The organism is Terrabacter sp. NPDC080008 (assembly GCF_040702505.1).
Lineage (GTDB): Bacteria > Actinomycetota > Actinomycetes > Actinomycetales > Dermatophilaceae > Terrabacter.
Genome location: NZ_JBFBLC010000007.1, coordinates 1 through 54220, shown reverse-complemented (window position 1 = coordinate 54220; position 54220 = coordinate 1). Strand labels below are relative to the sequence as shown.

Here is a 54220-nt window from a genome sequence, read left to right as displayed (position 1 = left end):
CCAGCCTCGCGCGGTTTCGTCGAGGTGGCCGACCGCGTCTTCCTCGCCCGCTACCCGCAGTGGGACGTGCAGGTCGGCCTCGTCCTCGGTCGTGACGGCGCGGTCGTGGTGGACACCCGCGCGAGCGACGTCCAGGGCCGCGAGGTGCTCGACGACGTCCGCCGGCTCGGGCGCGACATCGAGGTCCGGCACGTCGTCAACACCCACGTCCACTTCGACCACACCTTCGGCAACATCGCCTTCGACACCGCGACCGTCCATGCGCACGAGACCGTGGCGGCCACGCTCGAGGCTCGCGGCGAGCGGATCAAGCAGCTGCTGCGCGACGACCCCGCCGGTGCCCCGGAGTACGGCTACACCGAGGCCGACGCCCGAGGCGTGGTGGCCACGCCCCTGCGTCTCCCGGACCGGACGTTCGCGTCGAGCGCCACCATCGACCTCGGCGACCGCGTCGTGACGATGACGTATGCCGGTCGCGGCCACACCGAGGGCGACGTGGCCGTCGGTGTCGCCGACGCGGGCGTGCTGTTCCTCGGCGACCTCATCGAGGAGAGCGACCACCCGTCCCTCGGCGAGGACTCGTGGCCGCTCGAGTGGGCCGACACGCTGACCTCGCACCTGACCGCCGCGGGCGAGCCCGGCGTCGTCGTTCCCGGTCACGGCCGCCCCGTCGACGTCGCCTTCGCCGAGCGCCAGCGCGACGAGGTGGCTGCCGTGGCGGCGGTGCTGCGCGAGCGGCGGCTGGCCGGCATGGCGCTCGTCGACGCACTGCACGAGCCCGATGCGCGGCTGCCCTACCCGCTGGAACACCTCGGGACCGCCGTCCACCGCGTCTGGGCCCAGCTCGCGACACCCTCGCCAGCGGAGTGACGGCGCGGCGGTCCGCCGAGGCGGTCTGCCCAAACCGCCACGAGACGGGTCTTTCCGTCCGTAGCATCCGGGACACATCTCCCGTCGCCGAAGGGATCGTCCGGTGTCCGAGCCACGTCTGTCTCCCGCTGCACCGGTCGAGACCGGCCCTAGACGCCACCGGGACCCAGCACGTCCGAGGCTCTCGTGGTTCGCGCGTCGGAAGGTCGCTGCGCTCGACCGCGCATCGTCCCGGGTCCACGCCCGTCTCCTCGCACAGGTGGGTCGCGGCGAGCGCCCAGCCACCGCCACCGGCACGTCGGGTGGTCTGGTGGCCATCGCGCTTCTCGTCCTCGCGGCGTATGCCGCGTCATTCGTGCTGCTCGTCGTCGCGACCATCGCCTCGAAGAACGTCGTCGGCTGGTTCTTCGTCGTCCTCGCCTGGCTGATCGTGGTCGCGGTGGCACCGCGCCCCCACCGCCTCGAAGACGTGCACCCGTTGCCGGTCGAGGAGTTCCCGAGCGTGCACCACTACGTCACCACGGTGGCCGGGGCCGTGGGGACCCGCAAGCCGGACCTCGTCGCGGCCTCGACGGAGTTCAACGCCGGCGTCGCGCGGGTCGGCTGGGGACGACGTCAGGCGCTGGTCATCGGGCTCCCGCTCTGGACGCTGCTGACCGACGAGGAGCGGCTCGCGCTCATGGCGCACGAGATGGGTCACCTCCGGGGCCGTGACACCACGCTGGGCCACCTCGTCGGGCTGGCCCACCGGATCCTGCACCGGGCGGCGACCATCCTGACGCCGCTGCCGGCCGACGCGTACTCGGACTTCGTCGACTACCGCCGTGCGACCTCTGAGGCAGTCATGAACTCAGCCGCGTCCCTGGTCCTGCGCCTGCTCTCGGCCCCGCCCGTCCTCCTGCTCCTGCTCTTCGAGCGCCTCGCGGCGGTCGACTCCCAACGCCGGGAGTACCTCGCCGACCTCCGTGCCGCTGAGGTGGCCGGCACCGCCGCCATGGTCCGGCTGCTGGTCACGTTGGAGAACATGCCTGGTCTGCACACCCTGACCGCTGCAGCGGTCCGCCGGGGCGAGGACCCGTTCGCCGTTCTCGAGACGGTGCGCCTGCGTCCCGACCCGCTGCCCGAGCAGGTGGCCACGGCGCGTCGGCGCGCGCGTGAGCAGGATCTGCGCTGGGACGCCAGCCATCCCCGCGACGACCTGCGCCTGTCGCTCGTCGAGGCCCGCGCCTCCGAGCGAGGCGTGATGCCGACCGAGCTCGAGGACAGCACGGACGCCGAACTGTCCGCACTGCGTCCGGAGCTGCGGCGCCGGTTCGCCGTCGAGCTGACCGAGACCTACCTGCGCTGAGCCGCACCACCCCTCGCACCGGCGCCGGCGCCTGCGCCTGCGGGCGGGAGGGTGCGCGTCAGGGGCGCAGCGCCGAGGGGAAGGCGTCGGACCACGACCGCAGCACGGCTCCCCCGTCGGCCGAGCGGTCGACCGAGGTCGCCGCCAGTAGCGCATGGACGATGGCGCGGGCGACGCAGTCCGCACCGGCCTCCATCAGCATCGTCTGCTCCACCGGGTCCGGGGTGGGCCGCTCGCCGGTCGCAAGCGTGAAGAGGGTGTCACCGTCGAAGAGCGTGTGCACCGGCTTGAGCGCCCGCGCGTAGCCGTCGTGGCCGATGCCCGACATCTTCTGGCACTGCGCCTTCGTCAGCGAGGCGTCGGTCGCGATCACGCCGATGGTCGTGGCCAGCCCGGGCCGGCCGGCGTTCGCGGGCACGGCCTCGGCGGCCAGGCGCGAGGCCTCGACGTCGGCTGCACTCGGTCGCTCCACGTGCGCGAACTCGCCCCCGAGACCCAGGCCGACGGCATACGGCAGCCCCGTGGCGGCGTCGACCGCCGAGCCCACGGCGTTGACGGCGATCAGCGCGGCGACCGTGGTGCCCGAGTCGAGCACGACGCTCGCCGAGCCGATGCCGCCCTTGAACCCGCCCGCCTTCGCGCCCGTGCCGGCGCCGACGCATCCCTGCAACACGACCGACGAGGAGGCGCTGGCGTATGCCGCCCGCCCGTCCTCCGCGCCCGGGTGGTGGCGCCACGTTCCGCCGCGCCCGAGGTCGAAGAGGATGGCGGAGGGCACGATCGGCACGACGTGCCCGGGCAGGCCCATGGGCCAGCCGATCCCGTCGTCGAGCAACGCGCCCATGACCCCGTCGACCGCGGCCAGGCCGAGGGCCGAACCGCCGCCGAGGACCACGGCGTTGACGCGGTCGACGAGGTTGCGGGGGTCGAGCAGGTCGGTCTCGCGCGTGCCGGGACCGCCGCCGCGCACGTCGACCCCGGCGACGGCGCCGCCCTCGGGGGCCACCACCACGGTGACCCCGGTGAGCCACCCGGGCTCGTCGCGGGTGCAGTGGCCGACCCGCAGTCCGGCCACGTCGACGAGCGAGTTCGTCGGGCCGGGGACGATGCCCGTCATCGCGGTTCTCCGAGGTCGAACTCCATGAGCCGTCCGGGCGAGGTGAAGCCGAGGCGCTCGTAGAACTCCTGGGCCTGCTCGTCCGGGGCCTTGAGCCGGATCCACTTCACGTCGGTCGTGCGCGCCCACTCGATCATGGCCTCGGTGAGGGCCCGGCCGACGCCCCGGTCGCGGCAGCTGGGCGCCACGAATAGGCCGCCGACGTGCAGCCACGACACGTCCTGTCGGCCCGGCCACGGCAGCGCCCGGATGCGGCGGGTCTCGAGGATGCCGGCGTGCTCGCCCCGGCTCTCGGCGATCCACGTCGGGCGGTCGGGCCGCTCGGCCAGCCACGCGTCGACGAAGCGGTCGAGGTAGCCGGGCTCGGACGGCATACCGAGCTCGCGGGCGAACTGCAGGTGCAGGGCGGCGACGACGAGGGCGTCATCGGCCGACGCACGGCGGATCGTCACCTCGGCCATGAGGGAAGTGAACCACGCGGGAGGCGGCAGGTCCCGCAACCTCGGCGACGAGCGGACCGTCGGTCCGGCCGGCGGGACGGTTCAGACGTTGATGCCCAGGCGGCGGCTCGTGCGGGCGCGCTGGCGGCTGGCGCGCATCCGGCGCAGGCGCTTGATGAGCATGGGGTCGGCCTCGAGCGCGGCCGGGTTGTCGAGGAGGGCGTTGAGCACCTGGTAGTAGCGCGTGGAGCTCATGTCGAAGAGCTCCTTGATCGCCTGCTCCTTCGAGCCGGCGTACTTCCACCACTGGCGCTCGAACGCGAGGATCTCGAGGTCACGCGGGCTGAGTCCGTCCTCGGACTCGTGCTGGTGCGGCTGCGCCGTGGCGTGTTCTGTGCTCATGTCCCCGTCTCACCTGACGTGATGCTGCGTATGGCGTTGGCTCCGCTCATACCTTAGACCCAAATGACAAGCGTGTCATTCGACTGGCGTGGCGTGCCGGCGCCACTCATGGTAGTTCCGCTGCCACCCCTTCCCGACCTCAGGACATCGTGTCCAGGATGGCGTTGACGTCCTCCTTGGTGGTGTGCGGGTTGACGATCGCGAAGCGCGTCAGGGTCTCCCCGCGGAAGGTGGTCGGCACGACGAAGGCGAACTCCTCGGCGAGCAAGCGGTCGGTCCAGGCCTGGTAGTCCTCCGGTCCCCAGCCGAGGCGGCGGAACACCACGACCGACAGGTCCGGCTCGCGCACGGCCTCGAGGTAGTCGCGGCGGCCGATCTCCTCGGCCGCGAAGCGCGTCACCTCGAGCGTGCCCTCGATCGCCTCGACATAGGCGTCCGTGCCGTGCACGGCCAAGGAGTACCAGAGCGGCAGCCCACGGGCGCGGCGCGTCAGTCCGATCGAGTAGTCGGTCGGGTTCCACTCGGCGGACTTCGTGATGACGTCGAGGTAGCCGGCCTCCTGCGTGTGCGCGATCCGGGCCAGCTCAGGCTGGCGGTAGATGAGGGCGCAGCAGTCGAACGGCGCGAAGAGCCACTTGTGCGGGTCGACGATGAACGAGTCGGCGTGCTCGATGCCGTCGAAGAGCGGTCGCACGGAGGGCGCCGCGAGGCCCGCGCCGCCGTAGGCGCCGTCGACGTGCAGCCACAGGCCGTACTCGCGGCAGACCTCCGCGACGGAGGCGAGGTCGTCGACGACCCCGAAGTTCGTCGTGCCGGCCGTCGCGACGACGGCGAAGAACGTCTCGGGGCCGTACTCCTCCAGCGTCCTGCGCAGCTCGGGGCCGGTGAGGCGCAGCTTCTCGTCGACGGGCACGCCGCAGACCTCGGCGTCCATGACGGCGGCCATCGAGACGACGGAGGAGTGCGCGTTGTCGGTGGCGGCGATGCGCCAAGGGCGGGCGCCGGTGCCGACCTCCTTCGCGCGGGCACGGGCCGTATGCCGTGCCACCACGAGCGCCGACAGGTTGCCGACCGTGCCGCCGGGCACGAAGACGCCGCCCGCGGACTCCGGGAGGCCGGCGAGGTCGCTGACCCAGCGCAGCGCCTGGTTCTCGGCGTAGACCGCGCCGGCGCCCTCCATCCACGAGCCGCCGTAGATGGACGAGGCACCGACGACGACGTCGAAGGCCGCCGCCTCGCGGGTCGGCGCGCACGGGATGAAGGAGAGGTAGCGCGGGTGGTCGGTCGACAGGCAGGCGGGGGCGAGGGTGTGCTCGAAGAGCTCCATGGCCCGTGTCGACCCGAGGCCCTGCCGCGTGATGGTCTCGCCGGCCACCGCCTGCAGGTAGTCCTGCGTCTGCGCGCCGTCGAGCGGGATCGGGTCCATGAGCAGCCGCTCACGGGCGTAGTCGAGGACCTTGTCGACGGCGACGTGGTCGGTGTCCTTGTCGAAGCTGTGCACGCACAGATGCTAGGCCCTCCCCGCAGCCACCTCCGCCGCCTGCTGCACCCTCCCGACCGAACGCCGCGTTCGGTGTCGAACTCAGTGTTCGGGGGGCGCGTTCGCGACCGAACGCGGCGTTCGGTCCCGGGAGGCAAGGGGTAGCCGAGCAGGACAGGAGCCGCTCAGCGCGGCTCAGCCGTTACTCACCCGAGCAGGGTGCAGCGCAGCTCTGCGGCCGTGGTGACGACGGCTGTCGGCCGCACCTCGTGCAGCGCCTCCTCGCGGCCCGCGCCCCAGGTCACGGCGACGGTGTCCATGCCCGCGGCCTTGCCGGCGAGCACGTCGACGACCGCGTCACCGACGTAGACGGCCTTGTTGGAGCCGCACCCCATCCGCTCGAGCGCGAGCAGCAGCGGCGTCGGGTCGGGCTTGTGCCGTTCCGTGTCCTCCATGGCGACGAGCACCTCGACGTGCTCGCTCAGGCCCAGGATGTCCATCGCCTGCTGCGCCGACTCGCGCCGCTTGGACGTGGCGACACCGACGTGGATCCCGGCTGCGCGCAGGTCGGCGAGGACCTCGCGCACGCCGTCGTAGCTCCGGATGAGCCGCTCGGTGTTCTCGGCGTTCCACTTCAGGTAGGTCTCGTAGAGCTCGTCCGCGTGCTCCGGCGAGTGGTCACGGAAGGCGCCGATGAGCGGCCGGCCGATCCACGAGCGGATCACCGCCGGGTCCTCCTCGTGCCCCAGGATCGTGCGGAACGCGTACTGGTACGACTCGACGATGAGGTGGATCGTGTCGGCGAGCGTGCCGTCGAGGTCGAAGACGGCGGTGGACCAGCGGGGAGAAGTCACCGGCCGAGCCTAGGCCAGGGCCGGCTCGAGCCACCGGCCCCGTCTCATGACCCGGGTGGGCCTCGCCGCGTCATCGAGCACGAGCAGGTCCGCGCGCGACCCCGCTGCCAGCACGCCGCGGTCGGCCAGCCCGAGCGCGCGGGCGGGGGTGCGCGAGCCGGGGCGGACGGCATACGGCAGGGGAATGCCGGCGGTCACGGCGCGCGCGACGATGTCGGCGACGTGGCTGGTGCCGCCCGCGATGGACCCCGGTGCGCCGTCGGGCCCGGTGAGGCGGGCGGTGCCGTGCTGGACGACGACGGAGAGGCCACCGAGGACGTAGGCGCCATCGCCCACCCCCGCCGCGGCCATCGCATCCGAGACGAACGCAACGTGGTCGACGCCGACGAGGTCGAGCACGGTGCGCATCGTGTCGTCGGCGACGTGCACGCCGTCGGCGATGAGCTCGACCGTGACCTGGCCGCGCGCGGCCGAGCGCATCAGCGCCGCAACGGCGCCCGGGTTGCGGTGGTGGATGGGGTCCATGCCGTTGAAGAGGTGCGTGCCGAGGTCGGCTCCGGCGGCCACGGCCTCCTCGACCTGGCCGAAGGTGGCGGTCGTGTGGCCCACCGCGGCATGGATGCCGGCCGAGGTGAGCCAGCGGACGAGGTCGAGGCCGTTGGTGCGCTCGGGCGCGAGGGTGACCTGACGGATGTGGCCCCGGCCCAGCTCGATGAGCCGCTCGACCTCGGTGAGGGACGGGTCGCGCAGCAGCGTCGGGTCGTGGGCGCCGCAGCGTGCCTCGGCGAGCCACGGGCCCTCGAGGTGGATGCCGTCGACGAGGCCGTCGTCGGCGAGCTCGGCGAGCATCGCCACGCCCCGCTCGAGGTCGCGCGGGCTCATCGTGACGAGGCTCGCGAGCAGGCTCGTGGAACCGTGGGCGTGGTGGTGGGCGGCTGCCGCGGCCGCCGCGTCGTCGCGCAGGTCGGTGAAGGCGCTGCCGCCGCCGCCGTGGCAGTGGATGTCGACGTATGCCGGCACGATCGTGCCGCTCGCGCGCTCGGCGGCGTCGGCGCCGGGGGGCGGCTCGGTGCCGGGCGCGATCGGGGTGACCGCGGTGATGCGCTCGCCGTCGACCTGGACGAGCACGTCGGGCAGCAGGGTGTCGTCGACGAGGGCGGGTCCGCGCAGTGTGGGGTTCATCGGTGTCGATTCTGTCGCAACGGCGCGATGTAGCGTGTGCCCGTGCCCGCCCGACCCCTGCGCGACCTCGTCCACCCGACGTGGGTGCCGGCGCTCGAGCCCGTCGCCGACGACATCGCCGCCATGGGAGCCTTCCTGCGGGCCGAGGTGGCCGCCGGCCGCGGCTACCTGCCGGCCGGCGAGCACGTGCTGCGGGCCTTCTCACTGCCGTTGCCCGACGTCCGGGTGCTGGTCGTGGGTCAGGACCCCTACCCCACCCCCGGGCACCCGGTGGGGCTGAGCTTCAGCGTCGCGCCGGACGTGCGGCCGGTCCCCCGGTCGCTGCAGAACATCTATCAGGAGCTCGGCACCGACCTCGGGCTGCCGACGCCCGCGAACGGCGACCTGTCGCCGTGGTTCGAGCGCGGCGTCATGCTGCTCAACCGGGTGCTCACCGTGCGCCCGGGTGCGAGCGCCAGCCACCACGGCAAGGGCTGGGAGACCGTGACAGCGCAGGCGATCTCGGCGCTGGCGGCTCGTGGCGGCCCGCTCGTGGCGATCCTCTGGGGCCGGCAGGCGCAGTCGCTCGCGCCCATGCTCGGCGACGTGCCGCGCATCGAGTCGGCGCACCCGTCACCGTTGTCGGCGCGCTCGGGCTTCTTCGGCTCGCGGCCCTTCAGCCGCACCAACGACCTCCTCGCCCAGCAGGGCGCCCCACCCATCGACTGGAGCCTGACATGACCCAGCCCACCCCCGAGGTCTCCGGGCCCACGGTCTGGACCCGCTTCGTCGCGATCGGCGACTCCTTCACCGAGGGCATGTGCGACGACGACCCGAGCTTCGGCCACGACGGCGAGTTCGCTGGGTGGGCCGACCGGCTCGCCTCGCACCTGTCGGAGATCGCGCGCGGGCAGGGGCTCGACTTCGGCTACGCCAACCTCGCCGTCCGCGGTCGCAAGCTCGACGACGTCGTCGGCCCGCAGCTCGAGGACGCCCTGGCCCTGCAGCCCGACCTCGTCAGCATCGTCGGCGGCGGCAACGACATCCTGCGTCCCAAGGCCGACCTCGACGGGCTGGCCGCCCGGCTCGAGGCGGCCGTCGCCCGCATCCGGGCCACCGGTGCTGACGTCCTCATGGCCACGCCGGTCGACCCGGCCGACGCTCCGCTGGTCAAGGCGACGCGGGGGCGCGCGGCGATCCACTCGGCCAACATCTGGAGCATCGCCCGCCGCAACGGAGCCCACGTCATCGACCAGTGGGGCCTGCATGCGCTGCGCGACTGGCGGATGTGGAGCGAGGACCGCATCCACATGACGACCGAGGGCCACCGCCGCGTCGCGCTCGCCGCCCTCGAGGCGCTGGGACACACCCCGGCCGAGACCGACTGGGCGACGCCGCTCGAGCCGGCCCCGCCGATCGGCCGCCGCGAGGCGCTGCAGGCCAACGCCCAGTGGGCCAAGGAGTACGTCGGGCCCTGGGTGCACCGCCGCCTGACCGGCCGCTCCTCCGGCGACCACCGCCAGGCCAAGCGCCCCGACGTGACCCCGCTCGACCCGTCGTAGCCCCAACCACCCGCGTACGTATGCCGCGTGGCTGACCCCGCGACACGGCATACGCCCGCAGTGCCCGGGACAGATGACGGAGGTTCGCACTTGGCCGTGGCGCCGCTGAGCACGGAACTAAGGGGCTGGCCGCACGAAGGTCCGTCATCAGTCCCCGAAGCGAGGCCCTGTGGAGAACTCCGGCGCGCCCGGCCCGCGCCCGCCAACCTCGGATGGTGACCTCTACTCCCCCACGCCAACGCGCCAGACGTCGCTCCCCGGCCGACGTCGCAACCGCCGTACACCGCCTCGGCGGCATCTGCACCTGGCGCGAGCTGCGTCGAGCAGTCCCATGGCGGCTCATCGGTCGAGCCGTCGAATCCGGTCTCGTCACGGGCCCCGGCAACGGCGTCTACACCCTGCCGAACGCGGACGAGGCTCGTGTGGCAGCCTGCCGGATGACCAGAGTGGTGTCGCACCGCTCCGCTGCCCTGAGCTGGGGTTGGAAGGTCAAGACCTTGCCACCGCTGCCCGACGTCACCATCCCGCCCAACCGCAAGCTCCGCGACAGCGCCCGGGGGCTCGCAACGGTCCATCGGCGCAGACCCGCACCGGGCAGCGAGGCACCCGACGAGTGGGTCACGACACCGGTGCGCACCGTCATCGACTGCTGACTCGACCTCCCGTTCGACGAGGCGCTGTCGGTGTTCGACTCCGCGCTCCGGGCCGGGCTGCCGCGCCGAGCCGTCGTGGCCGCGGCGACTGCCCTCGGCCCCCGCCACCGAGCCCGAGTCCTCGCCGTGGAGCGTCACGCGACGGCGAAAAGCGCCAACCCGTTCGAGTCGGCGCTTCGCGCCATCGCGCTCGGTGTCGACGGCAGCGCCTGGGACCCGCAGCACCGCATTCGCTACGACGACTTCTACGCACGCGTGGACCTGGCCGATCCGGCGTTGGGCATCGTCCTCGAGGCCGACAGCTTCGAGTTCCACGGTGAGCGAGCGGCCCTGGGCCGGGACTGCGAGCGCTACGACGAGCTGATCTCGCGCGGGTGGCTGGTGCTGCGCTTCACGTGGGAGCAGGTCATGTTCCGGCCCGAGTGGGTGACCAGCGTCATCGATCGGACGGTTCGCCGACGCCGAGCCGAAGGAGCCGGAGCGGGCCCCTTCGCATTGGGATGGATGACGTACCTTCGCCGGCCAGAGGCGGCCGCCTGAGCGTGGCGGCGGCTTTGATGGCGGTGAACCTCCGTCATCAGTCCCGTCGCTGTGGGACCCCACGAGGACGTATGCCGTCCCGCTGGGTCAACAGGACGGCATACGTTCTCGGGTGGCGCGGGGTCAGACGGAGGCGGCGAAGGCCTTCTCGAAGATGTCGAGGCCCTCGGACAGCAGCTCGTCGCTGGCGGCGAGCGGCGGCAGGAAGCGGAAGACGTTGCCGTAGGTGCCGCAGGTCAGGGTCACGAGGCCCTCGGCGTGGCAGGCCTTGTTGACGGCGCCGGTCAGGGCGGCGTTGGGCGTCAGGTCGCCGGGGCCGTTGACGAGCTCGACGGCGAGCATGGCACCGCGCCCGCGGATGTCGCCGATCTGCGGGTACTTCTCGGCGAGCGCCTGCAGGCGCGGCACGAAGAGGGCCTCGACCTGCTTGGCGCGGCCGCAGAGGTCCTCCTCCTTCATCGTCTCGATGGCACCGAGCGCGGCGGCGCAGGCGATCGGGTTGCCGCCGTAGGTGCCGCCGAGGCCACCGCCGTGGATGGAGTCCATGACGTCGGCGCGGCCGGTGACACCGGCGAGCGGCAGGCCACCGGCGATGCCCTTGGCCGTGGTGATGAGGTCGGGCACGACGTCCTCGTGCTCGCTGGCGAACCAGTCGCCGGTGCGGCAGAAGCCGGACTGCACCTCGTCGGCGATGAAGAGGATGCCGTTGTCGGTGCACCACTCGGCGACCTGCTTGACGAAGCCCGGCGCCGGCACGATGAAGCCGCCCTCGCCCTGGATCGGCTCGAGCACGACGGCCGCGATGTTGTCCTCGCCGACCTGCGCGTGCACCTGGCCGACGAACGCGTCGAAGCTCTCCTTGGCGCAGTCGGCGGGGCCGCCCGGCCAGCGGAACGGGTAGCTCATCGGCGCGCGGTAGACCTCGCCGGCGAACGGGCCGAACTTGTGCTTGTAGGGCATGTTCTTGGCCGTCAGCGCCATGGTGAGGTTGGTGCGGCCGTGGTAGGCGTGGTCGAAGGCGACGACGGCGTTGCGGCCGGTGAAGTGGCGCGCGACCTTGACGGCGTTCTCGACGGCCTCGGCGCCGGAGTTGAACAGGGCCGTGCGCTTCTCGTGGTCACCGGGCGTCAGCTCGTTGAGCGCCTCGGCCACCTCGAGGTACTCCTCGTAGGGGGTCACCATGAAGCAGGTGTGGGTGAAGTCCTGCACCTGCTCGGTGACGCGCTCGACGACGCGCGGGGCGGCGTTGCCCACCGTCGTCACCGCGATGCCGGAGCCGAAGTCGATGAGCTGGTTGCCGTCGACGTCGACGAGGATGCCGCCGCCGGCGCGCTCGACGTAGACCGGCAGGCCGGTGGACACGCCGGCGGACACGGCCGCGGTCTTGCGGGCCTGGAGCGCGGCCGACTTGGGGCCGGGGATCGCGGTCTGCAGGAGCCGCTGCTGGGGGACGTTGCTCATGCTCGTCAGTATGCCGCCCCCCGGGGTCGCCGGGGAACCCGGGCCACCCGACGGCATACGTTCGCATTCCGCACCCGAACGCGGCGTTCGGTCGCGAACTCAGCGGTAGAGCGCGGAGTTCACGACCGAACGCGTCGTTCGGGTGCCACGGCGTGGGCTCAGGGCTCGAGGTCCTCGCCGAAGCGGCCCCGAGCCTCGGGAGGGATGAGCGGCTTGTCGGCACGCGCCGCGATCTGCTGGACCGCCCACGAGTTGCCGTCGGGGTCGGAGAAGCCGAAGAAGGTGCCCCCGTCGCGCGGGTCGATGACCTGGACCTCCGAGCACTCCACGCCCCGGGCGACGAGCTCCTCGCGGGCCGCCGTCGCGTCGGCGACGACGAGCTGGACGCCGTGCAGCGAGCCGGGCGCCATCGCGTTCTGGGCGGGCAGGCTCCCCACGACGATCGAGCAGCCCGAGCCCGGCGGCGTCAGCTGGGCGACGTGCATGTGCTCGTTCTCCGTGTCGTGGTCGAGGTGGAAGCCCACCTGGTCGCGGTAGAAGGCGATGGCGCGGTCCAGGTCGCTGACCGGCACGATGACGACCTCGAGCGTCCAGTCCACGGCGGTCAGCCCTGCGCCGGGGCGCTCGAGGGCGTCGCGGCGGCCGGCGCCACGAGCGCGTCGAGGCGGTCGTAGCCCTCGACCATCCCCTTCTCCATGCCGCTCGCCACCATCATGTCGCGCCCCTCGACGGTGCGACCGACGCTGCGGCCCTCGAGCCGACACCGCCCGTCGCCGAGGTCGACGAACCGCATGAACTCGATCGCCACCTCGTCGGGAGCGCCCTCGAACTCGAAGGTCTGGATGGCGATCTCGTTGTCGCGGACCGTGTGGAAGGTGCCGCGGAAGCCGTAGACGTTGTCACCGTCGCGGTGGGTGTAGTGGTAGCCACCGCCGGAGGTGAAGTCCCAGCGCTGGATCTGCATCTCGTAGCCGTGCGGTCCGAGCCACTGGCGGACGAGCTCGGGGTCACGGTGCGCGTTGAAGACGGCCTCGACCGGCGCGTCGAACTCGCGGGTGAAGTCGATCCACGGCACGCCGACGGGGATGTCGAGGGTGAGCTGGTTGGTCATGACTGGTGCTCCTTGTCGTTCTCTTTCGGTGTGAGTGCTGCGTTCGGTGCTGACGGATGAGGGGCCCCGGCCTGCGACGGGACCGCGGCGGTGCGTTCGAGGACTGCGTCGAGCGAGCGGAACTGCTGCTCGGCGACAAGGCGGTAGCGGTCGATCCAGGCCGTGAGCGCCTCGAGCCGGGCGGCCTCGAGGTGGACGGGTCGGCGCTGGGCGTCACGGCTGCGGCTCACCAGCCCGGCCGCCTCGAGCACCTGGATGTGCTTGCTGACGGCCTGCTTGCTGATCTCGAACGGCTCGGCGAGCTCGTTGACGGTGGCTGCCCCGCGGCTGAGCCGGGCCACGATGGCCCGGCGCACCGGGTCGGCCAGGGCCGCGAACGCGCGGTCGAGGTCTTCTGTCGCGGGGAGATTCATTGTCAACCAACTCCTTGATCAACTGATGTCTTGATTAAACGCCGCCCGCGCCGTCTCCGTCAACCCCTTTTGAACTCATCGGTCCATCCCGATCCGCCGACGCCGGCCGCGTGCCGCACATGCGGGTGTAATGTGCCATCCATGCCGCACCTGCGCATCACCGAGGCTGCCGCGCTGCTCGGCGTCTCCGACGACACCGTCCGCCGCATGGTCGACTCCGGGCGCCTGGACGGTGGCGCCGACGACGTCGGACGCCGCACGGTCGACGGCGCCCAGCTGGCTGCGGTCGCCCAGGAGCTCGCGCATCCGGCTGCGGTCGGCGCCATCGGGGGCGCGTCCGCCCGCAACCGGATGCGCGGCATCGTCACCGCCATCACCCGCGACACGGTGATGGCCAAGGTCGAGCTGCAGTGCGGCCCGTTCCGGATCGTGTCGCTGCTCTCGAGCGAGTCCGTGGACGACCTGGCCCTCGAAGTCGGCTCCGTCGCCGTCGCCAGCGTCAAGTCCACCCATGTCGTCGTGGAGATCCCGGCATGAGGACCCCCCGTGCGGTGCGCCGCCCCTCCGGCAGAAGCGCCCGGACCACCACCAACGCCACCACCACCGCCACCACTGTCACCACCGTGGCCCTCGCGGCCGTGCTGCTCGCGGCCTGCGGTGGCAACGGCAGCGCCGACAGCACCGACGGCGCCGCGAAGCCCGGAGCCGGCACCTCCGCGGACTCGCCGCAGGGCACCGTCACCGTGCTGGCCGCCGCGTCGCTCACCGAGTCGTTCGACAAGCTCGCCAAGGACTTCGAGGCGGCGCACCCCGGGGTCACCGTCCGCACCTCCTACGGCTCCAGCGCCACCCTCGTGCAGCAGGTCGACAACGGCGCGCCCGCCTCGGTGCTCGCCCTCGCCGGCACCGCTGCGGCCGCGCCGCTCGACAAGAGCCTGGCCAAGGACACCAGGACGTTCGCCTCGAACGTCCTCGAGATCGCCGTCCCCCCGGGCAACCCCGGCCACGTCACCTCGATCAGCGACCTCGCCAAGCCCACCGTCAAGGTCGTCACCTGCGCCGACACAGTCCCCTGCGGCAAGGCCGCCCAGGCCACGTTCGCCAAGGCCCGCATCGTTCCCAACGTCGTGAGCAAGGAGGTCGACGTCAAGGCGACGCTCGCCAAGGTCAAGCTCGCCGAGGCCGACGCAGCCGTGGTCTACCACTCCGACGTCGTCGCGGCGAAGGGGAGCGTCACGGGCGTCGCGATCCCCTCCCAGCTCAACACCCGGCTCGACTACCCCGTCGTCGCGCTGTCCGACGACGCCGCCACGAAGGCTTTCGTCGCCTACGTGCTCAGCGACGCTGGGCGGGCGACGGTGCAGTCCTTCGGCTTCGGCGCGCCCTGAACGCCGCCGCGCCGCCGCCGGGGAGAGTGACGACATGAGGTATGCCGGCTCGTGGCGTTCCCGGGTCACCCTGGGCCTGCCTGCCGCGCTCGCCCTGCTCCTGCTCGTCGTGCCGCTCGTCGCCCTGCTGCTGCGGGCCGACTGGGCACGCATCCCGTCGGACCTCGCCACGCCGAGCGTCCTTCCGGCACTGCGGCTCTCGCTGACGACCACGTCGTGCACGGCGGTGCTGTGCCTGCTGCTCGGGACTCCACTGGCGTGGCTCCTCGCCCGCTCGGACGGGCCCGGGACCAGCTGGGTGCGCGCGCTGATCACGGTGCCGCTGGTCCTGCCGCCCGTCGTCGGCGGCGTGGCCCTGCTCCTCACCTGGGGCCGCAACGGGGTCATCGGCCAGCACCTGACGCCCTTCGGCATCCAGATCCCCTTCACGACCGTCGCGGTCGTGCTCGCCGAGACGTTCGTGGCGATGCCGTACTACGTGCTCGCCGTCGAGGGCGCCATGCGCGGGCTCGACCCGCGCCTCGAGCACGTGGCGCGCACGCTCGGCGCCGGCGACCTGCGCTACCTGCGCACCGTGGGCGTGCCGCTCGTGCTGCCCGGCATCGCCAGCGGGCTCGCCCTCGCCTGGGCCCGCGCGCTCGGGGAGTTCGGGGCGACCATCACCTTCGCGGGCAACTTCCAGGGCCGGACGCAGACGCTGCCCCTGCTCGTCTACGTCGAGCTCGAGAGCGACCCGCAGGTCGCGATCTCGATCAGCATCCTGCTGCTCGCCGTCAGCATCCTCGTGCTCGGCGTGCTGCGCGGGAGGTGGTTGCGCTGAGCACCGGGCATCCTGCGGTTGGTGAAGGCCTCGACGCGCGGATCCGGTTGCGGCGTGGGGCTGTCGAGCTCGACGTGCCGCTGGCCGCGCGGCCCGGCCAGGTCATCGGGGTGCTGGGGCCCAACGGCGGCGGCAAGACGACGAGCGTCCTCGCCCTCGCCGGGGTGCTGCCGCTCGGCGAAGGTCACGTCCGGGTCGGCGCCGAGGTCTGGGACGACGGCCGGCGGCGCCTGGCCCCCGAGCAGCGCCGGGTGGGACTCATGCTCGCCGACAGCCTGCTCTTCCCCCACCTGCGCGCTGTCGACAACATCGCCTACGGTCCGCGCAGCCGCGGCCTCGACCGCCGCCGCGCCAGGGCCCGGGCCCTCGACGAGCTGGAGCGGGTCGGCCTGGTCGACCGCGCCACCGCGAGGCCCGCCGAGCTGTCCTCCGGGCAGCAGGCGCGGGTCGCCCTGGCCCGGGCGCTGGCCACCGACCCCGCCCTCCTGCTCCTCGACGAGCCGCTGTCGGCTCTCGATCCCGACACACGCGCACGGACCCGCAGCGACCTCGCAGCCCGCCTCACGGCATACGCCGGCGTGACGGTCCTCGTGACGCACGACCCGCTCGACGCCCTCACGCTCGCCGACCATCTCGTCTTCATCGAGAACGGCCGTGTGACGCAGGCCGGCACCCCGGCCGAGGTGCTGAGCGAGCCGCGCAGCCCCTATGTCGGCACCGTCGTCGGACTGAACCTGTATGCGGCACAGGGCGACTCACACGGACACGTGCACACCGCCGGGGGTGGCCTCCTCGTCACCACGGCGCCGACCGAGGGGTCCGTGTGGGCGACGGTCGCCCCGAGCGCCGTGTCGCTCCACCGGCACGAGCCGGAGGGGTCGGCCCGCAACGCGTGGCGGCTTCGGATCGCGTCCCTGACCCTGCAGGGGCAGTCGGCGCGAGTCGGCCTCGTCGGCACGCTCCCGCTCACCGCCGAGGTGACCCTCGAGTCGGTCACGGCGCTCGGCCTGCAGGTCGGCCAGCACGTCTGGGCGGCCGTCAAGGCCACCGAGGTGCGCACCTATCCACAGTGACGCCCGCCTCACTCCTCCAGCGAGGCCTCGAGGACGCGGCCCTCCGTGCCCGCCCCGGCCGAGCGGATCCGGAGGAAGGCAGCGACCGACGGGGCCTGCACGACGGCGGCGACCAGCAGCGCGACCGGGATCGAGGCCCACGTCGCGAGCGCGCCGAGCGGCGGGCCACCGGCGACCTGGCCGAGGGCGTTGGCCTGGCTGTTCAGCGACAGCACCGTCGCCCGGGTCGGTCCCTCGAGGTTGCGGTTGACCCACGTCGCCTCGATCGGTGCGCTGAACGCCATCGCGGCGCCGCGCAGCCACACGCAGACCAGCACCAGCCACAGGTTGCCGAGCAGAGCCACGCCGACGACCGCCAGGACCTGAACGAGGGCGGCCGCGGCCACGGGCAGCCCGGGGGTCGCGTCCACCAGCCGCCGGGGCAGCCACCGCCCGCTGGCCAGCGAGGCGCCCAGCGAGACGACCGTGCCGACCAGGGCGAACGCGGTGAAGGCCACCGCCTCGTCGCCGCCGAACACCGCCGGCACCGTGAAGGTGTCGAGCACCCGCACCTGCCAGAGCCGGTCGAACACCTCGCTGGCGAGACCGACGAGCAGGCTGACGAGTAGGAAGACGCGTACGACGCGCCGCCGACGCGCGATGCGCAGTCCAGCCACGAGCTGCTGCCGCAGGTGCCCGAAGGTCTCGCGGTCACCTCGGGGTGTCGGGTGGAAGTGCCGTTCCGGCATGACGGCCCACAGCCCGAGGGCAAGCAGGACCAGGACGGCGCCGGCCGTGATGACCGGCGCGCGGAGGCTGAGCAGGCCGAGACCACCTGCCGCCGACGTGCCCACGATCCCGAAGGCGAGGTGCAGCTGCGTCTCCCGCGTGAACACCGGCGCGACGGCGTCCTCCCCGACCTCGTCGGTGATCCACGCCTGCAGCGCGCCGGAGGTGAAGGTGAAGCCGACGCCCCAGAGCACGTTGCCGACCAGCGCCGCGGCGAACGTCGCGACCACCCCCTCGACCGCGAACCCGACACCGATGAGCAGGAACCCGATGATGACCGACACGCGGCGGCTGTAGAGGTCGGCCACGATGCCGGTCGGTATCTCGAAGAGGAAGCAGGTCGCCTCGAGCACCGTCCCGACGAGCACCATCTGGAAGGGGTCCAGGCCGACGACGCGGTACTGGAAGACGAGGTTCAGGGTGAAGCACAGGGCGAAGGCGAAGGCCGCGACCGCCGTCAGCGCGTAGAAGGTGGTGGTCGCGTCCGCCTCGCGCGGCGGCCGCCGCAGGAGCGTGAGCACCACTCGAACGTAGGGCGGCGGCCACCTCGCCGTCGTCCCATTTCCGTGGGTGCGGTCGGCGAGCCGGCCGCGGCGCGACCCCTCCCACGAACCCTCATCTCACACTTTGGACGGAATGCTCGGACGTCCTAGTATCTGAGGCATGCCAGCGACGAGGCTGTTGCCGACCGACGAAGCCGCCGACCTGATCGAGCTCACCCGCGAGATCTGCCGCAAGGACCTCGCACCGAAGGTCGACGACGCCGAACGCGCGCACGCCTTCCCCCAGGAGGTCTTCCGCACCCTGGGCCGTGCGGGCCTGCTCTCGCTGCCCTACCCCGAGGAGTTCGGCGGCGCCGCGCAGCCCTACGAGGTCTACCTCCAGGTGGTCGAGGAGATCGCCACCGTGTGGATGAGCGTCGCGGTCGGCGTCAGCGTGCACAGCCTGACCGCCTACCCCGTCGCCACCTACGGCACGAAGGAGCAGCAGGACGCGCTCCTGCCCGGCATGCTCTCGGGCGAACAGCTCGGCGCCTACTGCCTCTCCGAGCCGCTCGCCGGGTCCGACATCGCCTCGATGACGACCCGGGCGGCCCGCACCGGCGACGACTGGTCGCTCAAGGGCACCAAGGCCTGGATCTCCCACGCCGGCCACGCCGACTACTACACGACCTTCGCCCGCACGTCGGACGACGGAGGCAAGGGCCTGTCGACCTTCATCGTCCCGGGCGACGCCGCGGGCCTGTCCTTCGCCGCACCGGAGCGCAAGATGGGACTGCACTGCGACCCGGTGGCGCAGGTCATGTTCGACGGCGTGATGGTCGACGGCTCCCGGCTGGTCGGCCGGGAGGGCGACGGCATGAAGATCGCCCTGTCCGCCCTCGACGCCGGACGGCTCGGGATCGCGGCTGCCGCAACAGGACTCGCGCAGGCGGCACTCGACGCAGCTGCCGCCTATGCGAGCGAGCGCGAGCAGTTCGGCCGCCGCATCGCCGACTTCCAGGGCCTCGCCTTCCTGCTCGCCGACATGGAGGCGGCCGTCACCTCCGCGCGCGCCACGTACCTTCACGCCGCTCGCCTCAAGGACGCCGGGCGCGCCTTCGGCAAGGAGGCCGCGGTCGCCAAGCTCCTGGCCACCGACACCGCGATGAAGGTGACCACCGACGCGGTCCAGGTGCTCGGCGGCGCCGGCTACACCGAAGACTTCCCGCTCGAGCGCTACATGCGCGAGGCCAAGGTGACCCAGATCTTCGAGGGCACCAACCAGATCCAGCGCCTCGTCATCTCCCGTCAGCTCCTCACCCGCTGACCGTCACGCGCCCTCCCCATCCCACCACACCGCATACGCCCGAAAGGCTTGTCATGCAACTGAACTCGTCCACTGTCGCCCTCGTCACCGGAGGCGGCTCCGGCCTCGGCGGCGCGACCGCCCGTCGACTCGTCGCCGACGGCGCGACCGTCGTCATCCTCGACCTGGAGGGCTCGACCGCGCCGGCACTCGTCGAGGAGCTGAACGGCAAGCGCGAGGGCAGCGCGACCTTCGTGGCCGCCGACGTGCGCGACGAGGCGCAGGTGCAGGCTGCCGTCGAGCGCGCCACCGGGCTCGGCGAGCTCCGGGTCGCGGTCAACTGCGCCGGTGTCGCGACGCCGGGGCGCGTCATCGGTCGCGGCGGCCCGCTGTCGCTCGAGACCTTCAAGACGGTCATCGACATCAACCTCGTCGGCTCGTTCAACGTGCTGCGCCTCGCCGCGGCGGCGATGCTCGGCAACGAGCCGGTCGACGGCGACCGGGGTGTCATCGTCAACACCGCGAGCATCGCGGCGTTCGACGGGCAGATCGGTCAGGCGGCGTACGCCGCGAGCAAGGGCGGCATCGTCGGGCTCACTCTCTCGGCCGCACGCGACCTGGCGGACAAGGCGATTCGCGTCATGACCATCGCCCCCGGCACCTTCGAGACACCGATGCTGGCCGGCCTGCCGGGCGAGGTCAAGGAAATCCTCGAGAAGCAGGTGCCGCACCCGTCGCGCCTCGGCCGCCCGGAGGAGTACGCCGGCCTCGTGCGCCACATCGTCGACAACCCGATGCTCAACGGTGAGGTCATCCGCCTCGACGGCGCCCTGCGTATGCCGCCTCGCTGAGTCCCGGTCGCCCGCCGAGTCGCGAGACAATGGCGAGGTGAACGAGCCCGGCGGTGACCTCGTGATCGCGCCCGGCCCCGGGCTGCGACACGGCCTCGTCATCCCTGCGATCGAGCTCGTCGAGCGCTTCAGCCGCTCCTCGGGGCCCGGTGGGCAGGGCGTCAACACGACCGACAGCCGGGTCGAGCTCGTCTTCGAGCCCGGCACGTCGGTCGCCCTGGCCCCGGCCCAGCGCGACCGCCTCGCGGCCGCGCTGGCGCACCGTCTCGTCGGTGGACGGGTCACGGTCGTGGCGTCCGAGTTCCGCTCGCAGCTGCGCAACCGCGCCGCGGCCCGGGAGCGCCTCGCCGTCCTGCTGCGCGAGGGCCTGGCCCCGCCGCCGGTCGCGCGCCGCCCCACCAAGCCGACGCGCGGGTCGAAGGAACGCCGCATCGAGGGCAAGAAGCGTCGCGCTCAGGTGAAGTCCGGCCGGGGCCGCATCCGCCCCGAGTGACGCGCTGTGGACAACTGCAGCAAAGTGCCCACTCGACGTTGCGGGTCGACGCGCTGTGGACAACTGCAGCAAAGTGCCCACTCGACGTGGACGTCGAGTGGGCACTTTGCGTCACCACGTCGACTGGGCACTTTGCGTCACGTCGAGGGGTACGTCACCGCGCGGGCCGGCGAGACGGCGTACCGGTGCTGGGTACGGCCTCCGCGCTCTCGGTCAGGCGTGCGGGGGCTGGACGAGCGTCGTGTCGACGACTGCGGCCACCTCGATCGGCCCGTAGACGTGCGGGAACGTCTCACCCGTCGCAGGGTCCCCCACCTCGTGGACGACCGGGGACCCGAGCAGCGACTCGTCGATGTGCAGCAGGACGAGCGGTTCCGCGACGTCTCCGTAGAACCGCGCCCGGACGACCGGCCACTGCTGCGCCGACGACGCGTGAATGAAGCCCTCCTGCTCGAGAGAGCGTCCCCTGGTCGAACGCGTGTAGCGGCCGTCGCGCTGCGCCTGTTCCCAGTCGGCCTGTTCGGCCAGGTGATAGATCATGTCCCGCGACGCTACCAAGAGAGGCGGTGAGGTCCGTCTCACCGTTGCTCCGTCGAACGTGGACCAGGCGCGGGCGGGGCACGCTGGAGGTGGGAGCGCCGCCCTCCGCAGCGACGGTGGGGCGCCTGCCAGGAGGACACGGACATGGTGAGCGCACAGGGATCGCCGCAGGAGAGCCCCACGCCGGAGAGCCCCGCGCCCGGGTTCCCGGCCCGGGTGGTGCGGCTGCGGGGCCACGACCTGTCCTACGTCGACGCGGGCACCGGCCCTGCCATCCTCTTCATCCACGGCCTGCTCGGCTCCCACGACAACTGGACCCACCTCGTCGACCGCCTCGACGACCACCACCGCGTGGTCATCCCGGACCTCTTCGGGCACGGCGCCTCGGCCAAGCCCGTCGGGGACTACTCGCTCGGGGCGCACGCCGCCGTCCTCCGGGACCTGATCGACCACCTCGGGATCGCGAAGGTCGTGCTCGTCGGTCACTCCCTGGGCGGGGGCATCGCGATGCAGTTCTGCTACCTCTTCCCCGAGCGGGTCGACGCTCTCGTCCTCGTGGCCACCGGAGGCTTCGGCCGCACGGTCAGTCCGCTGCTGCGCTCGGCCACCCTGCCCGGGGCCGAGCTCGTGCTGCCGGTCATCGCGTCGTCGTGGGTGCGCGGGCGCGTGGAGACGGTGGGCAAGGCGGTGCGCGACCTCGGCTGGCGTCCCAGTGCCGACGCCTCGGCGGTGTGGAAGGGCTTCACCTCACTCTCGGACGGTGAGAGCCGTCGGGCCTTCCTCGCCACGACGCGCGGTGTCATCGACCCGGGCGGTCAGACAATCAGCGCACGGGGCCACACCGTCAGTGCCGGGCACCTGCGCACCCTGGTCATCTGGGGCACGCGCGACCGAATGATCCCGGTCGGGCACGCCCACCGCGCCCGTGAGGTGTTCCCTGACGCGCAGGTCGTCCTGTTCGAGGGGGCCGGGCACTTCCCCCACCTCGAGCAGCCGGACCGCTTCGCGAGCCTCCTGGAGGAGTTCCTCCACCGCTGACCGGCCGGCCCATCACCCGGAGGGTGTGAACAAGCCTGCACGGCTCTGGTTCCGTCCGACCGGCGGACCTACGCTGCCCACGAGCGCCCGAGTCGCCTCGCTGGGCCGGGTGGCCATCCCCTCCACGAAAGGACACCCATGCCTGCCAACCGCTCCGTGTCCGGCCCGACACCCGACCTGGCCCGTAAGGCGGTCGCCGAGGGCGTCGGCACGTTCATCCTCGTCTTCTTCGCCGTCGGCTCGGCCGTCTTCGGCATCGACACCATCGGCTTCGCCGGTGTCGCGCTCGCCTTCGGTTTCGTCCTGCTGGCCCTGGCCTACGCCATCGGCCCGGTGTCCGGCTGCCACGTCAACCCGGCCGTGACCCTCGGCGTCCTCCTGCGCAGAGGGCTCACCCTCGGCGAAGCCGGCACCTACTGGGCGGCCCAGCTCGTCGGCGCCATCGTCGGCGCAGCCCTGCTCAAGCTGATGGTCTCCGACTTCGGCGGCGCCAAGGACAAGACGGGCGCCCTCGGCACGAACGACTGGGGCAAGAACATCTCTGCCAGCGGCACCTTCGTGCTCGAGATCGTCCTCACCTTCCTGCTCGTCCTCGTCATCCTGCTCGTCACCAACCGCGCCGCCGCCCCGGGGTTCGCCGGACTCGCGATCGGCCTGGTGCTGACGGTGATCCACCTCGTCGGGATCCCCCTCGACGGCACGTCCGTCAACCCGGCCCGCTCGATCGGCCCTGCCCTGTGGAACGGCGGCGAGCCCCTCGCGCACGTGTGGATGTTCATCGTCGCTCCCCTCATCGGAGGGGCCCTCGCGGCGCTGGCGGCGCCGTTCCTCGAGACGCGCACCGCGTCGTCGGAGGTCGACCCGACGGGCGCCGACGTCCCGGCGTGATGGCGCCCGGCTCTTGTCCACCGCGCTCGGATTCCCCAGCTGTCCAACGTTGCCCCGCGCGTCTGCACCACAATGAGACCCATGGGCGAGGCATCTCGGGGTAGCCGCAGTTCGACCAAGCCGAGGGGCCGCGCCGCAGTGCGGTGGTTCGCGGCCCTCGCCGTGCTGGTGTGGCTGGCGATCGGCGGGGTCGGCGGCCCCCTGGTCGGCCGCCTGTCGGAGGTCGCGACGAACGACAACGCGAACTTCCTGCCACCGGCGGCGGAGTCGACGGCGGTCAGCAAGCTGGTGCAGCAAACCAGCGACACGAAGACCCTGCCCTACCTCGTCGTGGTCGAGCGGCCGAGCGGCCTGACCCCCGCGGACCTCGCGGCCGTGCAGAAGTACGTCGCCGGCATACCCGGGCTGCGCCTGGCCGACCCGTCACGCACCGTCGGGGAGTTCCTGCAGTCGCCGCCGCGGGCGGCCGTCCCCAGCCAGGACAAGCAGGCCGCGCTCACCCCCGTGTCGTTCCTCGCCGACAAGGCCGAGGACACGGTCGCCGGGAAGACCGCGCTGTATGCCGTCGCGCAGGCCCTGCGTGACTCCGCCGCATCGACGTTGGGCTCGTCGGGGCTCAACGTGCACGTGACGGGCGCGGGCGGCTTCTTCGCCGACTTCATCATCGCCTTCAGCGGCATCGACGGGATCCTGCTGCTCGTCGCCCTCGGCGTCGTCTTCGTCATCCTGCTCATCGTCTACCGCAGCCCGATCCTGCCCTTCGCCGTGCTCATCACCGCGATGTTCGGCCTGTCGCTGGCCGCGCTCGTCGTGTTCCCCCTGGCGAAGAACGGGACGATCAGCCTGAGCGGCCAGAGCCAGGGCATCCTGTCGATCCTCGTCGTCGGTGCCGCGACCGACTACGCCCTGCTGCTCGTCGCGCGCTTCAAGGAGGAGCTGCACGACCAGGACTCGACGTGGGCGGCCATGAAGATCGCCTGGCGCGCAGCCGTCGAGCCGATCGCCGCGAGCGCCGCCACCGTCGTGCTCGGCCTGCTCTGCCTGCGCCTGTCGGATCTCGGCAGCACCAAGGGACTCGGGCCGGTGGGGGCGCTGGGCATCGTCGGGGCGTTCGTGGCCTCCCTGACGTTCCTGCCGGCGGTGCTGCTGCTCATCGGCCGGCGCATCTTCTGGCCGCAGATCCCCCGCGTCGACCACGTGCACAGCGCGGACGCGGTCGGCACCCGTGGCATCTGGGGCCGCGTCGCCGGCATGGTCGGCCGCCGGCCCCGGCGCACCTGGGTGATCACGCTGCTGGCCCTGCTCGCCTGTGCCGCCTTCCTGCCGACCCTCAACGCGCGCGGCGTCGCCCAGTCCGACCTCTTCCTCACCAAGGTCGACTCCGTCACCGGGCAGGAGGTGCTCGCCAAGCACTTCCCGGCCGGGTCCGGGTCACCCGTGCAGATCGCCGCCCCGCAGGACAAGGCGGACGCGGTCGTGCAGGTGCTCGGCTCGACCCCGGGCGTCAGCAACCCGCAGGTGGGCCTGGCGCCCGGTCAGCCGCCCAAGGTCGTCGACGGCCAGGTCGTCGTGCAGGCCACGCTCGACGCGCAGGCCGACACCATCGCCGCGGAGGACACGATCGAGACGCTCCGCACGTCCCTCGACAAGGTCGGCACCGACGTGCTCGTCGGCGGCCAGACCGCGACCAACCTCGACGTGCGGCTGGCGAGCGAGCGCGACCTCAAGGTGATCATCCCGACGATCCTCGCGGTCATCTTCGTCGTGCTCATGCTCCTGCTGCGCTCGATCGTGGCGCCGCTGATCCTGGTCGCCGCCAACGTGCTGTCGTTCGCCGCGACGATGGGCGTGGCCGCGGTCGCCTTCAACCACGTCTTCCACTTCCCGGGCTCGGACCCGTCGACGCCGCTCTACGGGTTCGTGTTCCTCGTCGCGCTCGGCATCGACTACTCGATCTTCCTCATGACCCGCGTACGCGAGGAGTCGCGTTCCCGGGGCACCCGTCCCGGGATCCTGGTGGGCCTCGCGGTCACCGGCGGGGTCATCACCAGCGCGGGCATCGTGCTCGCGTCCACGTTCTCAGCCCTTGCAGTCCTGCCGATCCTCTTCCTCGTGCAGATCGCGTTCATCGTCGCCTTCGGCGTCCTGCTCGACACGCTCGTCGTGCGCAGCCTGCTCGTGCCGTCCGTCTCCTACGACCTGGGCGACCGGATCTGGTGGCCGATCGCCCTGCGCCCGAAGGCTCGGCACGAGGCGGGGCCCGCGAGCGCCGAGCGGCCCACCGCCGACGAGCCGAGGACCGAGCAGCCATCCGCTGAGGAGCCGACCACTCCGCAGCCTGCCAGCGAGTCGCGCAGGAGCTAGACAGACGGCCGCACCGCGACCACGCCGAGCGGTGAGGTGAGGTGAGGCGCAGGATTGAGGGCATGACCCCAACCCTCGAGCGCCGCCCGCGCGTGCTGCTCTTCGACGTCAACGAGACCCTGTCGGACATGACGCACCTCGGCGACCGCTTCGTCGAGGTGGGCGTGCCGCACTACCTTGCGGCACCGTGGTTCGCCGGTCTCCTGCGCGACGGTTTCGCCCTGACCGTCACCGGGCACAACCCGTCCTTCGCCGAGGTGGCCCGGGCGTCGCTGCGCACCGTCCTGCACGGCAAGGCCAACGTCGAGGCCGCGACCCGTCACGTCATGGCGGGCTTCCTCGAGCTGCCGGTGCACGAGGACGTGCCGGACGGCATACGGGCGCTGGCCGGGATGGGGCTACGCCTCGTGACATTGAGCAACGGGTCGGCCGACGTCGCGGAGGGCCTGTTCGAGCGCAGTGGCCTCCGGGACCGCTTCGAGCGGGTGCTGTCGGTCGAGGACGCGCCGGCGTGGAAGCCGGCCGCCTCGGCGTACGCGTACGCCCTCGGGCAGTGCGGCGTCGCACCCCAGGACGCGATGCTGGTAGCCGTCCACCCGTGGGACGTGCACGGGGCGAAGGCCGCCGGCCTGCGCGCCGCGTGGGTCGACCGCACCGGCGCGCCCTACCCCGGGCCGATGTATGCCGCCGACCTCGTCGCGACGTCACTGACCGACCTGGCGAGCCGGCTCGAGGGCCTGCCCGCGTCCTGAGCCGCAGCGACCGCCCCTCAGCGGAGGAACAGGAGCGTGAAGCTCGGGATGTAGGCCATCCGGATCTCGTCGAAGACCAGGTAGGCGAGGAGCAGGGTGACGGCCGCGTTGAACACGATCCCTGCCACGGCGGTCGTCCCGGCGCCCAGACGCCGCGCCCGGACGCCGAGCACCAGTCCGGTGACCGGCGCGACGGCGAGCAGCAGCCACCCGACGACGGCGACGACCCACCCGGCCGCGCTGTGCGCGAAGAGGAACAGGTCGCCCTCCTGCAGCCCGAGCAGCGGGAACGCGACGTAGAGGCTGACGAACGAGACGAGGAAGTAGACGACGACGAAGGCGACCGGCATCCACACCGACCAGCGCGCCAGCGCTCTGCCCTTGACGACACCGTCCGAGGTCTGTGCCCTGCGTGGAGGAGTGAGGGTCGACATGGCGTTCTCCCTTCCATCGGTCCCTACTGCCATCCCAGTCGCCGGGCGTCCGTACGCGCCAGAGGCCAAGGTCCCGCCGTCGGCGGGACCCCGCCCGGCACTCCATCCGTCCGTTTCGGAGCAAAATGCCGCCCCCGTCCGGTACCTTTCTTCCCCGGAGGGGTGGGTTCGTGATTCTGAGTTCGTTGCGCCGTCACGGCGTGTTGCTGGTGGCAGCCCTGGCTGTCGTCTCGTCGTCGCTGGTGCTGGGGGTGGCTGAGCCGCCGCCTGCGTCGGCAGGCCCGCTCGCGAGCGCAGGCACGCCCTCGCTCGCGACCGCCACGAGCGCCCCCACCGGGTCGGGCTTCGTGGCGGTCACCGGCCGCGCCCTGGACACGCGCAGGTCGAGCCGTGTCGGGCCGTATGCCGCACCGATGCCTGCCGGCACGTGGCGGCGCGTCCCCGTGGGCGGGGTCGCAGGCGTGCCGCGCACCGGCGTCACCGCGGTCAGCGTCACCTTCACGGTGGTGAGCCCCTCGGCGGGTGGCCTGCTCCACGCGGACGCGAACGGGCCGGGCACGCCCAACTCGTCCGTCACCTACCTGAACTACGCCGGGCGCCTGACGGTGTCGGGCTCGGCGGTCGTGCCGGTCGGTGCAGACGGCGCCATCCGCGTCCGGACGAGCTCCCGGACCGACCTGATCATGGACGTCCAGGGCTACTACTCGACCTCGTCGCCGATGCGCTACGTCAGCCAGCACGTGGCCTCCCGCATCGTCAACACGACCACCGGCTTGGGCTCCCCCAAGCAGGCGTACGCCTCGAACACCGCGTTGAAGGTGCCGGTCACGATGGGCACCGGTGTGCCGCTCGACGCGACGGCAGCCACCGTGCACCTCATCGTACTCAACCGGTCGCGGACCAGCGGCTACCTCACCATCTTCCCGACCGGCCAGACGGCCCCGACCACGTCGGTCAACTTCCCGGCCTCCGCGCGCACCGAGATCACCGTCACGACGGGGCTCGCGACCTCTCGTTCGCACAAGGCCTTCACGATCGTGCCGCACGGCGCGACCGTGGACCTCGCCGTCGACGTTGACGGCTACTTCGCCCGCGACAGCCGGGGCGGCCTCTTCCACCCGGACGTCGAGCGCATCTACGACTCGCGCACCACCAGGGCGCCCCTGGCACCGTCGGAGTCACGCGCGATCGCCGCCACCTCCACCGGACGCATCCCCGCGGCCTCCACCGGCGTCAACGCCGTCGTCGGCAACGTCGCCACGATTGCCCCCACCTCCGGCGCCGGCAACCTGCGGCTGTGGGCCAGCGGCGCCCCCGAGCCGCTCGCGACGACGACGGCCACCTACGGCGCCGGCGTCTCGGCGGGCTTCCAGGCCATCGGCCTCGGCGTCGACGGTGGCTTCCGGGCGCACAACCTCGCCGCGACCCCGGTCGACCTCGTCGTCGACGTGCAGGGCTGGTACGACGCGCCTACCCCGGCCCCGACGGGCACCTACACCGGCCTCGACATGCACGACGGCACGATCGTCGAGGACAACGGCACCTTCTACATGTACGGCACGCAGTACGAGTGCGGCTTCACCTGGGGGCGAGCCAACACCCCGTTCTGCGGGTTCGCCGTGCGCAGTGCGCCGACGCTCGCCGGCCCCTGGTCGCTCCCGACGCTGCTCTTCTCCCCCACGGCCACCGTCAAGGACCCCGCGTGGACCCTCGACAACGGCAAGACGTGGAACACCGTCTGCGGGGCCAGGGGCGCCGGCTGCTTCAACCCGCGCATGCTGCACCGCCCCGACGGGGCCTGGGTGCTGTGGTTCAACGCTCCCTCCGACTACAACACCTACCGGCAGAACGCGTACTGGGCCATGGGCTGCAACGGCCCCATGGGGCCCTGCGGCTCGAGCGCCGGCGCGCCGTTCGGCTCCGACCACAAGCCCACGCTGGTCCCCTGCCTCAACAACGGCGACTTCAGCATCGGCACCGACGGCGACAAGGCCACCATCGTCTGCTCTCTCGGCTCGCTCTCCCAGGAGGAGCTCACGCCCAGCTGGACCGACGGCACCGGCAACGGCACGAAGGTGATCAAGCTCGCCGGCGTGACCTCCGCCGAGGGCGTGGGGATCTTCAAGCGGCAGGACGGCACCTGGCAGCTGACCTACAGCACGCCCAACTGCGGCTACTGCTCGGGACCGCCGATGAACCTCTCGGCGGCCGGCCCCACGATGGTGCGCACGGGCTATGCCACCGCGCCCGAGATGCTCGGGCCGTGGACGGCGCAGGGCACGCTCAGCCAGGACTACTGCCGGGGCCAACCGCGCACCGTGTTCACCGCCGACGGGCGACCGTTCGAGTGGCTCGACCGCTGGACCGGTGACCGCAACGAGACCGAGGCCTCGGTGCAGCTCGAGGACCTCAGCGTCACCCCGTGGACCTGCGCCACCCACGCCAAGCTCGCCAGCACGAGCTAGGCCCTCACCGGAGCCCAGCCGGCAGCGGTCCGCTCCCGGCTGGGCCCCAGGTGGGTACGACACCGGCGTGGCCCTCGAGCGGCTGGACCGGTTCCAGCGCAGACATCGTGCAGCGAGCTTCCCGATCGCGGTGCTCTACAAGTACTTCGACGACTCGGGCCCGTATCTCGCTGCGCTGATCACCTACTACGGGTTCGTCTCGCTGTTCCCGCTGCTGCTGGTGCTGGCCACCGTCCTCGGCATCGTGCTGGCAGGGAACCCGGAGCTGCAGCAGCGGGTGATCCACTCGGCCGTGGCCGAGTTCCCCGTCGTCGGCGCCCAGCTCGGCGAGCCCAAGCGGCTCGGCGGCGGCGCGACGGGGCTCGTCATCGGCGTTCTCGTGTCGCTCTACGGCGGGCTCGGCATCGCCCAGGCGGCGCAGTACGCGATGAACTCGGCCTGGCGGGTACCGCGCAACAGCCGCCCCAACCCGTTCCAGGCCCGCGGCCGCAGCCTCGTGCTGCTCGGCACCGTCGGCGTAGCGGTCCTCGGCACCATGGTCCTGTCGGCAGTGGGCACGCCGGGCTCGGGCTCCACGCAGGTCGTCGTCAAGGTGCTGACCCTGGCCGCCGGCGTGCTGCTCAACTGCGCCCTGTTCGTCTTCGCCTTCCGGTTCGCGACGACGCGCCCGCTGTCGGTCCGTGACGTCCTGCCGGGGGCCCTCGCCGCGGCGATCGGCTGGCAGCTGCTCCAGTCCTTCGGGGTCGTCTTCGTCTCACACGTGGTCCGCAACGCGAGTGCCACCAACAGCGTGTTCGCGGTGGTCCTCGGGCTGCTCGCCTTCCTCTACCTGTCCGCGACGATGGTCGTGCTCTGCGTCGAGGTCAACGTCGTGCGCGTCGACGGGCTGCACCCGCGCGCCCTGCTGACGCCCTTCACCGACGACGTGTCCCTGACGGCGGCCGACCGCCGGGCCTACACCGAGCAGGCCCAGGCGGAGCGGACCAAGGGCTTCGAGGAGGTCGACGTGACCTTCCACCCGCACGGGTCCTGGCAGGACGACCGCCGGGACCCGTGAGGCGGGGTGACCTCAGGCGAGGTCGAGGTAGCGCTTCGCGATCCGCGCGAGCGTGACCTGCCCGATCGCCCGGAACGGGTGCAGCGGGTCGGGCGCGACCGATCCCGTGGGGCCGCCGAGCTCGGTGTGGGCGAGCGCACTCATGACGGTGTACGCGTCCCCCCTGCCGTAGCCGTGCTCCTTCGTCAGCACCTCGAAGAGGTCCTCGTAGGCCCGGTCGATGGAGTCCTGGACGGGGTCACCGAGGCCCACGCACACGAGCTCGTCGCCGGTGTCGACGCGCGGCGCACGCAAGTTCATGCCCTTGACGAGGTCGACGCTGACCGTGGCCCGGCCGGCGATCTCGATGGCGACGAACGAGCTCTCGCCGCGGCTCATCACGGCGTGCAGGTCGCCGATGGCCAGGCGCGCGCCCTCGACCTGCACGGGCAGGTAGACGGTGGAGCCGGGCCGGGCGTCGGTGAGGTCCATGTTGCCGCCGGTCGGGTAGGACGGCATGACCGTCGACATCTCGCCCTCGGCCGGGGCCACGCCGATGCACCCGATCATCGGCGCCACGGCGCAGCTGACCCGGTCGGTGAGCTGGACGTTGCCGTCGCGGACGGGCACCCGCCGGACGTACCACTCCTCCCCCATCGGCCGGGCGAGCGCGCCCGCCCCGGGGATGTAGACCGACCAGCCGTGCTCGGCCATCTCGATGTCGTGGATCGTGACCGCGAGCGCGTCGCCGGGCTCGGCCCCGGCCACGTGGACCGGGCCGGTGACCGGGTTGATCGTCGCGGTGACCTTCGCGAGGTCGCGCAGCTGCTCCATCTGGGCGTATGCCGCGTCGTCCGTCTCGAAGCTGATGCGCTCCCCCGTGCCCGGCTCGATCGTGAGCACCGGCTCGTGTTCGGCGGAGTAGCCGGCGTGCGCGTGGTCCTTGGTGATGAGGTGGGTGGTCATCGTCAGCCCTTCCGGTCGGTCGCGGCGAGGAGGTCGGCGTCCTGCGCCGTGTCGGTTGCGTCGGCCCGGTGCTCCGGCAGGATCCCGATCCCCTTGCGGCTGTAGTAGGCCAGCACGAGCAGGCCGATCACGAGCCAGGCCACGCCACCGATCTTGGCGGCCGGCTCGGCGTTCCACAGCACGAAGCCGATGATGAGGAAGCCGATCACCGGACCGACCCAGTGCAGCACGACGTTGCGCGACTTGCGGCGAACGCCGAAGTAGGTGATGACCGACAGGTGCAGCAGCAGGAACGAGGTGAGGGCGCCGAAGTTGACCAGCGAGCTGATGAGCCCGATCTGGCCGACGAAGAAGAGCCCGAGCACGAGGGTGATGCCGGCGACGAGCAGGATGGCCCGCTCGGGCACCTTGCTGCGGGTGTTGATGTGGGCCAGGAAGCGCGGCAGCTGGCCGTCCCGGCTCATCGAGAAGAGCAGCCGCGAGGTGGCGCTCTGGGCGGCGACCGCGTTCGCGATGCCGACGGCGAGGGCGTTCATGGCGAGGAAGGCGATCTGCCAGCCGTTGCTGCTGATCCTGCCGACGATGTCGAAGAACGCGTTGCCCGCCTCGGCGTCCGAGAAGGAGGTGGTGTCGGGGATGAGCATGCCGGCCAGCCAGGTCTGGCTGATGAAGAAGAACGCGACGAGGAAGAGGCCGCCGATCATCGCGATCCCCGCCGAGCGGTGGCCGCCCTTGCTCTCCTCGGAGAGGGTGGCGATGCCGTCGAAGCCGAGGAACGAGAGGACGGCGATCGACAGGGCGGTGCCGACGAGGGGCGCCGAGAAGTTGGCGGAGTCGAAGATCGGCTTGGTCGTGACGTGGGCGCCCCCGGTCCCGTTGGCGATGGCGACGATCGCCATGACCACGAAGATGACGATGAAGAGCACCTCGGCGGTCAGGAAGAGGCGGTTGACGACGGCGGTGAACGAGATCCCCACGTAGTTGATGGCCGTGTTGACGGCCAGGAAGATCAGGATCCACGCCCACTTGGGCACCGACGGGAAGATGCCGTACATCGACTCCGCGGCGAAGACGTAGAGCAGCGTCGGCACGAGGAGGTAGTCGAGCAGGATCGTCCAGCCGGCGATGAAGCCGAGCTTGGGGTGCATGCCCCGCCCGACGTAGGAGTAGACCGACCCGGCGATGGGGAACGCGCGGCTCATCTGGGCGTAGGACAGGGCCGTGAAGATCATCGCGACCAGGCCGATGAGGTAGACGAGGGGCACCATGCCCTTGGCCTCGTTGTAGACGGTGCCGTAGATCGCCCACGGCGCGATCGGCACCATGAAGACGAGGCCGTAGATGAGCAGGTCGGCCGTGGAGAGGCCGCGGTTCAGCTCCTGCTTGTAGCCGAACGCGGTGAGGTCTCCCTCACCGAGGGTGTGGGTGTCGTGCGAGGACATGCGTGATCTCCGGGTCGGGGTCGGGGTTGGTCAGTCGTGCTGGGCGAGGAAGGACTCGACGAGCTCGAGGAAGGCCTCGGGCTCCTCGACGTGGGGCATGTGGCTCGAGTCGGGGAAGACGTGCGAGCGCACGTCGGGGATGCGATCGACGAACGGCTCCCAGACGAGCGGCATCGCCTCGTCGTGCGCGCCCGAGACGACGAGCGTCGGGACGCGTATGCCGTCCAGCCGGTCGATGACCGACCAGTCCTTGAGCGACCCGACCACGTGGAACTCCGAGGGCCCGTTCATCGTGTGGTAGACGGTCGGCTCGGCCTCGATCTGGGCGAAGGAGTCGGTCACCTCGGGCGGGTTGGGCACGACCCGGCACACGTGCCGGTCGTAGAAGACCTTCTCGGCGTCGGCGTACTCCTTCGAGTCGGTGGTGCCCGCCTCCTCGTGGCGGGTCAGAGTCGCCTGCACGTCCTCGGGCAGCTCGGCGCGCAGGGTGTTGGCCGCCTCGAGCCACAGCTCCATGGAGGCAGGCGAGTCGCAGATGGTGAGGCTGCGGATGCCCGAGTCGTCGGAGAGGACGACCTCGGGGCCGAGCATGCCGCCCCACGACTGGCCGAGCAGGTGGAAGCGCTCGCCGATGCCGAGCGCTTCCACCAGGTTGCGCAGCTCGTCGACGAACAGCTGCGGCGACCAGAAGTCGGCGGGAGCATCCGGCAGGTGGGTGCTGCCGCCGCAACCGAGCTGGTCGTAGTGGACGACGGCGCGGCCGCGACCGGCCAGGTTGGCCATCATGAGCGTGTAGTTGTGGGCGGCACCGGGCCCGCCGTGGAGCACGACGAGGGGCGCCTGCTCGGCGTCCGGGTCGAGCTCGCCGGTGATGCGGTACCAGGTGCGGTGGCCGCGGAAGTCGACCTCGCCCTCGGTGGTGGGGTCTGGGAAGCGCGCGTCGCGCGTCGTTGCCATGGGTCCTCCTCGGGTGAACCAGGCCAAAGTGGACCACGCAAATGGTCCGGTGACAAGACCTTTCCGCGCTTCGGACCTAGACTGCGTTCCGTGCAGAGCCATCCGGACGTCGGGGACGACAGGCCCGTCGACCTCCTCGGCGACGGCTCGCGCACGAAGACGACCTCGCTCACCGACCGGCTCGTCACGGCCATCGCGGTCGGCGAGTACTCCCCCGGCGAGCGCCTGCCGCCCGAGCGCGACCTGGCCGCCTCGCTCGGCGTCAGCCGGGCGACGGTGCGCCAGGCGCTGCAGCACGTCACCGAGCTCGGACTCATCGAGATCCGGCGCGGGCGCGCAGGCGGCGCCTTCGTCGCCTCGGCCTCGTGGGAGGACGTCGCGCCCGAGGTCGCGCGGCGCACCCTGGAGACGGAGATCCCGCGGCTGCTCGACCTCTACGACTACCGCTGCATGGTGGAGGGCATGATCGCCCGCGCCGCGGCCGAGCGGCGGACGCCCGATGACGTCGCGGCGCTCGAGAAGGCGCTCGCCGAGTTCGGGGCGGCGACGTCGATGACCGAGGCCCGCAACGCCGACCGCCGGCTGCACGGCCTGGTCACCGCGGCGGCGCGCAACCCGCACCTGACGTCACTGAGCGCGCACCTGACGGCGGCGGCCACCCTCGGCTTCGGCGTCGAGCCGTACACCCAGGAGTTCTACGACGAGGCGCTCTCCCAGCACGTCGAGCTGGTCGGGCACGTCGTGCGTGGCGAGGTCGACGCGGCGGGCCGGAGCGCGCAGGCGCACTTCCGGCTGACCCTGGAGACGATGCGCGCCGGACTCCAGCGCGCCCGCGGCGGCTGACCGCCGGCGCCGGACCGGGCTCAGCGGGCCCGTCGCGGCCCGTCGGGCGCGAGCGCGCGCTCGAGCGAGGCGAGGGTACGGGTCCGCTCCCGGGTCGCCATCCACGCGACGACCGGCCTGAAGAGCCGCATCGGCCCGTGCAGCTCGGCCTCGGCCACGTGGTGCACCACCGTCGCCCCGCCGTCCGCGGGGCCGTGGGCGAGGTCGTCGGCGAGGGCCTCGAGGACGTAGCCCGGTCGCGCCTGCATCAGCGGGCGGCCGAACCAGCTGAGGGTCTCGCGGAAGGCGACCCGCGACGAGGGCACGTGCTCGGTCACCTCCCCCACGAACGGGCCCATCCGGGTGCGGTCGACGTAGGTGGTGCCGCAGCCGACGGGTGCCGGCGACGTGAGCTCGACCCTGCCGAACACGCCGTCGCGATGCATCCACGTGCCGTAGCCGGGCAGGTCGGCCAGGCACGCGAACACCTCGCTCGCCGGCCGCCGGACGATCGTTCGGGACTCGAACCGGACCACGCTGGCGCTCATGACGCCTCCTCCCTCGAAACGGGTGCGCTGGCTCCCGTGGCGGCACGGCGGCGGACCGGCAGCAGCGCCGGGGTGCGCCGGGCGTAGTCGACGTACCGGGCGCCGAGAGTCCGCCGCAGGTCGGCCTCCTCGAAGCGGATCCCCACGATGACGTATGCCGTCCCCGCGGTCGCGAAGAGGAGGTGCCCGACGCTCAGGGTGGGCGTCACCCAGAACGCGATGAGCAGCCCGAGCATGATCGGGTGCCGCACGAGCGTGTAGAGCCCGCGGGTCGTGAGTCGCGGCGGCTCGTGGGTCCGAGCCCATGTCTGAGCCGATGCCTGCCTCAGGCCGACGAAGTCGAGGTGGTCGATGAGGAAGGTCGACGCGATGGCGACCACCCACCCGGTCAGGTAGCCGGCCCAGAGGAGCACGCGCCACGGCTGCGTGTCCACGTGCCACAGGATCGGTCCGACCGGGCGCCACTGCCAGAGCACCAGCGCGAGGAGCAGGTCGGCGGTGAGGACGTAGGTGCTCCGCTCGGCGGCCTGCGGCACGAACCGGGTCAGGGCGCGTTTGGCGGCCGGCCGTGCCATGAGGGAGTGGTGCACCGCGAAGACGCCGAGCAGGGCGAGGTCGATCGCGACCGCGGTGCCCCTCGCGGCCGCCGGACCGTGGTCGATGCCGGAGACGATGTCGAGGTCTGCGACGAAGGTGACGGCCCACCCGACGATCGCGACGAACGAGAGGTACGCCAGGGCGGCATACCCAAGCAGGAGAACGCGTTTCATGGATCCAGCGTGACGGTCGCAGCGTCGCTGCTCAGCCGTGGAAACACGGCACCGGCGGCGGCACCTAGGAGGGCGCGGTCGGGTGCGTCGTGGCGTACCACGCGGCGACCTGTGCGCGGGATCGGAAGCCGAGGCGTGCTCGGATCCGGTCCACGTGCGACTCCACCGAGCGCTCGCTCAGGACGAGGCGGGCGGCGATGTCCCGGTTGGTCAGGCCACCGGCGACGAGGCGCGCGACCTCCAGCTGCCGGGCGGTGAGGACGGCTCCCTCTGAGGGCACCGGTGGTGGCAGCGCCGGCAGGTCGAGGCACCGGCGGATGGCGGCGAGGAGGCCTTCGGCGTCGCCGTCGAAGGGCATGTGCGCGCGGCCGGGCAGGAGCGTCAGCCGCGCCCCGGGTATGCCGTCCGCCAGCCTCCGCGCCTCGCGGAGCGGCGCCGCACGGTCCCCTTCGCGGTGGATCACGTGGGTCCGGGCGCGTACGCCGGACAGGTCGCCGACGACACTCATCGAGTAGCAGGCTCCGAGCAGGCGCTCGGCGTCGGCCGCTGAGGCGGAGTGCCGCTGGTGGGCGGCCAGCGCGGCCCGGAAGGCCGCGTCGGCGTCCGGGGCGAAGAAGCCCGTGAGCACCTCCGAGCCGAGTCCCCAGTGCTGGCGCACCAGGCCCAGCAGGTGCGCGCGTACCTCGGGCTCCGCGATGCGGCCACCGTCAGCCCAACCGCCACACAGGACAAGCCGATCGACGGTCTCCGGCCTCGAGGCGGCCCACCTGACGGCGAGCGGGACGGACATCGACGTCCCGAGCACGTCGAAGCGCCCGATATCGAGCCGGGCGGTGACTGCCGCGATGACCTCCATCTCCAGCTCGACGAGGTCACGGTCCGGCGCGGCGTCGGAGAGGCCGCAGCCGGGGCGGTCGTAGCGCACGAGGGTCCTGCCCTGCGAGAGGCCCTCGTAGAAGCGGCGTTCCGGCGTCAGCGCCCACCCCAGCTCCACGTGGGAGACCCAGCCCGGGACGAAGAGCAGCGGCGGCCCACCTCCGCTCGTCGCGTAGGCGACCCGCGTGCCGTCGGCCAGCCGGACGGCGCCGATGGCCTGCCCCACGACCGCACCGTGACGACCGCTCACGGCGGCAGGATGTTGATGACTCGGGAGAGCACCACCGCAAGGACGCCCAGCGAGATCATCGACTGGATCGCCATCAGGCCCTTGACGCGGTGGGTGAGCGGCATGGTGTCGGTGGGACTGAACGCGACGACGTTGGTGAACGCGACGTAGAGGTGGTCGGGAAACCGCGGCTCCCAGCCGGGCGGCCCCAGGTCCTCGGTTCCCGTCTGCGGGAACTGGAAGTCGGGGTGGCGGCGGGCTCCCTGCCGGCGCGCGTCGGGACCGCCGCCGTCGAGCTGCCAGTAGAGCAGGCCGAAGGTGACGATGTTGGTGGCGAGCAGGGTGACGGCCGTGACGAGCAGCTGGGTCGCGGTGGGTGGGGTCTGGCCGGCCGGGGTGCTGCGCAGCACGAGGGCCACCAGCCTCGCAGCGGCGACGGTGTTGGCGGCGATGAGGACCGCGACCAGGGTCAGCACCAGCGGACGGGCGGCGCGTGGAACGGGTCCCGGCTTCGCGGCGACCGCGAGGAGGACGAGCACCACCGCGCCCTCGATGACGGGCACGGCGATCGGGGGCCCCTCGCGCATCTTCGAGGGCACGAGGACCTGCGGCAGGATGACCGCGACCAGGGAGACCAGCGGCCACCGGTAGCTCTCCACCGCCGAGGGGCCCGAGCCTCCCGGACGAGCGACCCGGGCGCCCTGGCCGGACGCGGGCCGACCCGCGCCCGGTTCGAGTCCCGGTTCGACTCCCGGCTCGTCGGCCATGCGCCCATCATGCGCGCCCCGCGTCGCCGTCGTCAGCGGATCTCGACGGAGTCGGGTGGGGAGCAGTGCGGCCGGTCAGGCCTCCTGCCGGAGGTGCTGCGCGACCACGTGCCAGGCGCGGTCGCGCTCGTCCGCCGACCACCGGCTCCCGGACAGGGCGACCATGACGAGCCGGTCCCCCGAGACCAGGACCGCCGCATCGACGAAGCCGGTGGTGGTCCCGACCATGGCGGTCCGGATCGCCACACCGTCCACGACGGTCGCCGGCCCCGGTGCGCACGTCTGGAAGGCACGTTGCTCGAACGCCTCGGCGCCCCAGGGGTCGCCGTCCGCCAACGCGTACTCGGCGTAGGTGAACGAGCGCTTCGCCGGCCCGGGGCCCAGACCGTCCTCGGTCGACTGCGTCCGGGCGGCGGACGTGCCCTCGAGGACCCTCACCTGGCGGGCTGCGAAGGTCAGGAGGAGCTCGGTCGGATCGGGCACCGCCCACGACGTCGCGTCGCGGCAGCTGAACCTCTGCGTCAGGTCTGCCCCGCAGCCGGCGTCCGAGGAGTCCCGGCCCGGGAGCACGAGCCGAACGCTCACCTCGCCGGGGTAGGCCGGCGGGAACAGCTCCGGGCCGGGCAGGTCGCTTCGCCGGCCGTCGAGGTGCTCGGCGACGCAGTCGAGGGCCTCGGGCACGGGCGTCATCCCGTCGATGGTGGTCAGCACGGGCGTGGGAGTCGCCGACGAGAGCGCTCCGTCGGGCCCACTGGGCCCGGTCCGACCGTCGAGACCGGGTGGCATCGCAGCCGTGCACGCCGACAGCAGAGCGGCGACGACGACGCCGGCCCACCTCGTGACCGCCGCGGCGAGCGAACGCTGGCCCACGGTGCCAGCCTAGACGCGCCTCGCGCCGCGCCCGGCCGGCTTGCCGGAGCTCATCCCGCGAGCATGATGCCGACGAAGAGCGCGGCGAGCGCCGTGAGCCCGGTCAGGGCGCCGAAGACCGCCATGGCCCGCCGCGAGCTCACCCGGGAGTGCACGAGGGCGGTCACGCCCGAGGCGGCCACCAGCGTGTACTTCAACATCAGGGTGTGCTCGTAGGCCGGCCCCTTGTCGCCCTCGGCGACGACGTTCCAGACGCCGGTGAGGAGCAGGAGCACGAACGCCGGCCAGGCGATGCGGTTGAAGGCGTTCGCCGCGGCTCGCGGCACGTCGGTGCCCGCCGCGCGCAGGGCAGGGACGAGTGCCGCGAGGGTGACCTGGCCGCCGACCCAGACGGTGGCCCCAAGGATGTGGAGGAACAGCCGCAGCGTCCCCAGGTCGACAGCACTCATGGACCACAGACTGCCAGTCGGTCCTCCACGCCGACCGCCCAACCCGCACGGGCGCGATGGAGCACTCGTGTCGGCGGCGTGCGCCACCATGGGACCGCACGGTCGACCCAGGAGGACGCCATGTCACTGACCCGCATCCACAACTTCTCCATCTCGCTCGACGGCTTCGCCACCGGCGAGCCGCAGAGCGCCGAGACCCCCTTCGGGCACGCCGGCCAGCGGCTGCACCGCTGGATGATGGCGACCCGCTCCTGGGACCCGAACGGCAGCGCCGGGGTCGACGACGCCTTCGCCCAGCGCCACGGGCCCGGCATCGGCGCCGAGATCATGGGCGCCAACAAGTTCGGCCCTCCCGGCTGGCACGACGACCCGGACTGGACCGGCTGGTGGGGCCCCAACCCGCCCTTCCACACCCCGACCTTCGTGCTCACCCACCGCCCCGGGTCGCCCATCGAGATGGAGGGCGGCACGACGTTCCACTTCCTCGACGCCTCCCCCGCCGAGGCGCTGCAGACGGCGCGCGAGGCCGCCGACGGCCAGGACGTCCGGATCGGTGGCGGCGCCACCGTCGTGCGGGAGTTCCTGCTCGCCGGCCTCGTCGACCACCTGCACCTCGTCCAGGTCCCGATCGTCCTCGGCCGCGGCATCCGGCTCTGGGACGGCCTCGAGGCCGTCGAGGAGGGCTTCGACGTCGAGGCGGTCTCGACCCCGAGCGGCGTCACCCACTTCACCTTCACGCGCAAGAACCGGTGACAGGTCCCCGACCACCGGCGCACCATGGCTGCATGGAGACCTGGGACGCCCTACGGTCGCGGCGCAACGTCCGCCAGTTCACCGACGAGCCCGTCCCCGACGAGGCCCTCGACCGCATCCTCGAGGCGGGCCGGCGCGCGCCGTCGGCGAGCAACTGGCAGCCGTGGGACTTCGTCGTCGTCACCGACCGTGCGCAGCTCGTCGAGCTGGCCAAGGTGTGGCAGGGCGCGCAGCACGTCGCCCGGGCCGCAGCGGCGATCGCGATCGTCGCGCCCGAGCAGGAGGACGACCGGCGCTCGACGATGCTGCACTACGACCTCGGCCAGGCCACGTACGCGATGACCGTCGCCGCAGCCGACCTCGGCGTGGGCACCGGCCATGCGGCGGCGCTGGACCAGGAGCAGGCTCGCGCCGTGCTCGGCTTTCCCGACGGCCACTTCCTGGCCTACCTCCTCTCCGTCGGCTACCCCGCCGACAGGCCGCTGAAGGTCATCGAGCACCTGGACCGCCGACCTTTCGACGAGGTCGTCCACCGCGGACGGTGGTGAGCGGATGGAGATCCAGCTCAGCATGCTGATCCTCGAGGTCCGCGACCTCCACAGGTCCGTCGCCTTCTACCGCGATCTCGGCCTCGACGTCCCCGACCCGCAGCCAGGCCGGCCCGTCGTCATCCACCGGATGGGCAGCGGCGTCAGCCTGCTGCTCACGACCTCCTTCGCCTCCACCTACGACCCCACGTGGACGCGACCGACCGCCGGCTACCAGCAGCTGCTCGAGTTCTACGTCGGCGACGACGCCTCAGTCGACCGGCTCTGGACGCAGCTCATCGCCGACGGCCACGCCGGGCGCATGCCGCCCACCCGGACCACGGGCCCCTACGCCGCCATGGTCGACGACCCCGACGGCAACGTCGTGCTCCTCACCTCCGACGAGGCCGCGCGCGTCGACGCGGGCCCGACCTGACCTGCAAGCGGCCCCCACGTGCCAAGGCTCACGCGGTTGCGAGCAGAACGCATACGGCAGCCGTCGGGCGGAGTCACGATGAGGTATGCGTGAGGTTTCGGTGGGTCCCGTCGCCCTGGATCGCTTCGCCCAGGTGCTCCCGCGCGAGCGGGTGGACCACCTGAGGGAGGTGGCCCTGCGGACGGCGCAGGCGCTGTCGGGGCACACCGTGTGGAACGTCAGCTCCACGGAGCGCGGCGGTGGGGTGGCCGAGATGCTGCAGGTGCTCGTCGGCTACGGCCGTGGTGCCGGCGTCGACACCCGCTGGTTCGTCATCGACGGCGACGACCGGTTCTTCGCCGTCACCAAGCGACTGCACAACCTGCTCCACGGCTTCCCCGGTGACCGGGACCACCTCGACCCGGCGGACGAGGAGCACTACCTCGAGGTCCTGGCCCGAAACCTCGATGGGTGGCAGGGGCGCGTGCGTCCCGGCGACGTGGTGCTGCTGCACGACCCGCAGACCGCGGGGATGGCGCGGGCCCTGCGCGAGCGCGGTGCGCACGTGATCTGGCGCTGCCACATCGGCTCCGACCGCGCCGACGCCTGCACGGCCCGCGGCTGGGAGTTCCTGCGTCCGTTCCTCGAGCAGGTGAACGCGTGCGTCTTCTCGCGCAAGGAGTACGCGCCGACGTGGCTGACCGCGCAGGTGGTGGTGATCGCCCCCTCGCTCGACCCGTTCAGCGCGAAGAACGCGCCCATGACGCCCGCCAGCATCCGCGGGGCCCTGGACCGGGCAGGGATCATCGCGCGGGCGGACGGGGACGGCAACCTCGCCTTCGTCCGCCGCGACGGCACGGCCGGCATGGTGCGCGCCCATCACGGTCTCCTGCTCGACGAGGAGGGGCCGCTACCGCCGGACGCGGACGTCCTGCTGCAGGTGAGCCGGTGGGACCACCTCAAGGACATGGCCGGCGTGCTCACCGCCGTCGCGAGTCATCTGGACCTCTTCCCTGACGACGTGCACCTGCTGCTCGTCGGCCCGGACGTGCGGGGCGTGACCGACGATCCCGAGGGAGCGCAGGTGCTCGAGGAGTGCCGGCAGCTGCGGCCGGCCCTGCCGTCGGCAACACGCGCGCGGGTGCACCTGTGCTGCCTGCCGATGGACGACGTCGACGAGAACGCCCACCTCGTCAACGCGCTCCAGCGGCACGCCGGCGTCGTCGCGCAGAAGAGCTTGATGGAGGGCTTCGGCCTCACCGTCACCGAGCCGATGTGGAAGCACCGCCCGCTCGTCGCCTCGGCCGTCGGCGGCATCGTCGACCAGATCGAGGACGGGGTCAGTGGCGTGCTGCTCCACGACCCGCGCGACCTCGACCGCTTCGCCGTCCTGGCCGCCGAACTGCTCGCCGACCCGGACCGCCGGTCGCGGATGGGCGCCGCGGCCCACGAACGGGTGCTGCACCACTTCCTCGGCGACCGTCACCTCATGCAGTACGGCGAGCTGTTCACCTCGCTCGTCGCGGGCTGAGCGGCGAGGACGACGAAGGGCCCGGTGGCCGGCCGTCCCTCGCGAGGGGCAGCCGGCCACCGGGCCCTGTCAGTGGCCTTGTCAGGAGCCCTGTGAAGGGCGCGAGCGGCTCAGTCCTTGAAGGCGTCCTTGACCTTCTCGCCGGCCTGCTTCAGGTTGGCGCCCACCTGGTCGCCCTTGCCCTCGGCCTCGAGGCTCTCGTTACCGGTCGCCTTGCCGGTCCCTTCCTTGATCTTGCCCTCGGCGTTCTCGCCGGCGTTGTTGATCTTGTCCTCGATACCCATGAGTTCCTCCTTGTTCGGGAAGCGGGCCAGGTCGGCCCTTCCTCACTCAGCGCATACCCGTTCCCCCTCGACCGACGATCATCGACGCGCCCCTTTCGAGGTCTCCTGGCGCGCGCGGCCCGTCTGCGGGCGAGCCCTCCGGGGGTGTACGCGGACCGGTGGCCGCGGCCAGGACGCCCGCGTTGGGCAGGGAGAACGGGCCGTCCTCGGTGACGACCTCGGTGTAGGTCAGGCCGATGCCGACCACGCGACCGTGGTACTCGCCTCCCAGGGCGCCGGACCGCAGCACGATCCACGAGCCGACCTCGAAGGGCCTCGAGGTCAGCAGGACGAGGCCGGCGAAGAGGTTGGCCAGGGCCTGCTGGGCCGCGATGCCGATGACGACACCGGTGATCGCACCGGAGAGGAGCAGCTTCTCGATCGGCACGTGCAGCACGGTGAGCGCGAGGACGCCGACGAGGACGTAGCCGACCATGGTGAACCAGAGCCGCAGGTTCGACGCGGTGCCGGCGCTGGCCCGGGCCCCGACGACCCTCGCCAGCTCGTTCGCTGTCGAGCGGACGGCGATGGCCGCGCTGACGGCGAAGACGACCGCGCCGAGGAACGTGACGAGACGCGGGGTCAGGTCGGGCGACTGCGGAACGCCGAACGTGGCGACGACCACGAGGACGACGAACGAGAAGACGGCTGTGGCGCCGGCCCGGCGCAGGTCGGCGCGGACGCGCAAAGCGGTGGTGGTGGAGGCGAGAAGAGACAGCTTCACAGGCAGGGAGCTCCCGGTGGCAGGGGGACGGACGTTGTCGGGGCGTCGGCGGCTTGCCGGCGGACCCAGCACGGTAGCGGCTGCACCTTGGCGCAGTTCGAGGGCGACGGGCGGCCGAGACTCCCAGCGGACGTTCAGGAGCGAACGGGCAGAATGGATCAGTGAATCTGACAGCAGTCCTTGCCACCTACACCCTCTTCCTGGTGCTGCTCATCGCAGCGGGGGCGTGGTTGACGCTCGACCGGCCGCAAAAGATCGAGCTCGTCGTGGCAGGTGCTGTCGCCCTGGCCGTCGTCGGCATCCTCATCCTCGTCGGCAGCATGGTCTGGACCGACCCGCGGCCCTTCGTGGTGGACGGGGTGGCGCCGGCCATCGCCCACGCTGCCGACAACGGCTTCCCGTCCGACCACACGGCGGCCGCCGCGGCCGTCGCCGGCCTCGTGCTGGCCTACCGACGACGCATCGGCATCCTCCTGCTGCTGCTGGCCGTCGGCGTCGGCATCTCCCGGGTGGCCGCGCACGTCCACCACGTCCCTGACATCCTCGGCGGCCTGGCCTTCGGGCTCATCGCGGCCGGCGTCGGCGTCGTCGCCGCTCGGGCGGCGATGCGCGCCTGGGCAGCACGACGAGCCACCTCCCCCGCTGCCTGACGCCCGGCTCGCCAGAGACGTCGGCGGTCAGCGCAACACCTCGAGGACCTGCTTCTGGATGCCGTTGCCGTACACCTGGTGCTCGACGACCCGTAGGCGTTGAGCGACGAGGTCGGCGTCGCTGAACAGCGGCTTGCCGGCGCCGAGCAGCACCGGGAACACCAGCAGGTGGTAGCGGTCGATCAGACCGGCCTCGTGCAGCGCCCGGTTCAGCGTGGCGCTCCCGTGCACGAGCAGCGGGTCACCATCGGTCTCCTTCAGTCTGGCGACCTCGTCGAGCGAGCGCAGGACAGTCGTCTCGCCCCAGCCCTCGACGAGGTCCCCGTCCTCGAGGGTGGTGGAGACGACGTACTTGGGGAGAGTCTTGTAGCGTGCGAACTCCGCCATGCCGGGCCACACCGGCGCGAACAGCTGGTAGCTCCTGCGGCCCAGCAGCAGGGCGCCCGCCTCCTCCTGCTCGCGGGCCTTGAGCTCGTAGGCCTCCGGAAGGAAGTCGACGGTCTTGAAGGTCCACTGGGTGTCGTGTAGGGCTGGATCGCCTCCGGTGGGGTCGAGCTTCCCGTCGAGCGAGACGAACGAGGTGGAGATCACGGTGCGCATGGGCGGCCTCCTCATGTGGTGCTTGCGCTTCTGTCACCACGTCGAACGGCGGGAGGCGAGTTCGACCCCCCTGGGTCGCCTTTGATTCTGGTGCATCCCGGTCCTCGCCCGGCTCAAACTGAGGGCACGGGCATGCGCACGTTCAGGACCAGGCCCGGGTCGCCGACACGAGCCGCCGGCCTGATGGGTGGGTGCCGGTCTAGTAGCCGGGGAAGACCTTTCGGAGCTCGTCCAGCGTGACGTTGCCGGTCACGGTCACGCCCGTGACGTGGTCGGCACGGAGCCGTCCGCTGAGCAGCCGCACCACCGCCTCCGCCGGGCCCTCGAACGTGGCCGTCGGACGATCGACCGAGTCGGTCACGGTGACCGTGTCGGCGATGTGGAGTGCACCATCCGGAATCGCCATGCGGACCTCGCGTTCGACGGTGTCCGCCTTTGCGAAGAGTCCCAGCAGGAAGGCGAGCGGCCCGCGAAGCAGCTCGATGAGCAGTTCAGCAGATGCCGGGTCCACCGTCGCCGACGGGTCGACTCCGACGCGCACGTCCCAGGCGTGGTTGGCAACTTCGCTGAGGCGCATGCCGAGCGCGACCACCAGCGGCACCGGCTCGGGAAGGAAGCCCAAGTCGACCATCAGGCTCTCGCGCTGCTCGGCCGTGAGCGCCTCGATGGTGTCGAGGTACGCCTCGTCGTGCTTGACGAAATCGGCGGCCTGGTCGGCCGGGGAGGATGCGTTCCACCGTGCCCAGACCGCCTGGTTGTCCTCACCCTCGACGTGGTCGCCGGTGGCGGTCGCAAGGGGTTTGAGGCCGATCTCGGCGCCGCTGCCGAGGTGCGAGAGCACCTGCGCGATGCTCCACTCCGTCGCCCCACTGGGGTTGCTCAGAGCCTCCTCGGACAGGGTCGGCACCAGCGCGGCCAGGGTGTTGTGGTTCGCACGCAGCGCCGCGACGGTGCGGTCTACAAGTGTGGTCATTCCTGACGCAACGATGCAGACCACAGCCTTCTTCCCCGCCCTGCCGCCGGCCGGCCCTGCGTCAGGCGTCGCGTCGGCGTAGCCGGAAGGCTGCCGCGAGGAGGACGATGGCGGCGTATCCGCAGAAGAGCGCGAAGCCGGTCCACGGAGCCAAGGCGGTGGGGTCGGGGTGCACATGGGTGACCGCCTCTCCGACGGTGCTGGGCAGGTACTTGCCGATCGGGTCGGACCACGAGGACGGCAGGAACCGCACGATGATCGGCAGCACGAACAGCACGCCGAACAGTGCGGAGATGGCGCCGGCGGTGTTGCGCAGCAGGGCGCCCAGGCCGAGACCGAGGAGCCCGACGACGGTCAGGTAGAGCGCCGACCCGATGACGGCCCGCAGGACGCCGGGGTCGCCGAGGGCGGTCTGGAGGTCCTTGCCCTTGAGGATCGACTGCCCGATGAGGAAGGCCACCACCACGGAGGGCACGGTCACCACGAGGGTCACGGCAGCGAAGACGATGGCCTTGGCCCACAGCACCGGTAGGCGGGAGGGGACGGCGGCGAGGGTCGCCCGGATCATGCCGGTGGCGTACTCCCCGGTGATGAGCAGGACCCCGAGGACGCCGACCGCCAGCTGCGCGAGGAAGATCCCGGCAAGGCTGCGCGAGGTGGGGTCGAAGCCGGCGGCCTCCCGGGCGTCGTGCGGCGGCCAGTGCGCGACCGTCACGGACGGCACCAGGATCGCGAGGCCGATGATGAAGACGACCGCGGCCAGCATCGAGAAGACCGTCGAGCGCAGCGACCGGAGTTTGGTCCACTCCGAGAGGATGACCCGCGCCTGCGTGACCTTCTTGGGAGCGCTCGTCGGGTCGCCCACGGTGCTGGTGGCGGTGGTGTTCGTGGTCGCGGTGCTCACCGGTTCGCTCCAGCGGTCGTCAGCGGGCTCTCACCCTCGGTCGTGGTGGTGCTGCTCGTCGCTCCGTGGTACTCCACGGCGTCCTTCGTCAGGTCCATGAACGCCTCCTCCAGTGACGTCTGCTGCGCGGACAGCTCCAGCAGCGTGATCCCGCCGGCGCCGGCGGCGAGCCCGATCTCGTCGGTGCTCAGGCCGCTCACGTCCAGGGCGTCACCGCCGGCTGACTCGATGCGCACGTCGGGGCCGGTGAGGAGCGTCGCCAGCGAGGCGGGGTCGGTGGTGCGGACGCGGACCCGGTTGCCGGAGGCACTGGCGATGAACTCCTCCACGCTGGTGTCGGCGATGAGCCTCCCGCGTCCGACGACGATGAGGTGCTCGGCGGTCTGCGCCATCTCGCTCATCAGGTGCGAGGAGACGAACACGGTGCGGCCCTCGGCGGCCAGCGACTTGAGCAGGGTCCGGATCCAGCGGATGCCGTCGGGGTCGAGGCCGTTGACCGGCTCGTCCAGGATGATGGTCTTCGGGTCACCGAGCAGCGCCGAGGCGATGCCGAGCCGCTGCCCCATCCCGAGGGAGAAGGTGCCGGCGCGCTTCTTGGCCACGTCGCGCAGCCCGACCAGGTCGACCACCTCGTCGACGCGGCGCCTGGGGATGCCTGCCGTCTGCGCGAGGGCCAGCAGGTGGTTGAAGGCGCTGCGGCCCGTGTGGATGGAGCGGGCCTCGAGCAGGGCACCGACCTCGTGCAGCGGCGAGGCATGGTCGCGGTAGGGCTTGCCGTTCACGCGCACCGATCCGGCCGTCGGGGCGTCCAGGCCCAGGATCATGCGCATCGTGGTGGACTTGCCGGCGCCGTTGGGCCCCAGGAACCCGGTCACCGCGCCGGGTCTCACGGTGAAGGTCAGGTCGTCCACGGCCGTCTTGTGGCCATAGCGCTTGGTGAGACCACGGGCCTCGATCATGGGCAGCTCTCTCATCGTCGACGTGAAGCATCACATTGTTTCGCGGGCCCGGGGCTGGTGCTCCGAGCTCGCGGACCGTCAGGAGGCAAGCGCCGCTCGCGCCCGCCCGGACACCACGGCATACCCGACGATGGCCGCGATCGCAGCCGCCCAGACCAGGGTGACCAGACCCGTGCCGAAGCCCAGGCCGCCACGGGCGGTCGAGACGCCCATCCAGTCCGCGACGGAGGCGCCCAGCGGGCGGGTGATGACGTATGCCGTCCAGAACGCGAGCACGGGCGCGCGCCGCACGCGCCAGTACCCGAGCGCAGGCACCGCGAACGCAGCAGCGAAGAGCACCGCCGAGCCCAGATAACCGAGCCCCAGCACGACAGCGGTGAGGTCGCCGGCGGCCGTGCCGAGCGCGAACGTCGTCAGGACGGTGGCCCAGTAGAAGAGCTCGCGACGTCTCGTGTCGATGCTGTGCACCGACAGGGTCCCCTCGGTGCGGTGCCACAGACCCAGCACCAACGCGAGGACGAGGGCGAAGCCGACCGTCGAGACGGCATACGGCACGCCCAGGCCGACGTGGGCGACGTCGGCGGCGACCGTCCCGAACACGCTGACCATGGCCACGGTGGTCCAGTACACCCACGGCACGTACCGCTTGGCGGCCAGCTGCAACGACAGTGCCACCACCAGGGCGAGCCCGGAGAGGCCGACAGCGAGGATCGGGCCGATGGTGTGGGCCAGGTAGTCGGAGGCGGTCTCGCCCATGCCGGTCGTGAGCACCTTGAGCACCCAGAAGAGCGCCGTCAGCTCCGGGACCCGCGCCAGACGGGCGGGGACCGGGGTGACGAGGGCGAGGCGAGTCTGTCCGGTCGCGGGCTCAGGAGCGATCACGACCGCGATGGTGCCAAGCAGAGTTGGACGTTCCCTGATATGTCCGGAATCCCTGAGGACTCGCGCGCTGCGCTCGGACCGTCGCATTCGCCGAAACCCCAGCTCCGCGACACTTTTGGACTCATGAATGGATTCACTTCAGGGGGACGACATGACCGAGATCGCCGGGGCTCCTGACGACACCGTCGCGTGGATCGAAGTCGGCGCCCTGATCACCCGGGGCATCTACGGCCACGAAGCTTGGTGGACCGACGTCGATGCGGGCGTCAGCGGCAACCACCACCAGCCCGAGAGCGTCAAGATGCTGCAGGTGCTGGCCCGATCCACTGACCCGGCCCGGCAACCGGGCGACGCGGACGGCAGCGCGTGGGCGACGCGGCTCCACGCTCCGATCGAGGACCGGCGTCGCGACCTCGGTCTCACCCTCATGGGCATCCAATCCGCTGGCGGTCCTTCGCCGCGCTGGGTGCAGAAACTGCTTCACCTAGCTGGGCCGCCCACCGATCGGATGCGCCTACCCATGCGGCGCCTCGACCTGGCGATCGGGTGGGATGTCGGGACAGCATGGCGGATCGCCACCAGAGGCGAACGATGACCCCGGCGAAGCGCCGCCAGCACGGCACCGGCACCATCTACCCGCGCGACGACGGCCGCTGGATCGGACGCCTCGAAGCCGGCTACACCGCCACCGGCACCCGCCGCCGCGTCAACGTCTCCGGCCGCACCGAAGCCGAAGTCAAGACCAAGCTCAAGACCAAGGCCCGCGAGCTCGCACTCAACAACGGGCCAGGCACCGCCGGCACCAGCCGCACCACCGTCAAGGCATGGGCCGTTACGTGGCTTCCGCTGCACGCCCAACAGGTCCGGCCCTCCACGTTCACCACCGACGCCGGCGCCATCCGCAAGTGGGTCATCCCCACCATCGGCCACCGCCGCCTCACCGACCTCACCCCCGCCGACGTCCGAGCCGTCCGCACCGCCATCACCGACTCCGGCCGCTCCACCACCACCGCCCTGCACGCCCACACGCAGCTCGTGTCGATGCTGAAGGCCGCAATCGTCGAGGGCAACCAGGACCCTGCTCGGGTCCTGCTCGTCCCGAAACCCGGCCGGGCCGCGAACGACCGGCAGGACATCCCCCTCGACGACGCCATCACCATGCTCGCCGTCATCCAGACCCGACCCGACGCGCCCCGATGGGTCGCCGAGCTCCTGCAGGGCATGCGCCAGGGCGAGGTCCTCGGCCTCACCTGGGACCGGGTCGACCTCGACGGCGGCGTCATCGACGTGTCGTGGCAGCGGCAGGACCTGCCCCACCTCGACAAGAGGGACCGCTCCCGCGGGTTTCGTTGTGCCCGACGACCACGAGTCGATCCACCTCGCCGGCGCCACGCACCTGACGCGGCCGAAGACCGCCAAGGGGCAGGGAGTCATCCCGATCGTGCCGTGGATGCGCGCCGCGCTCCTCGAGCTGCGGGAGCGGTGGCAGCCGAACGAGTGGGGCCTAATCTGGACGATGGTCGACACTCGCAACGGCCGCGAGCGGGTCGTGCCGATGCGGCCTGAGCGGGACCGGGCGGTGTGGGACGAGATCCAGCAGGCGGCTGGGGTGCGGCATCCGTCGGGTCGGCCGTATCACGTGCACGAGACGCGGCACACGACGGCGACGCTGCCGATGGAGGCCGGGGTGGACCATGCCGTCATCGAGGTGATCCTGGGGCAGGCGGTCCTGGTGAAGGACTACCTGCACGTGAACCGGACGGCGACGCTGCACGCTTTGGAGCAGGTCGCCGCCCGCCTCACCCTGGTGACGGCTCCGTCGGGGTCAGGCGGTGAGATGGGCCTCGATCCATCGGCCCGGGGAGCACAGGTGGCGCGGCTCGCCGTTGATGCGGAGGGTGAGCGCTCCTGACATAGCCTCGCTGCTGCGACCACATCGCAACACCCGCTGGCTGCCGGCGCCCCACGCCACCACGCAGCCAGCACCGAGCCCCGTCCACTTCGGTGGGCGGGGCTTTTCGTCGTTGGACTGGGCCGGTTTCAGCAAACGCCAGACGCAACGCTTGCGATCCGCAACGATGACCTCACGCATGCCGGACCGACCGAACCCCACCCAGGTCGACCCGGCATCGACCGCGTCCAGGTCCCACACTGGACGACCGAAGGCGCTGCCGTCGCTCCCCCCATGCTGCGACGGCAGCGTCCTCCCTCACTTCGAAGCCGCGCGCTGGACCTTGAACGTCGTGGCTTGACCAAGCGCCCCCCGGCGCCGGCGTCCCACGTGACAGGTTGACACGGCACAACGCCCTTGTCGCGCAATTCGCTGGAAGTTCGAATGCTCCAGCTACGGTGCTCACGTCGGCGCCCTGCCCCCTGCAGGCGTCGGCCCCTACTGCCCCACCGGCCGAGCACCAGGGCCGCGGCGCTGAACGCCGGCCTGGTCCAACGCGCGCCGCACCGTTGACTGCGTCCGATCCGTCAGCTCAGCGAGCTCACGGAGCGATCGGCCGGCGGCGTAGTGACTCCGCGCAGAACGTCAGCAGCCGGTCACGCTCCTCCTGCGACTGGCGGGTCGCGCAGTGGCGACGAACTCAGGCAGGACCTCAAGGACCGGGCGGCCGGGATAGGGCCATCAGGTGACAGTACTGGCGACGAGAGGGCACGCTGAACTCAGGTGAGCGGAAGCCTCCTACGCGTGCTTCTATGTGCGTCATGTCAACCGCGGGCGCCTTTGGCTGGGTGGGAATCGCCTTCAACCTTGCCGGCGTGATCCTGTCTGGATGAGCGGTGGGTCCGCGGCCCGCGCGAGGCACCCGGCCCCCACCCGGGCGTCCTCATCGGGTGGGAGCAGCGCGACGGGCAGTGGTTCGCTCTCGTCAGCTACTACCTCGAGGGCGACGGCGTGCTCGCCCAGCAGTGGCTCGCCCCCGACCTGGTCACACGGGTAGGCCGCTGACCGGCGCGCCGGAACCTGAGCACCTGCGACGCCCCCCAGGCAGGGTGATGCGCCAGTGCTCCACCAGAGCGCCCGCAGCTACGCGCACCGACGACCAGCAGACCGGGCACTGGGCCCGCCCTTTATCCACTTCTCTTGTCTCCATCTCTTACAACCAGACCGCATCTGACTACACAGGTTTGCCACAGCAAACACTCAGAGTTAACGCAACTCTTTCGTAGGGACCGCACCAGCGCCGCTGGATTGGTTCACACCAAATGCGCTTTTTGACCCGTTACAATCCGGCCAGTGACTCAGGACCCGACGCCCACTGAGGGGCGCGGCTCCGAGCGATTGCATCTGCTGCAGAGGTGGCTCGACCTCGAGGCTGAATGTGACCGCGAGCTAGCAAGGCGCTTCCACGAGGTCAGGACTGGCGGGGGCGAGCCGCCGCCGGCGCTCTCGCCAGACATCGAGGGGCTTCTGCTCGCGGCAGAGCGGGCGAAAGCCGCCTACCGCGCCTCCAAGAAGTAGGGCCCTATCACTGGCGCTGCGGGGCTAGGGCGCGGCGGTACGCCGCGGAGCTCGTCAGGGAAAGTGGGTGAGGGCTTGCACTCCCCCGGCCACGGCTGCGCTTCACACGTCTCTGGGGTGTCCTGGCCGTAACATCAGCGTGCCTACACCGACCGGTCCTGCGCTGACCCGGCTAGGGGCTCTGTGGACAACCGGTTGACGGCCGTAGGGGATGTGGATGGACGCACCGCGCGAAGTTGGACGCACTCTTGGACTCAGTCGGCCGCCGCAGCATGGCGGAGGCCCTGACCTCGGGCTCGTTGTCAGTGCAGGTCAGGGCCTCATTCACGCTCAGAGCTGGTGTAGGCCTTCGGTTGACGGACGACGTCGCTGGGTCGGTTGATCCTTGACACTCGTTGTCGTCATTGTCTCGTGCGGTTCCTGCTCGTGGCACCCCCGAGCGGAGCCTTGTTGCGGACCGGGCCGCTGCTCTCGCGCTTGACCGTGCGCAGCAGCTCGTTGCCGATCCAAAACTGTAAGGTGTCCGGTCCGACGTGCACGTCGCAGCGTTCCCCGGCGCGGTGCTTGCCGACCGAGACCTGCTGCCAGGACACGCACACCACACCGACCGTGGAGACCTTCCGGGCGACCCATTCGGGCCCGCTGCGATCCGGCTCCGCGGCCGCCGGCCGCCGGGGTGCCCCGGCATACCGGTGCGCCGGGGTGTCCATGCCCAGGCCCTGGTGGGGCCGGTCCGTGTTGTAGGCCGCCACCCACGCATCCAGACGGGCCTGGGCATCGGCGAGGGTGTCGAACACCGCCTCGCTGAGGAACTCGGCCCGCAGCGAGCGGTGGAACCGCTCGATCTTGCCGGTCGTGGTCGGCGAGCGGGGCTTGGTCAACAGGTGCTCGATGCCGTTACGGCGACAGATCGCATCGAAGAGCACCTCCACCGGTGGCGTGTTGAACCGGCCGGTGAAGACCTTCCCGTTGTCGGTCAGCACCTGCTCGGGCACCCCGTAGGTGTTCAGAGCCAGGGTGAACGCGTCACACACCGGCTGGGTCCGCTCCCGCGGCATCAGCCGGGCGCTGACACAGAACCGGGAGTAGTCATCGACCCCGGTCAGGCACTTGAGCGTGCTGCCATCACGCAGCAGGATCCCGCCCACGACATCGAGCTGCCACAGCTCGTTCGGGCGGGCCCGTTCCCACCGCTTCCACTCCCGTTGCCGTCGACGACGACCCGCGGGATCGATCAGCGCAGCCCGCCGCAGCGCCCGGTACACGCCCGACTCACTCGCCGACAGCCCCTGCCGCTTCAGCTCGTGCACGATCCGCCGCGCGCCCCATTCCGGAGGCCGACGCCGCGCCTCCAGGACCGCGACCTCGACCTGCGGGTCCATCTGATGCGGACAGCTCAACGGCCGATGCGACCGGTCGACCAGCCCCTCCAAGCCATCCCGCTCGTACCGCGACAGCCACGCATGCAGGGTCTGCCTCGAGACACCCCACGCCGCAGCCACCTCGGACACCTGCCGGCCGTCCCCGATGACCGCCAGCACCGCCTTGTACCGTTGCTCGGCCACGCTCAACTCCTTCATCAGGAGAGCGTCAAGGATCAACCGAAGCAGCTGTCAACCCTCAGCCAGAACATCGTCAAGCATCAACCGAAGCCCGAATGTCAGCAATCAGGCGGAGCCATACAGCTGCTCAGAGCTGGCGAGGGGACTCGAACCCCTAACCCCCTGTTTGTGTCTGGCCCTATTGCTGGCTCTTGTTGTCTGCGCGGAAGTCCTTGGCGCTGAGCGTGTTCCGTGCACCATTCCCTGCCGTCGCCTTCTGGAGTTGCTGGCCGTCTCGGCGCGAAAGAGGTGGGCAAAGAGGTGGCTGGCGCGAGTGCCATTGCCAGCCAGGCGGGTCTGCGCAGTGACGCACACTCGGCGACTCAGCAAGGTGCCGCGCAGAAGGCGCTCGAGCTACTCAGCCGAGCGGGTCGTCGTCGTCAGGTGGCTGTCGAGGTGGGCAGTGGTCCTCCGTGGGCCTGTGCCCGAGCGGCGACGGCCGGGGCCTCCCTCGTCCAGGCGCCTGAGTGCCAGCCGATCGACGAGGCGCCGGCTGCGAGTTTCGTCAGGACGTCGGGCTCCCCCGTGAGCTCGTCATGAAGCGTGGGGGCGGCGGGGTGCGCGAGGACGGCGCGCCAGCGCCGCCCGCAGCGCGGGGTCCCTGCCGCGGGTCCCCGCGCTTTTCTGCGCCGGAGGCGCAGCTTGAGCCAGTACAGAAACTCCTCACCATGTCGTCCCCGGACTCCTGTCCTGTGCCACCTGATACGCGACATCGGTGCGCCACCTGATGTGCGACATCAAGGCCGTGTTCGGTCAGGCTGAGCCGACGCCTCCGCGGGGCGTCTGGGACTCAGGAGGCCGGGATTGGCACTGGTTGTCTTGTCGGTGGTGGAGCAGCGGTTGGATGCGGTGCGTGCCGTGTTGGCGGGTGCCGAGGTCGGGCAGGTGGCGGCGCAGCTGGGGGTGCATCGCTCGACGGTGCACCGGTGGGTGGGCCGGTATCTGACGGATCAGATTGCGGGGCTGGCGGATCGGTCGCACCGTCCGTCCTCGTGTCCGCACCAGGTGTGAACCGCCCCGGCATGTCCGGAGACTTACTGGTTTGAGAACTCCAGCTCCTGCTGGGCCTCGTTTTGAGCGTAGTAGGCGGCTTCGAGCTCGGC

General features: G+C 71.6%; 61 protein-coding genes and 1 pseudogene (1 of these 62 cut by a window edge). 30 read left to right on the top strand and 32 right to left on the bottom strand.

Translation table 11 applies throughout. The features are described from left to right. Window positions 1–870, top strand: partial view of an MBL fold metallo-hydrolase gene (locus AB0316_RS18055; protein ID WP_366274433.1) — the 3' portion only. The gene continues 9 nt to the left of window position 1, outside the view; 870 of the gene's 879 nt are visible here — the last part of the coding sequence; the start codon falls outside the window, past its left edge; its stop codon occupies window positions 868–870. A gap of 310 nt (window positions 871–1180) precedes the next feature. Then, on the top strand, window positions 1181–2218 hold the full coding sequence (locus AB0316_RS18050; protein ID WP_366274432.1) for a M48 family metalloprotease: 1038 nt from the start codon (window positions 1181–1183) through the stop codon (window positions 2216–2218). Between the two features lie 58 nt (window positions 2219–2276). Here the strand turns inward: AB0316_RS18050 and AB0316_RS18045 are convergent, their stop codons facing one another. The 6 genes from AB0316_RS18045 to AB0316_RS18020 form a co-directional block, all read right to left on the bottom strand. Next, window positions 2277–3335, bottom strand: coding sequence for a P1 family peptidase (locus AB0316_RS18045; protein ID WP_366274431.1), 1059 nt, complete (start codon window positions 3333–3335; stop codon window positions 2277–2279). Next, complete coding sequence (locus tag AB0316_RS18040; protein ID WP_366274430.1) at window positions 3332–3796, bottom strand: GNAT family N-acetyltransferase; 465 nt, start codon at window positions 3794–3796, stop codon at window positions 3332–3334. Before AB0316_RS18040 ends, AB0316_RS18045 begins: the two co-directional genes overlap by 4 nt. An 81-nt stretch (window positions 3797–3877) precedes the next feature. Then, window positions 3878–4177, bottom strand: a complete 300-nt coding sequence (locus AB0316_RS18035; protein WP_366274429.1) for a DUF3263 domain-containing protein — start codon at window positions 4175–4177, stop codon at window positions 3878–3880. Between the two features lie 139 nt (window positions 4178–4316). Further along, window positions 4317–5678 carry a pyridoxal-dependent decarboxylase gene (locus tag AB0316_RS18030; RefSeq protein WP_366274428.1) on the bottom strand — a complete coding sequence of 454 codons (1362 nt, stop codon included), beginning with the start codon at window positions 5676–5678 and terminating at the stop codon, window positions 4317–4319. 185 nt (window positions 5679–5863) lie between these two features. Next, window positions 5864–6511, bottom strand: coding sequence for an HAD-IIIA family hydrolase (locus AB0316_RS18025; protein ID WP_366274427.1), 648 nt, complete (start codon window positions 6509–6511; stop codon window positions 5864–5866). 9 nt (window positions 6512–6520) lie between these two features. Beyond that, a complete protein-coding gene (locus tag AB0316_RS18020) occupies window positions 6521–7693 on the bottom strand; it encodes an amidohydrolase family protein (RefSeq protein WP_366274426.1) in 1173 nt (390 codons plus the stop codon). 42 nt (window positions 7694–7735) lie between these two features. Between AB0316_RS18020 and AB0316_RS18015 the strand changes: the two genes are divergently transcribed. The 4 genes from AB0316_RS18015 (at window position 7736) to AB0316_RS18000 (ending at window position 10427) form a co-directional block, all read left to right on the top strand. Further along, window positions 7736–8413, top strand: a complete 678-nt coding sequence (locus AB0316_RS18015) for a uracil-DNA glycosylase (RefSeq protein ID WP_366274425.1) — start codon at window positions 7736–7738, stop codon at window positions 8411–8413. Beyond that, complete coding sequence (locus AB0316_RS18010; protein ID WP_366274424.1) at window positions 8410–9234, top strand: SGNH/GDSL hydrolase family protein; 825 nt, start codon at window positions 8410–8412, stop codon at window positions 9232–9234. Before AB0316_RS18015 ends, AB0316_RS18010 begins: the two co-directional genes overlap by 4 nt. A 437-nt stretch (window positions 9235–9671) precedes the next feature. Further along, window positions 9672–9887 (top strand): hypothetical protein, encoded by a 216-nt coding sequence (locus tag AB0316_RS18005; RefSeq protein ID WP_366274423.1) that lies wholly within the window; start codon window positions 9672–9674, stop codon window positions 9885–9887. Window positions 9888–9917: 30 nt separating this feature from the next. Beyond that, on the top strand, window positions 9918–10427 hold the full coding sequence (locus AB0316_RS18000) for a DUF559 domain-containing protein (RefSeq protein WP_366274422.1): 510 nt from the start codon (window positions 9918–9920) through the stop codon (window positions 10425–10427). A gap of 123 nt (window positions 10428–10550) precedes the next feature. Here the strand turns inward: AB0316_RS18000 and gabT are convergent, their stop codons facing one another. From gabT to AB0316_RS17980, 4 genes are all read right to left on the bottom strand, one after another. Beyond that, entirely contained in the window at window positions 10551–11888 is a 1338-nt protein-coding gene (gene gabT, locus AB0316_RS17995) for a 4-aminobutyrate--2-oxoglutarate transaminase (RefSeq protein WP_366274421.1), read from the bottom strand. 158 nt (window positions 11889–12046) lie between these two features. After that, the gene (locus AB0316_RS17990) at window positions 12047–12487 is read right to left on the bottom strand and encodes a VOC family protein (RefSeq protein ID WP_366274420.1); all 441 of its coding nucleotides are present in this window, start codon (window positions 12485–12487) and stop codon (window positions 12047–12049) included. 5 nt (window positions 12488–12492) lie between these two features. Beyond that, window positions 12493–12999, bottom strand: a complete 507-nt coding sequence (locus tag AB0316_RS17985; RefSeq protein ID WP_366274419.1) for an SRPBCC family protein — start codon at window positions 12997–12999, stop codon at window positions 12493–12495. Then, window positions 12996–13412: a metalloregulator ArsR/SmtB family transcription factor gene (locus AB0316_RS17980; protein WP_366274418.1), complete on the bottom strand. Its 417-nt coding sequence runs from the start codon at window positions 13410–13412 to the stop codon at window positions 12996–12998. Before AB0316_RS17980 ends, AB0316_RS17985 begins: the two co-directional genes overlap by 4 nt. Window positions 13413–13553: 141 nt before the next feature. Between AB0316_RS17980 and AB0316_RS17975 the strand changes: the two genes are divergently transcribed. The 4 genes from AB0316_RS17975 to AB0316_RS17960 are packed head-to-tail and all read left to right on the top strand — an operon-like array spanning window position 13554 to window position 16693. Further along, the gene (locus tag AB0316_RS17975) at window positions 13554–13949 is read left to right on the top strand and encodes a TOBE domain-containing protein (RefSeq protein ID WP_366274417.1); all 396 of its coding nucleotides are present in this window, start codon (window positions 13554–13556) and stop codon (window positions 13947–13949) included. Next, window positions 13946–14800: a molybdate ABC transporter substrate-binding protein gene (gene modA / locus AB0316_RS17970; RefSeq protein WP_366274416.1), complete on the top strand. Its 855-nt coding sequence runs from the start codon at window positions 13946–13948 to the stop codon at window positions 14798–14800. Before AB0316_RS17975 ends, modA begins: the two co-directional genes overlap by 4 nt. Before the next feature lie 34 nt (window positions 14801–14834). Then, window positions 14835–15620: an ABC transporter permease gene (locus AB0316_RS17965; protein WP_366274415.1), complete on the top strand. Its 786-nt coding sequence runs from the start codon at window positions 14835–14837 to the stop codon at window positions 15618–15620. A gap of 47 nt (window positions 15621–15667) precedes the next feature. Then, window positions 15668–16693 (top strand): ABC transporter ATP-binding protein, encoded by a 1026-nt coding sequence (locus tag AB0316_RS17960; RefSeq protein WP_366274414.1) that lies wholly within the window; start codon window positions 15668–15670, stop codon window positions 16691–16693. 8 nt (window positions 16694–16701) lie between these two features. Here AB0316_RS17960 and AB0316_RS17955 read toward each other — a convergent pair whose 3' ends face one another. Then, window positions 16702–17982, bottom strand: coding sequence for an MFS transporter (locus AB0316_RS17955; protein WP_366274413.1), 1281 nt, complete (start codon window positions 17980–17982; stop codon window positions 16702–16704). A gap of 142 nt (window positions 17983–18124) precedes the next feature. Between AB0316_RS17955 and AB0316_RS17950 the strand changes: the two genes are divergently transcribed. The 3 genes from AB0316_RS17950 to arfB are packed head-to-tail and all read left to right on the top strand — an operon-like array spanning window position 18125 to window position 20593. Then, complete coding sequence (locus AB0316_RS17950; RefSeq protein ID WP_366274412.1) at window positions 18125–19270, top strand: acyl-CoA dehydrogenase family protein; 1146 nt, start codon at window positions 18125–18127, stop codon at window positions 19268–19270. Window positions 19271–19323: 53 nt separating this feature from the next. Further along, a complete protein-coding gene (locus AB0316_RS17945; RefSeq protein ID WP_366274411.1) occupies window positions 19324–20100 on the top strand; it encodes an SDR family NAD(P)-dependent oxidoreductase in 777 nt (258 codons plus the stop codon). Window positions 20101–20137: 37 nt separating this feature from the next. Continuing rightward, window positions 20138–20593, top strand: coding sequence for an alternative ribosome rescue aminoacyl-tRNA hydrolase ArfB (arfB, locus tag AB0316_RS17940; protein WP_366274410.1), 456 nt, complete (start codon window positions 20138–20140; stop codon window positions 20591–20593). Between the two features lie 213 nt (window positions 20594–20806). Here arfB and AB0316_RS17935 read toward each other — a convergent pair whose 3' ends face one another. Continuing rightward, window positions 20807–21133, bottom strand: coding sequence for a DUF952 domain-containing protein (locus AB0316_RS17935; protein ID WP_366274409.1), 327 nt, complete (start codon window positions 21131–21133; stop codon window positions 20807–20809). A gap of 144 nt (window positions 21134–21277) precedes the next feature. Here AB0316_RS17935 and AB0316_RS17930 point away from each other — a divergent pair, with 144 nt between their 5' ends. The 4 genes from AB0316_RS17930 (at window position 21278) to AB0316_RS17915 (ending at window position 26175) form a co-directional block, all read left to right on the top strand. Continuing rightward, window positions 21278–22171, top strand: coding sequence for an alpha/beta fold hydrolase (locus AB0316_RS17930; RefSeq protein WP_366274408.1), 894 nt, complete (start codon window positions 21278–21280; stop codon window positions 22169–22171). A 138-nt stretch (window positions 22172–22309) separates the two neighbouring features. Next, window positions 22310–23059, top strand: coding sequence for an aquaporin (locus AB0316_RS17925; protein WP_366274407.1), 750 nt, complete (start codon window positions 22310–22312; stop codon window positions 23057–23059). A gap of 81 nt (window positions 23060–23140) precedes the next feature. After that, a complete protein-coding gene (locus tag AB0316_RS17920) occupies window positions 23141–25423 on the top strand; it encodes an MMPL family transporter (RefSeq protein WP_366274406.1) in 2283 nt (760 codons plus the stop codon). A gap of 62 nt (window positions 25424–25485) precedes the next feature. Then, a complete protein-coding gene (locus AB0316_RS17915; protein WP_366274405.1) occupies window positions 25486–26175 on the top strand; it encodes a haloacid dehalogenase type II in 690 nt (229 codons plus the stop codon). A gap of 17 nt (window positions 26176–26192) precedes the next feature. On the opposite strand, the gene AB0316_RS17910 is transcribed toward AB0316_RS17915, so the two are convergent. Continuing rightward, a complete protein-coding gene (locus AB0316_RS17910; RefSeq protein ID WP_366274404.1) occupies window positions 26193–26609 on the bottom strand; it encodes a hypothetical protein in 417 nt (138 codons plus the stop codon). Window positions 26610–26802: 193 nt separating this feature from the next. Then, the gene (locus AB0316_RS17905) at window positions 26803–27111 is read right to left on the bottom strand and encodes a hypothetical protein (RefSeq protein WP_366274403.1); all 309 of its coding nucleotides are present in this window, start codon (window positions 27109–27111) and stop codon (window positions 26803–26805) included. A gap of 4 nt (window positions 27112–27115) precedes the next feature. Between AB0316_RS17905 and AB0316_RS17900 the strand changes: the two genes are divergently transcribed. After that, window positions 27116–29074, top strand: a complete 1959-nt coding sequence (locus AB0316_RS17900; protein ID WP_366274402.1) for a hypothetical protein — start codon at window positions 27116–27118, stop codon at window positions 29072–29074. A 67-nt stretch (window positions 29075–29141) separates the two neighbouring features. After that, a complete protein-coding gene (locus tag AB0316_RS17895) occupies window positions 29142–30131 on the top strand; it encodes a YihY/virulence factor BrkB family protein (protein ID WP_366274401.1) in 990 nt (329 codons plus the stop codon). Between the two features lie 12 nt (window positions 30132–30143). On the opposite strand, the gene AB0316_RS17890 is transcribed toward AB0316_RS17895, so the two are convergent. The 3 genes from AB0316_RS17890 to AB0316_RS17880 are packed head-to-tail and all read right to left on the bottom strand — an operon-like array spanning window position 30144 to window position 33475. Further along, window positions 30144–31076, bottom strand: coding sequence for an acetamidase/formamidase family protein (locus AB0316_RS17890; RefSeq protein ID WP_366274400.1), 933 nt, complete (start codon window positions 31074–31076; stop codon window positions 30144–30146). 2 nt (window positions 31077–31078) lie between these two features. After that, complete coding sequence (locus AB0316_RS17885; RefSeq protein WP_366274399.1) at window positions 31079–32518, bottom strand: APC family permease; 1440 nt, start codon at window positions 32516–32518, stop codon at window positions 31079–31081. Window positions 32519–32548: 30 nt separating this feature from the next. Then, window positions 32549–33475 (bottom strand): proline iminopeptidase-family hydrolase, encoded by a 927-nt coding sequence (locus tag AB0316_RS17880; RefSeq protein ID WP_366274398.1) that lies wholly within the window; start codon window positions 33473–33475, stop codon window positions 32549–32551. Window positions 33476–33565: 90 nt separating this feature from the next. Here AB0316_RS17880 and AB0316_RS17875 point away from each other — a divergent pair, with 90 nt between their 5' ends. Beyond that, the gene (locus AB0316_RS17875; protein WP_366274397.1) at window positions 33566–34318 is read left to right on the top strand and encodes an FCD domain-containing protein; all 753 of its coding nucleotides are present in this window, start codon (window positions 33566–33568) and stop codon (window positions 34316–34318) included. A 20-nt stretch (window positions 34319–34338) separates the two neighbouring features. Here the strand turns inward: AB0316_RS17875 and AB0316_RS17870 are convergent, their stop codons facing one another. The 6 genes from AB0316_RS17870 to AB0316_RS17845 form a co-directional block, all read right to left on the bottom strand. Beyond that, window positions 34339–34845: an SRPBCC family protein gene (locus AB0316_RS17870; protein WP_366274396.1), complete on the bottom strand. Its 507-nt coding sequence runs from the start codon at window positions 34843–34845 to the stop codon at window positions 34339–34341. Beyond that, entirely contained in the window at window positions 34842–35615 is a 774-nt protein-coding gene (locus AB0316_RS17865) for an isoprenylcysteine carboxylmethyltransferase family protein (RefSeq protein WP_366274395.1), read from the bottom strand. The genes AB0316_RS17870 and AB0316_RS17865 overlap by 4 nt, the downstream gene beginning before the upstream one ends. A gap of 64 nt (window positions 35616–35679) precedes the next feature. Further along, window positions 35680–36741 (bottom strand): alpha/beta fold hydrolase, encoded by a 1062-nt coding sequence (locus AB0316_RS17860; protein WP_366274394.1) that lies wholly within the window; start codon window positions 36739–36741, stop codon window positions 35680–35682. After that, a complete protein-coding gene (locus AB0316_RS17855; protein WP_366274393.1) occupies window positions 36738–37487 on the bottom strand; it encodes a hypothetical protein in 750 nt (249 codons plus the stop codon). Before AB0316_RS17855 ends, AB0316_RS17860 begins: the two co-directional genes overlap by 4 nt. 75 nt (window positions 37488–37562) lie before the next feature. After that, window positions 37563–38357 carry a hypothetical protein gene (locus AB0316_RS17850; RefSeq protein ID WP_366274392.1) on the bottom strand — a complete coding sequence of 265 codons (795 nt, stop codon included), beginning with the start codon at window positions 38355–38357 and terminating at the stop codon, window positions 37563–37565. A 50-nt stretch (window positions 38358–38407) separates the two neighbouring features. Beyond that, on the bottom strand, window positions 38408–38806 hold the full coding sequence (locus AB0316_RS17845; protein ID WP_366274391.1) for a hypothetical protein: 399 nt from the start codon (window positions 38804–38806) through the stop codon (window positions 38408–38410). Between the two features lie 120 nt (window positions 38807–38926). Between AB0316_RS17845 and AB0316_RS17840 the strand changes: the two genes are divergently transcribed. The 4 genes from AB0316_RS17840 to AB0316_RS17825 all read left to right on the top strand — a co-directional run bounded on the left by AB0316_RS17840 (window position 38927) and on the right by AB0316_RS17825 (window position 42032). Further along, entirely contained in the window at window positions 38927–39559 is a 633-nt protein-coding gene (locus tag AB0316_RS17840) for a dihydrofolate reductase family protein (protein ID WP_366274390.1), read from the top strand. Between the two features lie 32 nt (window positions 39560–39591). Next, window positions 39592–40107, top strand: coding sequence for a nitroreductase family protein (locus AB0316_RS17835; protein WP_366274389.1), 516 nt, complete (start codon window positions 39592–39594; stop codon window positions 40105–40107). 4 nt (window positions 40108–40111) lie between these two features. Next, window positions 40112–40522 (top strand): VOC family protein, encoded by a 411-nt coding sequence (locus tag AB0316_RS17830; RefSeq protein ID WP_366274388.1) that lies wholly within the window; start codon window positions 40112–40114, stop codon window positions 40520–40522. An 85-nt stretch (window positions 40523–40607) separates the two neighbouring features. Further along, on the top strand, window positions 40608–42032 hold the full coding sequence (locus AB0316_RS17825) for a glycosyltransferase (RefSeq protein WP_366274387.1): 1425 nt from the start codon (window positions 40608–40610) through the stop codon (window positions 42030–42032). Window positions 42033–42142: 110 nt separating this feature from the next. Here AB0316_RS17825 and AB0316_RS17820 read toward each other — a convergent pair whose 3' ends face one another. Next, the gene (locus AB0316_RS17820; protein ID WP_366274386.1) at window positions 42143–42316 is read right to left on the bottom strand and encodes a CsbD family protein; all 174 of its coding nucleotides are present in this window, start codon (window positions 42314–42316) and stop codon (window positions 42143–42145) included. 46 nt (window positions 42317–42362) lie between these two features. Next, on the bottom strand, window positions 42363–43079 hold the full coding sequence (locus tag AB0316_RS17815; protein WP_366274385.1) for a mechanosensitive ion channel family protein: 717 nt from the start codon (window positions 43077–43079) through the stop codon (window positions 42363–42365). Window positions 43080–43240: 161 nt separating this feature from the next. On the opposite strand from AB0316_RS17815, the gene AB0316_RS17810 reads away from it, so the two are divergent. Further along, window positions 43241–43729, top strand: coding sequence for a phosphatase PAP2 family protein (locus tag AB0316_RS17810; protein ID WP_366274384.1), 489 nt, complete (start codon window positions 43241–43243; stop codon window positions 43727–43729). 27 nt (window positions 43730–43756) lie between these two features. On the opposite strand, the gene AB0316_RS17805 is transcribed toward AB0316_RS17810, so the two are convergent. The 5 genes from AB0316_RS17805 to AB0316_RS17785 form a co-directional block, all read right to left on the bottom strand. Beyond that, a complete protein-coding gene (locus tag AB0316_RS17805) occupies window positions 43757–44329 on the bottom strand; it encodes a dihydrofolate reductase family protein (protein ID WP_366274383.1) in 573 nt (190 codons plus the stop codon). A gap of 199 nt (window positions 44330–44528) precedes the next feature. Then, the gene (locus tag AB0316_RS17800; RefSeq protein ID WP_366274382.1) at window positions 44529–45302 is read right to left on the bottom strand and encodes a maleylpyruvate isomerase family mycothiol-dependent enzyme; all 774 of its coding nucleotides are present in this window, start codon (window positions 45300–45302) and stop codon (window positions 44529–44531) included. A gap of 61 nt (window positions 45303–45363) precedes the next feature. Beyond that, window positions 45364–46206 carry an ABC transporter permease subunit gene (locus AB0316_RS17795; RefSeq protein WP_366274381.1) on the bottom strand — a complete coding sequence of 281 codons (843 nt, stop codon included), beginning with the start codon at window positions 46204–46206 and terminating at the stop codon, window positions 45364–45366. After that, window positions 46203–47165 carry an ABC transporter ATP-binding protein gene (locus AB0316_RS17790; RefSeq protein WP_366274649.1) on the bottom strand — a complete coding sequence of 321 codons (963 nt, stop codon included), beginning with the start codon at window positions 47163–47165 and terminating at the stop codon, window positions 46203–46205. The genes AB0316_RS17795 and AB0316_RS17790 overlap by 4 nt, the downstream gene beginning before the upstream one ends. 78 nt (window positions 47166–47243) lie before the next feature. Next, window positions 47244–48047, bottom strand: a complete 804-nt coding sequence (locus tag AB0316_RS17785; RefSeq protein ID WP_366274380.1) for a hypothetical protein — start codon at window positions 48045–48047, stop codon at window positions 47244–47246. Window positions 48048–48198: 151 nt separating this feature from the next. On the opposite strand from AB0316_RS17785, the gene AB0316_RS17780 reads away from it, so the two are divergent. From AB0316_RS17780 to AB0316_RS17770, 3 genes are read left to right on the top strand one after another with little or no spacing between them, the layout of a single operon-like run. After that, on the top strand, window positions 48199–48642 hold the full coding sequence (locus tag AB0316_RS17780; protein WP_366274379.1) for a hypothetical protein: 444 nt from the start codon (window positions 48199–48201) through the stop codon (window positions 48640–48642). Continuing rightward, a complete protein-coding gene (locus tag AB0316_RS17775) occupies window positions 48639–49613 on the top strand; it encodes a site-specific integrase (RefSeq protein ID WP_366274378.1) in 975 nt (324 codons plus the stop codon). Before AB0316_RS17780 ends, AB0316_RS17775 begins: the two co-directional genes overlap by 4 nt. Before the next feature lie 13 nt (window positions 49614–49626). Further along, window positions 49627–49959 carry a hypothetical protein gene (locus AB0316_RS17770; RefSeq protein ID WP_366274377.1) on the top strand — a complete coding sequence of 111 codons (333 nt, stop codon included), beginning with the start codon at window positions 49627–49629 and terminating at the stop codon, window positions 49957–49959. Window positions 49960–50436: 477 nt separating this feature from the next. On the opposite strand, the pseudogene AB0316_RS17765 reads toward AB0316_RS17770, so the two are convergent. After that, a pseudogene (locus AB0316_RS17765) lies at window positions 50437–50559 on the bottom strand (hypothetical protein); the annotation flags it as partial. 732 nt (window positions 50560–51291) lie between these two features. On the opposite strand from AB0316_RS17765, the gene AB0316_RS17760 reads away from it, so the two are divergent. After that, complete coding sequence (locus tag AB0316_RS17760) at window positions 51292–51516, top strand: hypothetical protein (RefSeq protein WP_366274376.1); 225 nt, start codon at window positions 51292–51294, stop codon at window positions 51514–51516. Window positions 51517–51917: 401 nt separating this feature from the next. On the opposite strand, the gene AB0316_RS17755 is transcribed toward AB0316_RS17760, so the two are convergent. After that, entirely contained in the window at window positions 51918–53096 is a 1179-nt protein-coding gene (locus AB0316_RS17755; protein ID WP_366274375.1) for an IS481 family transposase, read from the bottom strand. Between the two features lie 825 nt (window positions 53097–53921). Between AB0316_RS17755 and AB0316_RS17750 the strand changes: the two genes are divergently transcribed. Beyond that, window positions 53922–54128, top strand: a complete 207-nt coding sequence (locus AB0316_RS17750) for a helix-turn-helix domain-containing protein (RefSeq protein ID WP_366274374.1) — start codon at window positions 53922–53924, stop codon at window positions 54126–54128. Window positions 54129–54220 lie beyond the last annotated feature (92 nt).

What these genes read in the sequence shown, in the direction of transcription:
- AB0316_RS18045 (WP_366274431.1), bottom strand. Translation starts at nt 3,335, where the DNA reads ATGACGGGCATCGTCCCCGGCCCGACGAACTCGCTCGTCGACGTGGCC.
- AB0316_RS18040 (WP_366274430.1), bottom strand. Translation starts at nt 3,796, where the DNA reads ATGGCCGAGGTGACGATCCGCCGTGCGTCGGCCGATGACGCCCTCGTC.
- AB0316_RS18035 (WP_366274429.1), bottom strand. Translation starts at nt 4,177, where the DNA reads ATGAGCACAGAACACGCCACGGCGCAGCCGCACCAGCACGAGTCCGAG.
- AB0316_RS18020 (WP_366274426.1), bottom strand. Translation starts at nt 7,693, where the DNA reads ATGAACCCCACACTGCGCGGACCCGCCCTCGTCGACGACACCCTGCTG.
- AB0316_RS18010 (WP_366274424.1), top strand. Translation starts at nt 8,410, where the DNA reads ATGACCCAGCCCACCCCCGAGGTCTCCGGGCCCACGGTCTGGACCCGC.
- AB0316_RS18005 (WP_366274423.1), top strand. Translation starts at nt 9,672, where the DNA reads ATGACCAGAGTGGTGTCGCACCGCTCCGCTGCCCTGAGCTGGGGTTGG.
- gabT (WP_366274421.1), bottom strand. Translation starts at nt 11,888, where the DNA reads ATGAGCAACGTCCCCCAGCAGCGGCTCCTGCAGACCGCGATCCCCGGC.
- AB0316_RS17985 (WP_366274419.1), bottom strand. Translation starts at nt 12,999, where the DNA reads ATGACCAACCAGCTCACCCTCGACATCCCCGTCGGCGTGCCGTGGATC.
- AB0316_RS17980 (WP_366274418.1), bottom strand. Translation starts at nt 13,412, where the DNA reads ATGAATCTCCCCGCGACAGAAGACCTCGACCGCGCGTTCGCGGCCCTG.
- AB0316_RS17975 (WP_366274417.1), top strand. Translation starts at nt 13,554, where the DNA reads ATGCCGCACCTGCGCATCACCGAGGCTGCCGCGCTGCTCGGCGTCTCC.
- modA (WP_366274416.1), top strand. Translation starts at nt 13,946, where the DNA reads ATGAGGACCCCCCGTGCGGTGCGCCGCCCCTCCGGCAGAAGCGCCCGG.
- AB0316_RS17965 (WP_366274415.1), top strand. Translation starts at nt 14,835, where the DNA reads ATGAGGTATGCCGGCTCGTGGCGTTCCCGGGTCACCCTGGGCCTGCCT.
- AB0316_RS17950 (WP_366274412.1), top strand. Translation starts at nt 18,125, where the DNA reads ATGCCAGCGACGAGGCTGTTGCCGACCGACGAAGCCGCCGACCTGATC.
- AB0316_RS17945 (WP_366274411.1), top strand. Translation starts at nt 19,324, where the DNA reads ATGCAACTGAACTCGTCCACTGTCGCCCTCGTCACCGGAGGCGGCTCC.
- AB0316_RS17935 (WP_366274409.1), bottom strand. Translation starts at nt 21,133, where the DNA reads ATGATCTATCACCTGGCCGAACAGGCCGACTGGGAACAGGCGCAGCGC.
- AB0316_RS17930 (WP_366274408.1), top strand. Translation starts at nt 21,278, where the DNA reads ATGGTGAGCGCACAGGGATCGCCGCAGGAGAGCCCCACGCCGGAGAGC.
- AB0316_RS17925 (WP_366274407.1), top strand. Translation starts at nt 22,310, where the DNA reads ATGCCTGCCAACCGCTCCGTGTCCGGCCCGACACCCGACCTGGCCCGT.
- AB0316_RS17920 (WP_366274406.1), top strand. Translation starts at nt 23,141, where the DNA reads ATGGGCGAGGCATCTCGGGGTAGCCGCAGTTCGACCAAGCCGAGGGGC.
- AB0316_RS17915 (WP_366274405.1), top strand. Translation starts at nt 25,486, where the DNA reads ATGACCCCAACCCTCGAGCGCCGCCCGCGCGTGCTGCTCTTCGACGTC.
- AB0316_RS17910 (WP_366274404.1), bottom strand. Translation starts at nt 26,609, where the DNA reads ATGTCGACCCTCACTCCTCCACGCAGGGCACAGACCTCGGACGGTGTC.
- AB0316_RS17890 (WP_366274400.1), bottom strand. Translation starts at nt 31,076, where the DNA reads ATGACCACCCACCTCATCACCAAGGACCACGCGCACGCCGGCTACTCC.
- AB0316_RS17885 (WP_366274399.1), bottom strand. Translation starts at nt 32,518, where the DNA reads ATGTCCTCGCACGACACCCACACCCTCGGTGAGGGAGACCTCACCGCG.
- AB0316_RS17880 (WP_366274398.1), bottom strand. Translation starts at nt 33,475, where the DNA reads ATGGCAACGACGCGCGACGCGCGCTTCCCAGACCCCACCACCGAGGGC.
- AB0316_RS17870 (WP_366274396.1), bottom strand. Translation starts at nt 34,845, where the DNA reads ATGAGCGCCAGCGTGGTCCGGTTCGAGTCCCGAACGATCGTCCGGCGG.
- AB0316_RS17865 (WP_366274395.1), bottom strand. Translation starts at nt 35,615, where the DNA reads ATGAAACGCGTTCTCCTGCTTGGGTATGCCGCCCTGGCGTACCTCTCG.
- AB0316_RS17855 (WP_366274393.1), bottom strand. Translation starts at nt 37,487, where the DNA reads ATGGCCGACGAGCCGGGAGTCGAACCGGGACTCGAACCGGGCGCGGGT.
- AB0316_RS17845 (WP_366274391.1), bottom strand. Translation starts at nt 38,806, where the DNA reads ATGAGTGCTGTCGACCTGGGGACGCTGCGGCTGTTCCTCCACATCCTT.
- AB0316_RS17840 (WP_366274390.1), top strand. Translation starts at nt 38,927, where the DNA reads ATGTCACTGACCCGCATCCACAACTTCTCCATCTCGCTCGACGGCTTC.
- AB0316_RS17835 (WP_366274389.1), top strand. Translation starts at nt 39,592, where the DNA reads ATGGAGACCTGGGACGCCCTACGGTCGCGGCGCAACGTCCGCCAGTTC.
- AB0316_RS17830 (WP_366274388.1), top strand. Translation starts at nt 40,112, where the DNA reads ATGGAGATCCAGCTCAGCATGCTGATCCTCGAGGTCCGCGACCTCCAC.
- AB0316_RS17825 (WP_366274387.1), top strand. Translation starts at nt 40,608, where the DNA reads ATGCGTGAGGTTTCGGTGGGTCCCGTCGCCCTGGATCGCTTCGCCCAG.
- AB0316_RS17820 (WP_366274386.1), bottom strand. Translation starts at nt 42,316, where the DNA reads ATGGGTATCGAGGACAAGATCAACAACGCCGGCGAGAACGCCGAGGGC.
- AB0316_RS17805 (WP_366274383.1), bottom strand. Translation starts at nt 44,329, where the DNA reads ATGCGCACCGTGATCTCCACCTCGTTCGTCTCGCTCGACGGGAAGCTC.
- AB0316_RS17800 (WP_366274382.1), bottom strand. Translation starts at nt 45,302, where the DNA reads ATGACCACACTTGTAGACCGCACCGTCGCGGCGCTGCGTGCGAACCAC.
- AB0316_RS17790 (WP_366274649.1), bottom strand. Translation starts at nt 47,165, where the DNA reads ATGATCGAGGCCCGTGGTCTCACCAAGCGCTATGGCCACAAGACGGCC.
- AB0316_RS17780 (WP_366274379.1), top strand. Translation starts at nt 48,199, where the DNA reads ATGACCGAGATCGCCGGGGCTCCTGACGACACCGTCGCGTGGATCGAA.
- AB0316_RS17775 (WP_366274378.1), top strand. Translation starts at nt 48,639, where the DNA reads ATGACCCCGGCGAAGCGCCGCCAGCACGGCACCGGCACCATCTACCCG.
- AB0316_RS17755 (WP_366274375.1), bottom strand. Translation starts at nt 53,096, where the DNA reads ATGAAGGAGTTGAGCGTGGCCGAGCAACGGTACAAGGCGGTGCTGGCG.